The 57671-nt window shown below is 58.0% G+C and carries 53 protein-coding genes (1 of these 53 running past the window's edge); 44 read left to right on the top strand and 9 right to left on the bottom strand.

Features of this window, described 5'->3' with window-relative positions; genetic code table 11:
* Window positions 1–45 precede the first annotated feature (45 nt).
* The 4 genes from GPM19_RS15770 to GPM19_RS05390 all read left to right on the top strand — a co-directional run bounded on the left by GPM19_RS15770 (window position 46) and on the right by GPM19_RS05390 (window position 3607).
* A complete protein-coding gene (locus GPM19_RS15770; protein WP_264766791.1) occupies window positions 46–177 on the top strand; it encodes a JAB domain-containing protein in 132 nt (43 codons plus the stop codon).
* Window positions 178–342: 165 nt separating this feature from the next.
* Complete coding sequence (locus GPM19_RS05385; RefSeq protein ID WP_160417853.1) at window positions 343–1311, top strand: Rpn family recombination-promoting nuclease/putative transposase; 969 nt, start codon at window positions 343–345, stop codon at window positions 1309–1311.
* Between the two features lie 92 nt (window positions 1312–1403).
* A complete protein-coding gene (locus tag GPM19_RS15525) occupies window positions 1404–1538 on the top strand; it encodes a hypothetical protein (protein WP_264766792.1) in 135 nt (44 codons plus the stop codon).
* 632 nt (window positions 1539–2170) lie between these two features.
* The gene (locus GPM19_RS05390) at window positions 2171–3607 is read left to right on the top strand and encodes an MBL fold metallo-hydrolase RNA specificity domain-containing protein (protein ID WP_160417854.1); all 1437 of its coding nucleotides are present in this window, start codon (window positions 2171–2173) and stop codon (window positions 3605–3607) included.
* A 120-nt stretch (window positions 3608–3727) separates the two neighbouring features.
* Here GPM19_RS05390 and GPM19_RS05395 read toward each other — a convergent pair whose 3' ends face one another.
* Window positions 3728–4912, bottom strand: coding sequence for a DcaP family trimeric outer membrane transporter (locus GPM19_RS05395; protein WP_160417855.1), 1185 nt, complete (start codon window positions 4910–4912; stop codon window positions 3728–3730).
* A 689-nt stretch (window positions 4913–5601) separates the two neighbouring features.
* On the opposite strand from GPM19_RS05395, the gene GPM19_RS05400 reads away from it, so the two are divergent.
* The 9 genes from GPM19_RS05400 (at window position 5602) to GPM19_RS05440 (ending at window position 12999) form a co-directional block, all read left to right on the top strand.
* Window positions 5602–6516 (top strand): HAD-IIB family hydrolase, encoded by a 915-nt coding sequence (locus GPM19_RS05400; RefSeq protein WP_160417856.1) that lies wholly within the window; start codon window positions 5602–5604, stop codon window positions 6514–6516.
* Entirely contained in the window at window positions 6513–7733 is a 1221-nt protein-coding gene (locus GPM19_RS05405; protein ID WP_160417857.1) for a glycosyltransferase family protein, read from the top strand. Before GPM19_RS05400 ends, GPM19_RS05405 begins: the two co-directional genes overlap by 4 nt.
* Window positions 7734–7942: 209 nt before the next feature.
* Window positions 7943–8134 (top strand): YgaP family membrane protein, encoded by a 192-nt coding sequence (locus tag GPM19_RS05410; RefSeq protein WP_160417858.1) that lies wholly within the window; start codon window positions 7943–7945, stop codon window positions 8132–8134.
* 29 nt (window positions 8135–8163) lie between these two features.
* On the top strand, window positions 8164–8625 hold the full coding sequence (locus GPM19_RS05415) for a YeeE/YedE family protein (RefSeq protein ID WP_160417859.1): 462 nt from the start codon (window positions 8164–8166) through the stop codon (window positions 8623–8625).
* On the top strand, window positions 8622–9032 hold the full coding sequence (locus GPM19_RS05420) for a DUF6691 family protein (RefSeq protein ID WP_160417860.1): 411 nt from the start codon (window positions 8622–8624) through the stop codon (window positions 9030–9032). Before GPM19_RS05415 ends, GPM19_RS05420 begins: the two co-directional genes overlap by 4 nt.
* Before the next feature lie 206 nt (window positions 9033–9238).
* On the top strand, window positions 9239–9940 hold the full coding sequence (locus tag GPM19_RS05425; protein ID WP_160417861.1) for a response regulator: 702 nt from the start codon (window positions 9239–9241) through the stop codon (window positions 9938–9940).
* A complete protein-coding gene (locus tag GPM19_RS05430; RefSeq protein ID WP_160417862.1) occupies window positions 9937–11259 on the top strand; it encodes an ATP-binding protein in 1323 nt (440 codons plus the stop codon). The genes GPM19_RS05425 and GPM19_RS05430 overlap by 4 nt, the downstream gene beginning before the upstream one ends.
* A 30-nt stretch (window positions 11260–11289) precedes the next feature.
* Window positions 11290–11940: a c-type cytochrome gene (locus GPM19_RS05435; protein ID WP_160417863.1), complete on the top strand. Its 651-nt coding sequence runs from the start codon at window positions 11290–11292 to the stop codon at window positions 11938–11940.
* A gap of 12 nt (window positions 11941–11952) precedes the next feature.
* Window positions 11953–12999 (top strand): c-type cytochrome, encoded by a 1047-nt coding sequence (locus tag GPM19_RS05440; RefSeq protein ID WP_160417864.1) that lies wholly within the window; start codon window positions 11953–11955, stop codon window positions 12997–12999.
* 94 nt (window positions 13000–13093) lie between these two features.
* Here GPM19_RS05440 and dsbG read toward each other — a convergent pair whose 3' ends face one another.
* Both dsbG and GPM19_RS05450 read right to left on the bottom strand, forming a co-directional pair.
* The gene (gene dsbG, locus GPM19_RS05445) at window positions 13094–13906 is read right to left on the bottom strand and encodes a thiol:disulfide interchange protein DsbG (protein WP_160417865.1); all 813 of its coding nucleotides are present in this window, start codon (window positions 13904–13906) and stop codon (window positions 13094–13096) included.
* A gap of 92 nt (window positions 13907–13998) precedes the next feature.
* Window positions 13999–15750 carry a sugar phosphorylase gene (locus GPM19_RS05450; RefSeq protein WP_160417866.1) on the bottom strand — a complete coding sequence of 584 codons (1752 nt, stop codon included), beginning with the start codon at window positions 15748–15750 and terminating at the stop codon, window positions 13999–14001.
* A 128-nt stretch (window positions 15751–15878) separates the two neighbouring features.
* Here GPM19_RS05450 and nrdR point away from each other — a divergent pair, with 128 nt between their 5' ends.
* The 10 genes from nrdR to ilvD all read left to right on the top strand — a co-directional run bounded on the left by nrdR (window position 15879) and on the right by ilvD (window position 27027).
* Window positions 15879–16340 (top strand): transcriptional regulator NrdR, encoded by a 462-nt coding sequence (gene nrdR / locus GPM19_RS05455; protein WP_160417867.1) that lies wholly within the window; start codon window positions 15879–15881, stop codon window positions 16338–16340.
* A gap of 38 nt (window positions 16341–16378) precedes the next feature.
* Window positions 16379–17509: a bifunctional diaminohydroxyphosphoribosylaminopyrimidine deaminase/5-amino-6-(5-phosphoribosylamino)uracil reductase RibD gene (ribD, locus tag GPM19_RS05460; protein WP_160418004.1), complete on the top strand. Its 1131-nt coding sequence runs from the start codon at window positions 16379–16381 to the stop codon at window positions 17507–17509.
* Between the two features lie 45 nt (window positions 17510–17554).
* A complete protein-coding gene (gene ribBA, locus GPM19_RS05465) occupies window positions 17555–18712 on the top strand; it encodes a bifunctional 3,4-dihydroxy-2-butanone-4-phosphate synthase/GTP cyclohydrolase II (protein ID WP_160417868.1) in 1158 nt (385 codons plus the stop codon).
* Between the two features lie 14 nt (window positions 18713–18726).
* Entirely contained in the window at window positions 18727–19215 is a 489-nt protein-coding gene (ribH, locus tag GPM19_RS05470) for a 6,7-dimethyl-8-ribityllumazine synthase (RefSeq protein WP_160417869.1), read from the top strand.
* Window positions 19212–19715, top strand: coding sequence for a transcription antitermination factor NusB (gene nusB / locus GPM19_RS05475; RefSeq protein ID WP_160417870.1), 504 nt, complete (start codon window positions 19212–19214; stop codon window positions 19713–19715). Before ribH ends, nusB begins: the two co-directional genes overlap by 4 nt.
* A 23-nt stretch (window positions 19716–19738) precedes the next feature.
* Complete coding sequence (thiL, locus tag GPM19_RS05480) at window positions 19739–20713, top strand: thiamine-phosphate kinase (protein WP_160417871.1); 975 nt, start codon at window positions 19739–19741, stop codon at window positions 20711–20713.
* Complete coding sequence (locus GPM19_RS05485; protein WP_160417872.1) at window positions 20710–21183, top strand: phosphatidylglycerophosphatase A family protein; 474 nt, start codon at window positions 20710–20712, stop codon at window positions 21181–21183. The genes thiL and GPM19_RS05485 overlap by 4 nt, the downstream gene beginning before the upstream one ends.
* A 61-nt stretch (window positions 21184–21244) precedes the next feature.
* Window positions 21245–22498 carry a DUF945 family protein gene (locus tag GPM19_RS05490; protein ID WP_160417873.1) on the top strand — a complete coding sequence of 418 codons (1254 nt, stop codon included), beginning with the start codon at window positions 21245–21247 and terminating at the stop codon, window positions 22496–22498.
* 81 nt (window positions 22499–22579) lie between these two features.
* The gene (lon, locus tag GPM19_RS05495) at window positions 22580–25063 is read left to right on the top strand and encodes an endopeptidase La (protein ID WP_160417874.1); all 2484 of its coding nucleotides are present in this window, start codon (window positions 22580–22582) and stop codon (window positions 25061–25063) included.
* Between the two features lie 119 nt (window positions 25064–25182).
* Complete coding sequence (gene ilvD, locus GPM19_RS05500) at window positions 25183–27027, top strand: dihydroxy-acid dehydratase (RefSeq protein WP_160417875.1); 1845 nt, start codon at window positions 25183–25185, stop codon at window positions 27025–27027.
* Between the two features lie 130 nt (window positions 27028–27157).
* Here ilvD and nudE read toward each other — a convergent pair whose 3' ends face one another.
* Window positions 27158–27748 (bottom strand): ADP compounds hydrolase NudE, encoded by a 591-nt coding sequence (nudE, locus tag GPM19_RS05505; RefSeq protein WP_202114705.1) that lies wholly within the window; start codon window positions 27746–27748, stop codon window positions 27158–27160.
* Window positions 27749–27821: 73 nt separating this feature from the next.
* Between nudE and yrfG the strand changes: the two genes are divergently transcribed.
* The 9 genes from yrfG to rsd all read left to right on the top strand — a co-directional run bounded on the left by yrfG (window position 27822) and on the right by rsd (window position 37698).
* A complete protein-coding gene (yrfG, locus tag GPM19_RS05510) occupies window positions 27822–28487 on the top strand; it encodes a GMP/IMP nucleotidase (protein WP_160417877.1) in 666 nt (221 codons plus the stop codon).
* An 11-nt stretch (window positions 28488–28498) separates the two neighbouring features.
* Complete coding sequence (gene hslR, locus GPM19_RS05515) at window positions 28499–28891, top strand: ribosome-associated heat shock protein Hsp15 (RefSeq protein ID WP_160417878.1); 393 nt, start codon at window positions 28499–28501, stop codon at window positions 28889–28891.
* A gap of 31 nt (window positions 28892–28922) precedes the next feature.
* Window positions 28923–29798: an Hsp33 family molecular chaperone HslO gene (gene hslO / locus GPM19_RS05520; protein WP_160417879.1), complete on the top strand. Its 876-nt coding sequence runs from the start codon at window positions 28923–28925 to the stop codon at window positions 29796–29798.
* A 323-nt stretch (window positions 29799–30121) separates the two neighbouring features.
* Window positions 30122–31678, top strand: coding sequence for a phosphoenolpyruvate carboxykinase (locus GPM19_RS05525; RefSeq protein ID WP_160417880.1), 1557 nt, complete (start codon window positions 30122–30124; stop codon window positions 31676–31678).
* A gap of 166 nt (window positions 31679–31844) precedes the next feature.
* Entirely contained in the window at window positions 31845–32342 is a 498-nt protein-coding gene (gene msrB / locus GPM19_RS05530) for a peptide-methionine (R)-S-oxide reductase MsrB (RefSeq protein ID WP_160417881.1), read from the top strand.
* A gap of 65 nt (window positions 32343–32407) precedes the next feature.
* Window positions 32408–34753: a Tex family protein gene (locus GPM19_RS05535; RefSeq protein WP_160417882.1), complete on the top strand. Its 2346-nt coding sequence runs from the start codon at window positions 32408–32410 to the stop codon at window positions 34751–34753.
* A gap of 182 nt (window positions 34754–34935) precedes the next feature.
* A complete protein-coding gene (gene gshA, locus GPM19_RS05540) occupies window positions 34936–36591 on the top strand; it encodes a glutamate--cysteine ligase (RefSeq protein WP_160418005.1) in 1656 nt (551 codons plus the stop codon).
* Complete coding sequence (locus GPM19_RS05545) at window positions 36588–37115, top strand: disulfide bond formation protein B (protein WP_160417883.1); 528 nt, start codon at window positions 36588–36590, stop codon at window positions 37113–37115. The genes gshA and GPM19_RS05545 overlap by 4 nt, the downstream gene beginning before the upstream one ends.
* Window positions 37116–37203: 88 nt before the next feature.
* Window positions 37204–37698 (top strand): sigma D regulator, encoded by a 495-nt coding sequence (gene rsd, locus GPM19_RS05550; RefSeq protein ID WP_160417884.1) that lies wholly within the window; start codon window positions 37204–37206, stop codon window positions 37696–37698.
* A gap of 11 nt (window positions 37699–37709) precedes the next feature.
* Here the strand turns inward: rsd and GPM19_RS05555 are convergent, their stop codons facing one another.
* The gene (locus tag GPM19_RS05555) at window positions 37710–40787 is read right to left on the bottom strand and encodes an efflux RND transporter permease subunit (RefSeq protein ID WP_160417885.1); all 3078 of its coding nucleotides are present in this window, start codon (window positions 40785–40787) and stop codon (window positions 37710–37712) included.
* A complete protein-coding gene (locus GPM19_RS05560; protein WP_160417886.1) occupies window positions 40771–41874 on the bottom strand; it encodes an efflux RND transporter periplasmic adaptor subunit in 1104 nt (367 codons plus the stop codon). Before GPM19_RS05560 ends, GPM19_RS05555 begins: the two co-directional genes overlap by 17 nt.
* A 320-nt stretch (window positions 41875–42194) precedes the next feature.
* Between GPM19_RS05560 and GPM19_RS05565 the strand changes: the two genes are divergently transcribed.
* Window positions 42195–43169: a malate dehydrogenase gene (locus tag GPM19_RS05565; protein WP_160417887.1), complete on the top strand. Its 975-nt coding sequence runs from the start codon at window positions 42195–42197 to the stop codon at window positions 43167–43169.
* Between the two features lie 97 nt (window positions 43170–43266).
* On the opposite strand, the gene GPM19_RS05570 is transcribed toward GPM19_RS05565, so the two are convergent.
* On the bottom strand, window positions 43267–43923 hold the full coding sequence (locus GPM19_RS05570; protein ID WP_160417888.1) for a histidinol-phosphatase: 657 nt from the start codon (window positions 43921–43923) through the stop codon (window positions 43267–43269).
* A 236-nt stretch (window positions 43924–44159) separates the two neighbouring features.
* On the opposite strand from GPM19_RS05570, the gene GPM19_RS05575 reads away from it, so the two are divergent.
* Both GPM19_RS05575 and ptsP read left to right on the top strand, forming a co-directional pair.
* Window positions 44160–44654, top strand: coding sequence for an RNA pyrophosphohydrolase (locus GPM19_RS05575; RefSeq protein ID WP_160417889.1), 495 nt, complete (start codon window positions 44160–44162; stop codon window positions 44652–44654).
* A gap of 90 nt (window positions 44655–44744) precedes the next feature.
* Window positions 44745–47006 (top strand): phosphoenolpyruvate--protein phosphotransferase, encoded by a 2262-nt coding sequence (gene ptsP / locus GPM19_RS05580; RefSeq protein WP_160418006.1) that lies wholly within the window; start codon window positions 44745–44747, stop codon window positions 47004–47006.
* Here ptsP and GPM19_RS05585 read toward each other — a convergent pair.
* The gene (locus GPM19_RS05585; RefSeq protein WP_160417890.1) at window positions 47003–47785 is read right to left on the bottom strand and encodes an NRDE family protein; all 783 of its coding nucleotides are present in this window, start codon (window positions 47783–47785) and stop codon (window positions 47003–47005) included. The two genes, ptsP and GPM19_RS05585, sit on opposite strands and share 4 nt — an antisense overlap.
* Before the next feature lie 158 nt (window positions 47786–47943).
* Between GPM19_RS05585 and GPM19_RS05590 the strand changes: the two genes are divergently transcribed.
* From GPM19_RS05590 to GPM19_RS05625, 8 genes are all read left to right on the top strand, one after another.
* A complete protein-coding gene (locus GPM19_RS05590; protein WP_160417891.1) occupies window positions 47944–49152 on the top strand; it encodes a response regulator in 1209 nt (402 codons plus the stop codon).
* A 10-nt stretch (window positions 49153–49162) separates the two neighbouring features.
* Window positions 49163–49960 (top strand): sulfite exporter TauE/SafE family protein, encoded by a 798-nt coding sequence (locus GPM19_RS05595; protein ID WP_160417892.1) that lies wholly within the window; start codon window positions 49163–49165, stop codon window positions 49958–49960.
* A gap of 72 nt (window positions 49961–50032) precedes the next feature.
* Window positions 50033–50830, top strand: coding sequence for a prolipoprotein diacylglyceryl transferase (gene lgt, locus GPM19_RS05600; protein ID WP_160417893.1), 798 nt, complete (start codon window positions 50033–50035; stop codon window positions 50828–50830).
* Between the two features lie 93 nt (window positions 50831–50923).
* Window positions 50924–51697 carry a thymidylate synthase gene (locus GPM19_RS05605; RefSeq protein ID WP_264766794.1) on the top strand — a complete coding sequence of 258 codons (774 nt, stop codon included), beginning with the start codon at window positions 50924–50926 and terminating at the stop codon, window positions 51695–51697.
* The gene (locus tag GPM19_RS05610) at window positions 51694–52227 is read left to right on the top strand and encodes a dihydrofolate reductase (protein ID WP_160417895.1); all 534 of its coding nucleotides are present in this window, start codon (window positions 51694–51696) and stop codon (window positions 52225–52227) included. Before GPM19_RS05605 ends, GPM19_RS05610 begins: the two co-directional genes overlap by 4 nt.
* 23 nt (window positions 52228–52250) lie before the next feature.
* The gene (locus GPM19_RS05615) at window positions 52251–53057 is read left to right on the top strand and encodes a ProQ/FINO family protein (RefSeq protein WP_160417896.1); all 807 of its coding nucleotides are present in this window, start codon (window positions 52251–52253) and stop codon (window positions 53055–53057) included.
* 269 nt (window positions 53058–53326) lie between these two features.
* Entirely contained in the window at window positions 53327–54466 is a 1140-nt protein-coding gene (locus tag GPM19_RS05620) for a porin (RefSeq protein WP_202114708.1), read from the top strand.
* Between the two features lie 105 nt (window positions 54467–54571).
* Window positions 54572–55612, top strand: a complete 1041-nt coding sequence (locus tag GPM19_RS05625; RefSeq protein ID WP_160417897.1) for a hypothetical protein — start codon at window positions 54572–54574, stop codon at window positions 55610–55612.
* Window positions 55613–55708: 96 nt separating this feature from the next.
* On the opposite strand, the gene rfaH is transcribed toward GPM19_RS05625, so the two are convergent.
* Window positions 55709–56230, bottom strand: a complete 522-nt coding sequence (rfaH, locus tag GPM19_RS05630) for a transcription/translation regulatory transformer protein RfaH (protein WP_160417898.1) — start codon at window positions 56228–56230, stop codon at window positions 55709–55711.
* Between the two features lie 310 nt (window positions 56231–56540).
* Between rfaH and GPM19_RS05635 the strand changes: the two genes are divergently transcribed.
* Window positions 56541–57671, top strand: partial view of a sensor domain-containing diguanylate cyclase gene (locus tag GPM19_RS05635; protein WP_371829349.1) — the 5' portion only. The gene runs 915 nt beyond the window's last position; only the first 1131 of its 2046 coding nucleotides appear in the window; its start codon is at window positions 56541–56543; the stop codon falls past the right edge of the window.

Here is a 57671-nt window from a genome sequence, read left to right on the forward strand (position 1 = left end):
AGACCCCGACCGGAAAATCAATGTCGGCATAGCATGGCGGAACTGGTGCTTACCAACAGCCATGACCGCACGGCGGCTTATCAACTCGATCTGGGCCTGGTGGATATTCGCGTCTGGGATCATGTGGTGGTGGGTTACGAAGGCTATGTCTCGTTCGCCGAACGGGGCTGGCTGTAAGACTCTTTCAGCGACCCACGCCTGCTTTCCCCCCCACGGCTGCCGTTCGCGGCGCCGTGGGATGGGGCAGGGGAATAGCGTGAATGGGAAGGAGGTTTGCATTTGGGAATGAGCGTTGGGCGGTGCGTGTTGTGGTAAAATAATGGCATTGAGACAGGAGTCAGCATGGCGGATACCACTCACAACTACCACGACACGGGTTATAAAGAGCTATTCAGCTATCCGGAGTTCGTACAGCAGCTGATCGAAGGTTTTGCGCCTGCCGAAATCGCCGAACTGATGGACTTCACCACGCTCAAGAACCACAGCGGCAACTACATCACCCCGCTGTTCGAAGAGAAATTCGAGGATGTGGTGTGGTCGGTAGAAGTGACCTGGCAGGGCGTGACCCAAGAAGTGTTTCTCTACATTCTGTTGGAGTTTCAGTCCTCTGTGGATCGCAGTATGCCGATCCGGCTGATGCACTACGTAGCCTGCTTCTATGATCACCTGCTCAAGAATGGAACGACGACGCCACACAAGGGCCTGCCGCCGATCCTACCCATCGTGCTCTACAACGGCGCCGAGCGCTGGACGGCCCGACAGGATATCTACGACATGGTGCGCCCGGAACCGCCCGCGTTCCTGCAGGTCTACCAGCCACATCTACGCTACTACCTGATCGACGAAGGGCGCTACACTGATGAGGAGCTGGGGTTGCGGCAGACACCGCTGAGCGGAGTGTTCAGCATAGAGAAGGCGTCTACGAACAGGAAAGGGCTGCAGCAGGCCGTGGATCGGGTTGTGGCGATCATCCAGGTCGATCCCAATAAAGAGCGTATCGACCGTATTATCACCCGCTGGCTCAAGCGTCACCTGCAGCGGCTCGGGGCTGAGGTCAACCTGGATCAGCTCAACAGTTTGGTGGAGGATAAAGACATGTTGGCAGAGAACTTAGAAAACTGGGCGCAGCAAGAGCGCCGAGAAGAGCGCCAGAAGGTTCTGCAGGAAGCAGAGGCTCGAGCTTTAGAAGAAAAGCGTGACACTGTGCGCCATTTACTGTCGTTTGGCGTGCTTAGTGATGAGCAGATCGCGGAGGCGACTGGCTTGAGATTGGACGAGATTGCCAAGCTGCGTATTGAAGATAAGCACTGATCCCACCTTATTGATTGTATCCCCGCCTGATGCACAAAAAGGGCAGCCCCGATGCCTAATGCCAGTCAGTTAACGCTGACTGGCATTAGGCCTTGGTCACCTTTGATCGCGATGCTGGCCTGCTGGGCGTGGAGGCGGGCGAGTCCTTCTTCGGTGAGCAAGAAGGGCAAATGACCGAGCCAGTATCTGCCCGTGTCGAAGCGCTCAAGGCCAGCCTGGTGGGTTGACCTGGTAGGAGGGCGCTTCAGCGCGCGAGGGGTTGACTGAGCAAGCTCCACTACCAAAAGCTCGCCCGGCAAGCCGGCCTCCCACCAGGGGGGCCAGCCTGGTGGGGTTGACCTGGTGGGAGGGCGATTCATCGCGCGAGAGGTTGACTGAGCAAACTCCACTACTAAAAACTCGCACGGCAAGCCGGCCTCCCACCAGGGGGCCAGCCTGGTGGGGTTGACCTGGTGGGAGGGCGATTCATCGCGCGAGAGGTTGACTGAGCAAGCTCCACTACTAAAAACTCGCACGGCAAGCCGGCCTCCCACCGGGGGCCAGCCTGGTGGGGTTGACCTGGTGGGAGGGCGATTGATCGCGCGAGGGGTTGACTGAGCAAACTCCACTACCAAAAGCTCGCCCGGCAAGCCGGCCTCCCACTGGGGGGCAACTTGGTGGGGGTTGACCTGATGGGGGGCGATTGATCGCGCGAGGGTTGACTGAGCAAACTCCACTACTAAAAGCTCGCCCGGCAAGCCGGCCTCCCACCAGGGTGCGGTGGGTATGGGTGAATGAATCTTCACCCGACTGAGCTCAAGGTTTTGCTTGGCTAGAAAACTCATACTATTGGGTGACGTTAACTTCAAGGAGCGAGTCGATGAGTCATCCAGCCAGCCGCACTACTTCCTTTCCGCAATTCTTGCATCACGGCGGCGCCGATGGCGTGACCGGTAGCTGCCATCAGCTGTTGGCCAATGAAAACCATTCGTTACTGGTGGACTGTGGATTGTTTCAAGGGGAAGACGCAGCGCAAGATGCCTTTGCCCAATTGGAAGTGAATTTCGATATCAGCACCTTGCGAGCATTGATCGTCACGCATGTGCATATCGACCACATCGGCCGGTTGCCGTATTTGCTGGCCGCGGGGTATGCAGGGCCGATTTTATGTTCAAAGCCTTCAGCGCTGTTGCTTCCCCTGGTGATAGAGGATGCCCTGAAGATCGGCTTTACTCGCGATACGCGCTTGATCGAGCAATTCCAGCAGCGCGTGGAGAGCCAGTTGGTGCCCTTGGATTACGGCCAATGGCACACCCTGGTGGATGACGACAGCTTGTTGCTGCAAGCCAAGCTCAAGCGTGCCGGGCATATTCTGGGTTCAAGCTATGTGGAAGTGTCGCTGCATGACCGTGTGCAGGGTGGCAAGCAGCGGGTGGTGTTTTCCGGCGACCTGGGCGCGCCTTATTCGCCGTTGTTACCGGCGCCGAAATCGCCTTACTTTGCCGATAGCCTGGTGCTGGAATCCACTTACGGCGACCGTTTGCATGCGCCCCGGCGTGACAGGCAACAAGCCCTGAAAGCCGCTATCGAGAAGGCCCTGGAAAGTGGCGGCACGGTGATCATTCCGGCGTTCAGTATTGGCCGCACCCAGGAGCTGCTTTACGAGCTGGAAGGCTTGATATTGGCGGGCTCAAAACACGCTGAGACGCTATGGCGTGATCTGGAGGTGATCGTGGATTCACCGCTGGCGGCGCGTTTCACCCAGGTATATCGCCAGCTCAAGCCGTATTGGGACAAGGAGGCGCAACGCCGCTTGCGAGCGGGGTGCCATCCGCTGAGTTTCGATAATCTCTATACGGTGGATGATCACGAAACCCATGAGCGCACGGTGCGCTACCTGGCGCAATCCGGCCGCCCGGCAGTGGTCATCGCGGCCAGCGGGATGTGTGCCGGCGGGCGAGTGGTCAATTATCTCAAGGCAATGCTGAATGACGCTCGCCATCAGGTACTGTTTGTGGGCTACCAGGGAGCGGGTACGCCGGGGCGCGATATTCAGCGCTACGGACCAGAGGGTGGTTGGGTCGAGCTTGATGGCGAGCGGATTGATATCCGTGCCGGGATTACTACCATCAACGGTTATTCCGCCCATGCCGATCAGCGTGATTTGCTGAATTTCATCAAGCGAATGCGCCAGTGGCCGAAAGAGGTGCGGCTGGTACATGGCGATGAGGATGCCCGCCGAGCTCTGAAAGTCGAAATAGAAAACCTGGCGGCCAGGCGTGGGCATAAAATAGAGGTGATACTGCCAAACACTTGAGAAAACGCCGCACAAAAAAGCTCCGATGGTGGTTAACCATCGGAGCAACGAAACGAGCGTAAGTCTAGTTAAGCGAGCTTATGCGTTGTGATTATCACGCATGTCCGATCCTGTGTAGAATCAGAAAGTGTACATCGCCATGCCTTGCAGACGCACGGCATCACCATCTTTATCATCGGCCTGTTCGCGGGTGTGGTAACCGGCTTCAATACCGTAGCTGATGCGATCAACAGGCGACCAGATGTAGTTTAGAAAGAGGCTGTCAAATCTATCGTTGCCTGCATCGATATCGGCAGTAGCAATGCCGTAGGCCAGATTGATATTACCGGAACCTGCGGCCATGCTCATGCCCAAGGTGCCGCCTGTGGCCTCAATAGTTTCCAGGTCGCCGTTGTCATCTACTTGAGCGGGAGCTGTGGGGTTACCATAAAGATAACCGCCGATTCCATCACCGTGAGTGAGAGAGGCACGAAGTGTCATTGCGGGAGATACCTTGGCGGTGGCTTCTAGGTTGATGCCCCAGCCCATAGCGGAGTCGTCATCCCAGCCTTGTGGCGCCGCTGCCTCTCCTTCGGCATCGTAACTCAGTTCTCTCAGTACACCGGAAGCAGCGAAGTTGAAGTCGCCACCACTGTGCTGATAGCGCATGGTCAGATCAGGAAGAGAATTTTTAGCTACATCGTACTTTGTACGCCCAATCTCGACTTCTTCTCCACTAGTTAATGTTACAAGATCTGGCTGAGTAAAGCCTGCATCTGGTGTTTGTCCACGGGCACCCGGGTCTTCCAATGCAACTGAGAAGCCACCGGTGGTATAGCGTAACTGGGCTTGACGACCGATGTTTGCCTGCCCCGGCTGACCAGTGAAATCGATAGTCGGGGTCATGCCCAGGAAACCACCAAAGTTGGTCCAGGTCTGGCCGGCCAGAATGTCGTTCCACTCACCGAACGCATGGCGAAGACGCAGCGTGTCATTGCCTGAGCCGTAAAAATCGCCTTCGATAGTGGTGTTGAGCGTGCTGCCAGCCAAGGGAGTAGCGGTCTTGAAGCCGATACGGCTTTGCTTGGCATGGAAGTTAGTGTGGCCATCGGGACCGTCTTGGCCATCAAGGCGAATGTTGCCAGCAGTAACGGCATTACCCAAGTCAGCATCGGCATCATAGATCATGTCGAGCTTGGCATAGCCATAGACACTGGCCGTGGTGTCACCCACTTCAAAATTATAGGCGGAGGCAGTGCCGGCAAAGGAAGCAGCAGCGACGGCAGCGGCCAGCAGAGCTGTACGCTTAGCGTAGATTGTTTTCATGGTTACCCTTATCAAGCTAATTATAATTTGTAGTCATATCAGCTCATTGATTTATTGTTACTTCTAAATCAAAGCAGTTGAGCTTCGTCATGCATGCAACACAACAGTCATTAAACTATCACACTGAATTGCAGATTCCTCTCTAGACAAAAGTCCAAATAGTTTATTAGGTTTTGTTTTATAAGCGAAGTTTGAAATTCGAGGGGAGGGGCGGCTTTACGGTAGGATGTCGACTTGTCGGGCGAGCTTCGGGTGGTGCGTTTAAGGGCAACCCCTCGCGCGATAAATCGCCCCCCTACCTGGCGAATCTTGCGTGCCATGGGGCTTGCTGACCCTCGTTCCATTGCCGACAATGAAACTTTGGAAGGTCGAGCTCGTAATCGGCGGGTTGAAGTAATGATTCATTTGGAATGAGTCATTAGATAAAAAAAACCCGCCGAGGGGGCGGGCATAAAGGCTTGGCTTATGTAGACCATTGGTAAGCGGGGGTGTACGTGCTATCCAATGAGGTACAACTCCAGTATAGATATTTTTAGAGGTTTGCCAAGGGCAAGCGGTGGTTGTTTTGTAGTTAAATGTTACAGAGCTGCTTTTTCTTGCGGAGCAGTTGTCAGGCAGCCATTTACCGAGCAATCTCTTTATAAGAAGTTGGCAACTAAAAACCGGTTTCAAGCCTTTAAGGTGTCGCCATGAATACAGGTTTATCGCGTCTTTCCTCACCGGCTACCTCTGGCGAGGCACTGGCCCTTCAGCCGCGTCTGGTGTTGACCGATCTTGATGGTTCGTTGCTGGATCATCACAGCTATGATGCGTCGCCTGCCAAGCCTTGGTTGACCCGGCTCAGGCAGCTGGGAATCCCGGTGATCCCAGTCACCAGCAAGACCCGGGCTGAAGTGTCCCCGTTGCGTGAAGCCCTGGGGCTGACCGATAGCCCCTTCATTGCTGAAAATGGTGCCGTGATCGGCTTGCCGCAAGCCTGGTGCCATGCGCGGCTGGACCGCCCGGGCAATGGCACGGATGGGCTGGTGATCAAGCATGTCAGCGTGGATGTCGGCCTGATTCGGGCGCGTCTCAATGTCTGGCGGGAGCGCCTGGGGGTGTCATTCACTTGCATGAGCGAGCTGACCCTGGAAGAGCTCAAGTCCCTTACCGGTCTGGATAACGATGGGGTGCGCCTGGCCCGGCTTCGCGAAGGCAGCGAACCCTTGATCTGGCAGGATAGCGATACGGCCCTGGAGAGTTTTCGAGCGGCACTGGAAGGTGATGGGTTACGCCTGCTGCGGGGAGGGCGGTTCTGGCATGTGATAGGCCTTTCGGCCGATAAGGGCAGTGCCGTGGAGTGGCTTATCCAACGCTTTACTTCGTTACGCGGTCGGCAGCCGCTTTCCATGGGGTTGGGCGACGGCCCCAATGATATCTCCATGCTGGAAATGGTCGATCAGGCGGTGGTGATACGCGGCTGTCATGACTTGCCCGTGGAGCCACGGACTGCCGCGCTTTATCGCACCCAGGCCAGCGGCCCGGTAGGCTGGGCCGAAGGCGTGAACTATTGGTGGGGCGGTGGGGATGGGGGTCTGGCTGACTCCGGGGCGGTGTCAGCATGAGCGACTTTCATCAAAACGGCCTGATCACCGATTTTCACAACCTGACACGCCGCCCGGTGGAAAGCTTGGAGGAAGAACTCGTCGAGTTTTCTCGGCGTCGTCCCATGGGCTTGATTTTGCCTTCGCTGTTTTCCGAACTGGAAGGCCCTGCATTGCCGGGAATCGTCGATGAGCTTTCCAAGGTGCCGTACCTGAGTGAAATCGTGATAGGGCTGGATCGTGCCGACCGCGAGCAGTTTCTCCATGCCCGCGATTTTTTTTCCCGTTTGCCTCAGCATGCCCGCATCCTGTGGAACGATGGTCCACGCCTGCGCGAGCTTGATCAGGAGCTGGAAAGCCATGGATTGGGTGCGCTTGAGCCAGGCAAGGGACGTAACGTCTGGTACTGCGCCGGCTATGTGTTGGCGTCAGGTCGTTCAACAGTCGTGGGGCTGCATGACTGCGATATTCTGACCTATGAACGCGGCATGCTGGCTCGGTTGATGTACCCGATGGCGCATTCCCGCTTCAATTACAGCTTCTGTAAAGGTTATTACCCGCGCATTGCCGAAGGCAAACTCAATGGACGCGTCACACGCTTGCTGGTGACGCCGTTATTGCGTGCCTTGAAGATCATGTACGGACCCTTGCCTTACCTTGAATACCTCGACAGCTTCCGCTACCCGCTTTCCGGCGAATTCGCCATGCGCAGCGATGTCCTGGAAGGCATTCGTATCCCTGCGGACTGGGGGTTGGAGATCGGTGTGCTCTCGGAGCTGCACCGTAGCTACTCCAACCGTCAGCTATGCCAGGTGGATATCGCCGATTGCTACGACCACAAGCATCAGCCGGTAAGTAAAGACGACCCGGGTGGCGGCCTCAACCGTATGAGCCTGGATATTGCCAAGGCGCTGTATCGCAAGCTGGCGACAAAGGGTGTGAGCTTCAGTACGGAAGACTTTCGTACCCTGAAAGCGACCTATTACCGCCTGGCACTGGATTTGATCGAAGCCTACGACCACGATGCCACCATGAACGGCCTGAGCCTGGACCGGCATAGCGAAGAGCAGGCAGTGGAGCTGTTCGCCGGGAATCTGCTGGAAGCGGGTGCACTGTTTCTAGATAACCCGCGTGAACGACCCTTTATTCCCAGCTGGAGCCGAGTGCAGGCGGCGGTGCCGGATATTCTGACGCGCATGTACGCCGCGGTGGAAGAGGACAATAAAGGCGCAGTATGACTTTCGTCGCCTTGCGACAACTTGACTCAGGCAGCCTGGCTCCATCCCGGCTATCCTCTACGCAAATATTTTAAGTTATTTGTTTAGATGTTTTAGTTATTAAAAAGGTGCCGATCAATCTGTTTTAACCTGAATGTCATTGGCGGGGATGCCGGGCACGGTGTCGACGCTTTTCAGACCGATGGATCAAAAAGAAAAGGAGCAATAGCATGAAAACGAATGTAGGCAAGGTAGATAAAATCGCCCGTATCGTGATCGGCCTGGCGTTGATCGTGCTGGCACTGGCCGGCGTCATTGGTGTCTGGGGCTGGATTGGAATACTCCCGCTTGCAACAGGTCTGTTGGGTGTATGCCCTGCGTACAAATTGCTGGGTATCAATACCTGCAAGAGCGAAAAATAAGCCGTATTTAAGTTGAAGGGAGGATAGGCGTGGATTGGACAGCAAGCCTTCAGGGGCTGATAGGTGGCATCTTGATTGGTCTTTCGGCTACCTGGCTAATGGCCACGCTAGGGCGAATTGCCGGCATCAGCGGAATTGTGGGTAATCTCGTGACCCAGCGTCCCAAAGGTGACAGCGCCTGGCGTGTGACCTTCGTGCTGGGCTTGATCAGCGGCCCGCTATTGCTGATGGCATTGGGTGGCGACCTGGGTAATGTCGTGGGTCGGCCGGGCGCTGTCGTGGGTGAACCCGCAGGTGGCGTGGCCATGATGCTGCTGGCGGGCTTGTTGGTGGGCGTGGGTACTGGCCTTGGCAGCGGCTGCACCAGCGGGCACGGTGTCTGCGGGCTGGCGCGGTTATCGCCACGCTCACTCGCCGCCACCGGGGTCTTTCTGGGATGTGCCATCTTTACGGTGTATATCGTCCGGCACGTGCTGGGAGGTGGGGCATGAGAACATTAATGGGCTATATCGCCGGCTTGTTGTTTGGCTTGGGATTGGCGATTTCCGGCATGACTGATCCGGCACGGGTGCTGGGTTTTCTGGATATTGCCGGCAACTGGGATCCGACCCTGATGTTTGTACTGGGTGGCGCGGTGATCACTACCTTTATTGGCTATCGTCTGGTATTCAAGCGCCTTGAGCCCTTGTGGGGGGATGCCTTCCAGCTGCCCACACGCCAGGATCTGGACGCCAAGTTATTGGGTGGCGCTGCCTTGTTCGGGATTGGCTGGGGCCTTTCGGGCTACTGCCCGGGACCGGCAATCGCCTCTATCGGGGGCTTGACCCCGCCGCTTTTCGCCATGTTGATAGCCATGGTGCTCGGCTGGTTTGCGGCTCGGCGACTTAGCGTTTCCTGAAAGCCTCATCAGTCTCATGTTGCTTGAATAAGACGTCCCTGCCGGCTTGCCGGTGGGGGCGTTTTGCCTGTTGGCCGGGCATCAGGCCAAAAACCCAAAGAAAGCTACGACTAATTGCCTTGTCTCGATTGGCTTTGTTTCGAGCGCAGTTAACGTTCGTTTAATGGTGTCTTGGCATGCTTCACGCCTATAACAAGGAAATATCCATGCACGTACTGCTGATCGAAGATGATGCCCTGGTGGCTTCCGGTATCCGGGCCGGACTCATGACATTCGATTTTGTTGTGGATCATGTGTCCACCATGGCTGCCGCACGTCAGGCCATGCAAGCCGTGGCCAGCGATGTGGTGATTCTCGACAGAGGCTTGCCGGATGGCGACGGAATGAGCTTGCTGGAAGAGTGGCGCGCGGCGGGCGTTGCTACACCGGTGCTGATTCTGACCGCACGCGACGCCGTTCGCGACCGGGTGGATGGCTTGCAAGGCGGCGCCGATGACTACCTGGTGAAGCCCTTTGATCTCGATGAGCTGGTGGCTCGCTTGCGCGCCTTGCTGCGGCGTGCCGCCGGGCGTTCGAGTGCCATGATCCAGCACGGCAGCCTGACCCTTGACCCGAGAGCCCGAGCAATCAGTGTTGACGGCCATCAGGTGCCGCTTTCCCGGCGCGAGTTGGTGTTGCTGGAAACCTTCTTGCAGGCACCCCGCAGTGTGCTTTCGGCGAATCAGCTGAAAGATAGCCTGTATGGCATGAGCGATGACGTGGAAAGCAATGCGCTCAATGTGCATATCCATCATTTGCGCCGCAAGTTGGGCACGGGAGTGATCGAGACCGTGCGCGGCCTGGGGTATCGGCTGGGCAAGCCGGAAGCCATTTGCTTGCGGGGCACCGTGCCCAAGGGGCAGTTATGAGCCTGCGGCTACGGCTATTGTTGACCCTGGGCTTGACCTTGGCACTGCTATGGGGCGTGGCGGCTGCCTGGTTGATGCGCGACCTGGAAGCCAAACTCATGGAAACGCTGGATCAGCGTCTGGCCCAGTCGGCCCGCATGGTGGCCGGGTTGATGCTGCAACTGCCTGCCGAGGTCTGGGATACCGTCGACCAGCAGACATTGTCGATTCCGCCGATTGAGGGGCTGGCCTGTCAGGTACATTCCCCGCGTGGCGAGGTGATGGCACGCACCCATGCCGACATGGATGACATCTTGACCCCGGGAGAGCGGGGGCATACCTACCGTAAGGAAGGCGACGTGACCTGGCGCGTCTTCACCTATGAGCGTGAGGGGCTGACCATCATCACGGCGGATCGCATGGATGAACGCACGCTATTGCTCAAAGACGTGATCAAGGTCGCGGTGGTGCCTTTCATCGTGGCGTTGGTGGGCAGCCTGGGAGCGCTGTGGTTAGGCATTTGGCGCGGGTTGGCGCCGTTGACTCGGCTGCGCGTCTCGCTCGAGCGCCGCGACCCGGACGCCCTGGCACCGGTGTCAACCTACGGTATTCCCCATGAGATTCGTCCTCTGATCGAGACCCTCAATGGCTTGCTGGTAAGAGTGCAACAAACCCTGGTTCGGGAGCAGCGTTTCACCAACGATGCCGCCCATGAATTACGCACCCCGTTGACGGCGGTGAAAACTCATTTACAGGTGGCAAAACGAGTGAATGGCGATGCCGCTCGGGAGTCGCTTGAACATGCCGAACAGGGTGTTGCTCGCCTGGCCTGCACTCTCGATCAACTGCTGACGCTGGCACGGGTGGAAGGGCGCCTGGGCTTTGATGACGGTGAGCCAAGCAGGGTGGCGGATATCGTCGAATTGGCCATCGCCGATACCAATACGCCGGATGCCAGACGTTTTACGCTGCCTGATATCTGGCCCGAGGCGACATTGGCGATGCCGCGTGAATTGGCAATTACCGCTTTGCGTAACTTGCTGGATAACGCCTTGCGCCATGGCCCGGACGATACGCCGGTACAGCTGAAAGCCGAAAGGAGCCATGCCGGGCGCTGCATGACGTTTTGCGTCAGTGACCAAGGGCAAGGTATTGCGGCACCGGCGCTGGCGCAACTGCCCCGACGTTTCTGGCGTGCCGGAAGCCAGCAGGGCAGTGGCTTGGGGCTGGCGATCGTTGCCGCCATTGCCGAGCGTTTCGATGGGGGCATCGAGTTTTTCAGCCCCCCCGGTGGCGGCTTGCAAGTACAACTGACGGTGCCGATTATCGATCTCGACTAGGATCAATATAATCACAAGAGGGAGAAAACGATGAACAAGACAGTGATAAGGGGACTGGGCCTGTTGCTGGGAACCGGCTTGAATGCCGGTGCTGCAATGGCATTGGAAGGGGATGTTCAGCGTGGCCAGGAGGCGAGTGCCACCTGCGTGGCCTGTCACACAGCGGATGGTAGCGGTCTGAACGTGCCGGGCGGTGAATCCTGGCCGCGCCTGGCGGGACTGGATAGTGGCTACATCGTCAAGCAGCTCCATGATTTTCAGGAAGGACGCCGTGAAAATGCCAGCATGAAGCTGTTTGCCAACATGCTCGATGACCAGCAAATCGCGGATGTGGCGGCCTATTATTCCCAGATGCCGGTGACTCCCGCCCAAGGGGGAGAAGAGGCGGGTGAGGCATTGCTTGAGCGCGGCGAGCAGTTGGCGAAACGGGGTGACTGGGATGCCTACATCGTGTCCTGCAAGAGTTGCCATGGGCCGGGTAGCGAAGGCGTGGGAAGCGATTTTCCGGGCATCGCCAGTCAACATGCGGATTATATCGCCACCCAACTGCAAGCGTGGAAGAACGATGAGCGCAGTAACGACCCTCAGAACTTGATGGGAGCGATTGCCAAACGTATGAGCGACGAGGATATCCAGGCGGTCTCCGCCTGGCTTGCCCGTCAATCCGTGACCGCCGAGTAAGGGAGAGTGACCATGAAGCTATCGAAAATTACCTTGGCGGTACTGGGAGCGTCGTTGGCCGCAGGCCTCGGCGTGACGGCCTATGCGGCCAGCGGTGAAAATGGCCAGGGGGAGTCGCCTTATCAAGGTCTGACAGCGCTGGGATACCCGGCACCCCAGGAAGGCCAGCTGGTTCATGTGCCTCCCACCATGGCCGATCTGGACGATGCCGATATTCATCCCGAGCTCAAGAAGGTGATTCGGCGAGGCTATGAGCTGTTCACCGATACCCAGCAGCTGCGTGGCGAGAACGTCTTCAATGACATGAACTGTTCCAGCTGCCATTTGGGCGAAGGTCGCCAGCCGTTCAGCGCGCCGATTTGGCCGGCGGCGGTGACGTTGCCGGGTTTTCGCGGCAAGAACCAGCACGTCAACAATCTTGAAGAGCGCATTGCCGGCTGCTTTGCTTATTCGATGAACGGTACACCGCCGGAATATGGTAGCGACGACATGGTGGCGCTTTCCGCCTACCATCAGTGGCTGGCTACCGGCGCGCCCATGTACCCCGACCAGCCGATCTACGGGCGTGGCTTCCAGGCACCGCCAGATCCCGAGCAAGAACCGGACTATGCACGCGGAGAGGAGGTCTACCAGGCGCAGTGTACTATCTGTCACCAGGACGATGGTGCCGGCCATTATGAAGAGGGTGAGTACGTCTTCCCGGCGTTGTGGGGCGATGGTTCCAACAACTGGGGAGCGGGTATCGTGCGCACCCATACCGCGGCTGGGTTCATCAAGAACAACATGCCGCTGGGTCAGCCAAACTCACTTTCCGACCAGCAGGCGTGGGATGTCGCCTACTACATGGTGAGTCAGGAGCGCCCCCAGGACCCACGTTACACCGGTGACCTGGATGAAACACTGGAACTGTTCGGTTCGACGTTTCATCGCCATTCGCGCTATGGCGAGGTGCGTGAACATGACGACCATCGCCTTGCCGATCACGCCAACACTGGGGAAAAGGATTTTCTCAAGCCCTGGAATGTCGGGGTATCGCGGTTTGAAGAGCTGAGTGAATAAGCCTTCAATAAGGAGTCCAGTATAGGCAAGGCGCCCGCTTGAAACCGCTCAGGCGGGCGCTTGCATTTGAACCATCCTGGCGCGTGTCAGTACGTTAATCGGCCTGGGGAGTCGGCCCGTCCATCATTTCGATCAAGCGCTCTTCATTGGGTACTCCCTGTACCCGGTCGATACGCAAGGTGCCGTTTGCGTTGCGGCGTTGAAAAGCGCTGGTAGGCGTGGCGAAGAGGCCCAATTCTTCAAACAGCTGATTATTGGCATAAACCTGTTCTTCGATTGCCCGTGGCTGGGCACTGGCCTGGATGGACTGGCCCATTTCGCTGTGCTCATACAGGGCTTGCGACGGGTCATCGGCACCTAACAGGGCGGCGGCCTTGCCGGGGCTGTCCGGTTGCAATATGCCCACCATGATGTGGCGTAGCTGCACCTTGCCGGCGTTTACCCAAGGGCGTGTCTGCTCCCAGAATTTCTGGCAATAGGGGCAGTTGGCGTCGGTAAAGGTATAGATCACGCGCGGGGCATCACGCTCGCCATCCTGAATCCAGTGGCTGTCTTCCAATGCCTGCCATGTCTGGGCTTCCAATGGGGCGCGAACGTGTTCATCCAGCTGTGGCTCGGTCAGGTTGGTACCTTCGTCATCCATCAGCGTACCCAGTACCGCATGCTCGCCATCCGGGGTCAGGTAGATCGCCATTTCACGCCCCTGGGTGCTGGCGCCAAAGCCGCGCATGCCGCCGGGCGCCTCGAACTGGCCGTGAATTTCCATGCCCTGGTCGGCTAATGCCTGTATCGGTGCGGGCAATGGTTCGGCGGCCTGGGCAAGGCTGCCCATGGCCAGTGAAACGCCGGCCAGGGCGGGCAGGGCGAATCGCTTGCGGAGACGTAAGGCGATGGGCGGTAATGACATGAGATTCCTCGTTGGGGTAATGATTATGGCGGCATCTTCTCATGAGTTTATTATCAGGGTATGAGTTCCATGACGTATCAGTCATTTTCTTCTTAATCACTCACCAGCCAGCGAATGGCGTAGGGCGGCAATGGCGTGTCGGCCGACCAGGCTGGAGAATCCGGGTCGATTGAGTGCCACTGGCCTTGGCTGAGCCGCATGCTCAATGTCTCGCCGCCCTGATTCAGATCGAACGGCCGGTCGGTGACGTTATACAGTGCCAGTAGGCGACGGCCATCGGCCATCGGGCCGCGTTCGATAACCAGTAGCTCGTTGGGCGCGGGAAGCACCCGCTGCGGGGCGCTGGGATGAAAGCAGGGCTCCTCGCGGCGCTGTTCAAGCAAGCGGTTGAGTGCGGTAAATACCTTATGGGTAGGCGTCGTGGCGCTGTCCAGCAGAGGTTCCAGTTCCTTGAGCTGCCAGCGACGGCGGTTGATCGAACGTAGCCTGCCGCTGCGCTCCACGCCTTCCAGGTCGTTGGGGGTGGCGGTCAGGCTGTGCAGATAGAGCGCGGGAATCCCCTGCAAGCCGAGCATGATGGCTTGGCTGCATAGAAAGCGTGCCACCTGCCAAGGGTCGGCGCCTCGATGGGTGCCTTGCATGGCTTCAAACCAGGTGATGTTGATTTCATAGGGAATGTCGCCGCCTTCGGGGTTGCTGCGCATGCTGACAAATCCGCCGAAACGGTGCATCAATTCCAGCAGGGCATCGCGTTCGTGGTCGGGCAATAGGCCTTCCAGCGGGCGCACGCCGATGCCGTCATGGCTGGCGGTAAAATTGAGGTAGGTGCAGGAAGGCGGCAGGGGCGGCAAGCTTTTCAACCAGTCGCGCAGTGTTCCGGCTTCGCCGCGGGTCAGGGTATGCAGCAGCAAGGGCGGCAAGGTGAACTGATAGATCATATGGGCTTCATCCGGCTCGCCGCTGGCCGTGCGCTCGAGGCCGAAATAGCTCATGTTTTCGGTGTGCGGCACGTTGGTTTCGGTCACCACTAAGGTGCCGGGAGCGACGTGGTCCACCAGGGCGCGCAGTAGGCGAACCACCGTATGGGTTTCCGGTAGATGGACGCAGGAGGTGCCCAGGCGTTTCCAGAGAAAGGCGATGGCATCCAGGCGAATGATGCGCGCGCCCTGTTTCAGGTAGAACAATAGAATGTCGACGAATTCCAGCAGCACATCCGGGTTGGCGAAGTTGAGGTCGATCTGGTCGTCGGAAAAGGTGGCCCAAAGATGCCGGGTACCGCGCCGCGTGGCAACAGGCATCATCAGTGGCGTGCTGCGGGGTCGCACGACCTGAGATAAATCGGTCTCGGGCTCGAGTTCCAGGAAGTAGTCGCGCCCCGGCAAGCTATCGCTGAGATAATCGACGAACCACAGCGATTCCCGGGAGATGTGGTTGAGAATCAGGTCCACCATCACATCGTAGTGCTCGGCCAGGGCGCGGATATGCGACCAGTCGCCGAGTGCTGGATCAACTTCCCGGTAATCGATCACCGAAAAGCCATCGTCGCTGCTCCAGGGAAAGAACGGCAGAAGGTGAACGCCGCTGATGCGCTGGCCCAGGCGTTGTCGGATAAACACTTCCAGCACCTCGAGCGGTGGGCGTGGCTCATCGACGATCGAGTCACCGTAACTGATCAGCCAGAGATCCTTTTCGCTCCAGGTGGGAGCGGCTTGTTGAACGTTCGGGCTTTCTTGAGTGTTCTGGTACTTTTGAACAAGGCGCTGCAGGCGTCGCAGCACTTCGTCGGCATCAGGGCCGTAAAGATGAGTCAAGTACTGGTGGGCGTTGGTATCAAAGGCTGACATGGGGAGACTCCCGCATAAACAGATGCCACAGACACTGCAGCTTCTAGGCCAAATCGTTACAATGAGAAAATAAATCGCTTACTCGCGCTCGCGTATCGGGCTCGGGTCTACAACAGGTTGTGATTCTCATGCATTGCCCTTTTTGTGGTGCCAACGACACTCGAGTGACGGATTCGCGCCTGGTGGTGGACGGCGACCAGGTACGCCGACGCCGCCAATGTGCCAATTGTAGCGAGCGTTTTACCACTTATGAAACCGCCGAGCTGGTAATGCCGCGGGTGGTTAAGTCCGATGGCTCGCGAGAAACCTTTGATGAAGCCAAGCTGCGTGGGGGAATGCTGCGGGCGCTGGAAAAACGTCCGGTGAGCGCGGAGGATATCGAGGCGGCGGTGGAACGTATCCGCCAGACCCTGCGCGCCCGAGGCGAACGCGAGGTTCAGGCGCGGGATGTGGGCGAAACGGTGATGCAGACTCTCAAGCAATTGGATCAGGTGGCGTACATTCGCTTTGCCTCGGTGTATCGGAAATTTCAGGATCTGGACGAATTTCGCGCTGAAATCGACCGGATTACTCAGGAGCCGCAATCTTGATCGGCCCGCAGACGGCCTCCGGCCTGGATCATCGCTTTATGGCGCGGGCCTTGGTGCTGGCGCGACGCGGGCTCTATACCACCGACCCCAACCCGCGAGTGGGCTGCGTTCTGGTGCGTGACGGAAACATCGTGGGAGAGGGCTGGCATGAACAGGCCGGAGAGCCGCATGCCGAAATTCATGCATTGAGGGTGGCCGGTTCAGCGGCACCGGGTGCTACGGCTTACGTCACGCTTGAGCCTTGTTCTCATCATGGGCGCACCGGCCCCTGTGCCTTGGCGCTGCGCGATGCGGGCGTGACACGGGTGGTGGTAGCCATGGTCGACCCCAACCCTCAGGTAGCCGGCCAAGGGGTGGCACTGTTGGAAAAAGCCGGTATCGAGGTCATGGTGGGCCTGCTTGAAGAGGATGCCGAGAGGCTCAACCCGGGCTTCATTTCGCGCATGCGCCGCGGTCGGCCGTTCGTGCGCTTGAAAATGGCCATGAGCCTGGATGGTCGTACGGCCATGGGCTCCGGTGAATCGCAGTGGATTACCGGCCCTGAAGCCCGTACCCAGGTGCAGCGGCTGAGAGCACGTTCGAGTGCCATCATGAGCGGCGTGGAATCGATCATCATGGATGATGCGCGGCTCACCCTGCGTGCCGAGCAACTCAAGCTGGACGAGGCCGAGCGTATCGTCCGCCGCCAGCCGCTGCGGGTCATTCTGGATTCCCGGTTGCGCCTGCCCCTGACGGCGGCTTGCTTGCAAGAACCCGGGCATACCCTGGTGGTGACCGTTCCCGACCATGACCTGGAAAAATGTCGGCGCCTGGAAAATGCCGGTGCGCAAGTGCTGGCCCTGGCGGCGGGAGAGGATGGCCGCATCAGCTTGCCTTCCTTGTTACGCTGGTTGGCGGAAAACCGTCAGGTCAACGAATTGTTGCTGGAAACCGGCGCTACGCTGGCCGGTGCCATGTTGAATGCCGAACTCGTCGATGAAATGCAGCTATTCGTCGCTCCCACCTTGCTGGGAGGCGACGCCCGGGCGCTGTTTGCCCTGCCGGGACTTGCGCTGATGGCCGATCAGCGGCGCCTGGTAATTCATGACATGCGGGCAGTGGGGCGCGACTGGCGGATTATCGCCACGCCCGAGCCGACTAGCGCCACAGGCGATACCAAGGTACCCTGACGCGCGAAATCGCACGTAATGCGAAGCATATTTTCTGGAGATTCCATGGTGCAATCCTCCTCTGGGGGCCTGGCCCCCATCGCTGACCTGGTCGAGGATATTCGGCAGGGCAAGATGGTTATCCTCATGGACGATGAGGATCGGGAGAACGAAGGCGATATCATCATGGCTGCCGAAAAGGTCAAGGCCGAGCATATCAACTTCATGGCTCGTTTCGCCCGTGGCCTTATCTGCTTGCCGATGACCCGCAAGCGTTGTGAACAGCTCAAACTGCCATTGATGGTACGCGACAACGAGTCGGGTTTCGGGACCAAATTCACGCTGTCCATCGAGGCCACCGAAGGGGTGACCACGGGGATTTCCGCAGCCGATAGAGCGCGTACCGTGCAGGCGGCGGTTGCGCCTGGCGCGCGAGCCGAGGATATCGTTCAGCCGGGGCATATCTTTCCGCTGATGGCCGAACCCGGTGGCGTGCTAAGGCGTGCCGGGCATACCGAAGCTGCCTGTGACCTGGCGGCGTTGGCCGGCTGTGACCCGAGTGGCGTTATCTGCGAAATCATGAACGATGACGGCAGCATGGCGCGCCGCCCGGAACTCGAGGTCTTCGCCGCCGAATACGGCATCAAGATGGGCACCATTGCCGACTTGATTCATTACCGCATCGTCAATGAGCAGACCATCGATCATCTGGAAGCGACTCCCGTCTCGACCATTCATGGCGACCTGATGTTGCACGTCTTCCGTGACCGCATTCAAGGCGCGCATCATCTGGCCCTGGTGAAAGGCCAGCCACAGCCGGAGCAGCCCACAACCGTGCGCGTTCATCTGGCGGATACCCTGCGAGATCTGCTGGGGCTGCTCAAGGACGATGGGCACCGTTGGGATGGCCATCGCGCTCTGGACGAGATCGCTGCGGCGGAAAATGGTGTCTTCGTGTTGATCGACGACGGTCGCCCGCGCCGCGATCTCAAGGATCAGCTGGATGTCTTTCTGGAGCGCGTGCGCGTGCCTCGCACCAGCGACTCCGATGGCGCCGGCAATTACCTGACTATCGGCACCGGTTCGCAGATATTGCGCCACCTGGGGGTGGGCAAGATGCGGCTGTTGAGTTCTCCGTGGAAATTCTCGGCACTTTCGGGCTTTGACCTGGAAGTGGTGGATCGTCTGGGGCCGAACGATCCGGCACCCGAGCAACCCTCTTGAGCAGGAATCAATTGATGCAACCCCTTTCCCAAATCGAAGGTAGTTTTGTTGATGTGAATGGCCGCTACGTGATCGTGGTAGGTCGATTCAATCATCACGTGGTGGATAGCCTGGTGGAAGGCGCCGTGGATAGCCTGGTGCGTCACGGTGTTGATTCTGAAAATATCGACCTGGTCCATGTGCCCGGTGCCTGGGAGCTGCCGTTGGCGGTCAAGCGCGTACTGAAGGTGGTCAAGCCGGACGCAGTGATTGCCTTGGGCGCGGTGATCCGCGGGGGTACGCCGCACTTTGAATATGTCGCGGGTGGCTGTAATACGGCGATGAACAACCTGCAGCTGGAGTTCGAAACCCCGGTGGCCAACGGTGTGCTGACGGTTGAATCCATCGAGCAAGCTATCGAGCGTGCTGGCACCAAGGCCGGCAACAAGGGCACCGAGGCAGCCATGGCGGCCATGGAAATGGTCTCACTGCTGCGCGCCTTGGGCCCTGGAGTCGAACGATGAACGAGCCTCGTGCGAACAAGTCTTCCGCGGCAAAGCAGGCGCGCCATGCCGCGCGTGAGCTGGCCGTACAAGGGCTTTATCAGTGGGCGATGACCGGCAAGTCGATGACCACCGTCGAAGCCGAATTTCGCAGCCAATTGCCCGACGATGACATGGAAGATCATGAGAACTGGGCCAAGGTGATGCAAATTGCCGATATGGCTCTGTTCCATGAGCTGCTGCACAACACGGCACGCTTCAAGGGTGAATTGGACGCGGCCATTGCGCCACTGCTTGACCGTCGCCTGGTGGACCTGGATGGTGTGGAGCTGGCCATCCTGCGTCTGGGTGCCTACGAGCTCTCGCGTCGAATGGAAGTGCCGTATCGCGTGGTGATCAACGAAGGGGTGGAGCTGGCCAAGTCATTCGGCGCCACCGACGGGCACAAGTACGTCAACGGTATTCTTGACAAGCTGGCCAGTCGCCTGCGCAGTGCCGAGGTCAGCGCCCGTCGGCGCTGAGTCGCCATCTGCGAGGGACTTCTGTGGTTGCCGAGTTCGATCTGATACGTCGTTATTTTACTACGTCAACGGCGGATGCCGCAGCCGGCGTTTGTCTGGGAGTGGGCGACGATGCTGCCTTGCTGGCGCCGGCTTCCGGGCATCAGTTAGTGGTCAGCGTGGATACCTCAGTGGTGAATGTTCACTTCCCTGCAGAGGCCCCGGCGCGGGCAATCGGCCACCGCGCCCTGGCCGTGGCGCTGAGTGACCTGGCGGCCATGGGCGCCAGGTCGCGCTGGTGTTTCATGGCTTTGACACTCGATCAACATTCAGCCCCGTTAAGCGGTGAAAGCGATGCCTGGCTTGCTGACTACGCCGAAGGCTTTCTATCACTGTGCCGCGAGAGCAACAGCGTGCTGGCGGGTGGAGACGTCACTAGCGGGCAGCTGACCATCGGCGTTACCGTGATGGGAGAGGTGCTCGACGGCCAGGCAATCACGCGCCGGGGAGCCAGGGCGGATGACCTGATTGCGGTTACCGGCAGTGTGGGCGGTGGCGCCGGCGGCTTGGCATTATGGCAGCGCGGCGAGCGCGATCTGAGCCACCCTTTGCTCGAACGTTATCTTTTACCGCAACCCCGCTTGGCTGCCGGGCAAGCCCTTCGCGGCCTGGCCACGGCGGGAATCGATATTTCCGATGGGCTGCTGGCGGATCTCGGTCACCTACGCCGGGCGTCCTGTGTGGGTGCCGTGCTGGCGCCGGAAAGCCTGCCTTTGGCAGCGGGTCTGGAGGACGCCCTGGGTCGAGATGCAGCGATTCAGGCGGCATTAGGTGGGGGTGACGATTATGAGCTGTTGGTGACGCTGCACAGGACGCAGCTGGATGAGGCGCAACGCCGTCTGGCAGCGGTAGGGCAGACGCTGACGGTGATCGGTCACTGCCGTGAAGCGCCGGGTATATCAGGCGTTGGCCGGTATGCACGTGATGGCTGGCAGCATTTTTCCGGGGAGACGCCATGAACCGTGCACCTGCAAGCGTATGGCGCCGCCCGACGCATTTCTTTGCCTTCGGCCTGGGGAGTGGCGCCGCCCCTTGGGCGCCGGGCACCTTTGGTACCTTGGCTGCGATTCCATTCTATTGGCTGATGACCGATTTACCACTAGGCTGGTATTTAATGCTGTCATTTGCCGCTTTTGTGGTGGGTGTCTGGCTATGTGAGAAAACGTCACGCGATCTCGGGGTTCACGATCACTCCGGGATTGTCTGGGATGAATTCGTAGGCTACTGGATCACCATGGCGGCGGTGCCGTTTTCCTGGGAGGCCGCCTTGTGGGGGTTCGTGGTGTTTCGTATTTTCGACGTCTTCAAACCCTGGCCGATTCGCTGGGCTGACCGTCGAGTGGCTGGAGGCTTCGGCATCATGATCGATGATGTGATGGCGGGCGTTTATGCCTGGAGCACCATGCACTTGTGGTTCTGGCTGCATTGATAGCGGCCGGCTGAGCGCTCCCGAATGGTCTCTTGCCATTCGGCGTCATCCGGGAGGTAGGATGCGCAAGGAACGATTGATCGTACCCGTGCTAGTGGTAGTGGCAGTGGGCTGGGTGGTGGCACAACTACTTTCCAGCCTGCTTTTCGAACGCAGCCTGCGTCAGTCGCTTGAAGATCTGGAAGCGCGGGGCGAGTGGCGCGTGAACCGCACGGAAAGCCATCAAGGGTGGTTGAGTTCGCGTGGCCGTTTGATCTTGTCGCCTCTGTTGGGACGCCCTTGGCGTCTTGAAATCACCTATAACGCTCGGCATGGTATTTTCAGCACCGATGTTCAAGGGACGGTGTTGCCACGACTCGACAGTGCGCTTCAGCAAGCGGTCGGGGAGGTTTCCGCGCCCTCGGTGCCTCGCTGGCAAGGCCGTTATCATACCTTGAGCGGGTACAGTGAGCTGCGCCTGGCGCTGGCCCCTTTCGTGATCCAGCAAAGCGGCCGGGAACTGGATGTGCGTGGCGCTCGTTTGCGGTTGGAGGGGGTGCTGGGAGACTGGCATTTACGCGCCATGCTGGATCAATTGACCCTGACCGACGCTTCCGCCAGTTTGATGCTGGGCCCGGTGGAACTCGCCAGCCGCTACACTTATATTGAAGACGCCTACCATTTTAACCAGCGCGATCACCTGCACATCGAGTCTCTGGTATTGCAGCACCCGGATCTGCATATGCGCATCCAGCCGATTGATGTGTATAGCCACATGCACCTGGACGAGCGCGAACTACGTCTGGGTGGTGAGTTGGAACTGGGTGACGTGATATTGCCGGACGAAGCCCCCAATGTCCCTTTGCTCAATGGGCGGGTGTCGATGGAGCTTTCGCGACTGGATGCCGACGCCATTCGTCGAGTGATTGGCGAACTACGTCAGCAGGCCGCCTGGGGCGACCCTGATGTGCCCATGGGCGAGGGCCTCCTGGCCCGTCTGGAACCGCATATTCTTCAGGTGCTGAGTGACTCCCCACGCCTTGATGTCGATACCATCGCCTTGCACAGCCCGTTACTGGGCATCAAGGTGGATGCCGACGGCGCGCTGTTTTTTGATGCCAGGGACATCCAGGCCTTGAGCCTGGAAAATCTCGGTCAGCCTGATGAGCGAGCACGCTGGCTTGAGCGCATCGATGGCGACTTTACCTGGTATGACGCCCCGGCCGTGGCGGCCTTGTGGTTGGGGCTGCCGTTGGGTACTCAGACGTTGGAATTCGATGTGGTGCGAGGAAGCTTACGGGTAAATGGTCGACCGATGCCTGATATCGGGCCTTGAAGTTAGCGCCCGGTGCCCGCATTCCATGACCAAAGGCCAGACGGTATTTCACGCCGATAGGCAGGGTTCAATGGAGGGAGCATGAGCGATCAGGAATTTGACAAGGATAAGGACCAGGACCAGGAGTGGCAGGACGGCACCCAGGAAGGTCTGGAAGCGTTCACCGACTCGGATGATTCCAGCAGTGGTGCCCAAGGGGAGGCGTATCGCTCCGACGGTGAGCATTCCACATCGATGGTGCCCGCCGACGAGATATTGCCTGAGCGTATTTACCTGCTTCCCATCCACAACCGACCTTTCTTCCCGGCTCAGGTACAGCCGTTGGTGATAAACCGCGAGCGCTGGGAAGAGACCATGCGCCGGGTGGGTAATACGCCGCATCACACCATCGGGGTGGCTTTTGTCGGTGAACAGGGCGTGGAGTCACTGGATCACGAGGCCTTTCCCGAGTTCGGCACGGCGGTCAAGGTGCACAAGCTCAAGGGCGACGAAGAGCAGATTCAGTTCATTGCTCAAGGTCTGAAGCGTTTTCGCATCACGCGCTGGTTATCCAAGGAACCTCCCTATCTGGTGGAGGTGAGCTATCCGCGTGAGCCGGTGGATACCGAAGAGGAAGAGACGCGTGCCTATGCCATGGCGATGATCAACGGCATCAAGGAACTGTTGCCGCTGAATCCGCTATACGGTGAAGAACTCAAGCAATATCTCAACCGTTTCAGCCCGCATCAGCCTGGGCCTCTGACTGATTTTGCCGCCGCCATTACCTCGGCCAAGGGGCATGAGCTACAGGATGTCCTGGCTACCTTGCCGGTCGCCGAACGCATGCACAAGGTGCTGCCCTTGTTGCGCAAGGAAATCGAGGTGGCTCAGTTACAGGGCGAGATCAGCGAGCAGGTCAATGCCCAGATGCAGGATCGCCAGCGGGAATTCTTCCTGCGCGAACAGCTCAAGGTCATTCAGCGTGAGCTGGGCATTTCCAAGGACGACCGTGAAAACGACGTTGATACCTTTCGTGCCCGCCTGGAAGGACTGGTGGTGCCGGAGAAGGTCCAGGGGCGTATCGACGACGAACTCCAGAAACTCCAGGTCCTTGAAACCGGGTCGCCCGAATACGGTACCACGCGCAATTATCTCGATTGGCTGACCTCCATGCCGTGGGGGATAACCACCGATGACAAACTGGACCTGAACCAGGCGCGTGCCGTACTCGACCGTGACCATGACGGCCTGGCGGACGTCAAGGAACGCATTATCGAGTTTCTTGCCGAGGGCACCTTCAAGGGCGCTGTGGGTGGCTCGATCATACTGCTGGTAGGCCCGCCGGGGGTGGGCAAGACCTCCGTAGGCCGCTCGATCGCCGAGGCGCTGGGGCGTCAGTTCTATCGCTTTTCGCTTGGCGGGATGCGTGACGAGGCTGAAATCAAGGGCCACCGGCGTACCTATATCGGCGCCATGCCCGGCAAGCTGGTGCAGACCTTCAAGGAAGTGAAGGTGGAAAACCCGGTCATCATGCTCGATGAGATCGATAAACTGGGCCAGTCCTTTCAAGGCGATCCTGCCTCGGCACTTCTCGAAGTGCTCGATCCCGAGCAGAACGTGGATTTTCTCGACCACTATCTGGATGTTCGACTGGACCTTTCCAAGGTGTTGTTCATCTGTACCGCCAATACCACGGACAGCATTCCCGGTCCGCTGATGGACCGTATGGAACAGATTCGTCTTTCCGGTTATATCGCCGAGGAAAAGCAGCTCATCGCCAAGCATTTCCTTTGGCCGAAACTGCTCAAGCGCGACAATATTCCCAAAAAGCGCATCAACCTGACCGATGCCGCACTCAGGGAAATTATCGAGGGATATGCGCGAGAAGCCGGGGTGCGCCAACTGGAAAAACAGCTGCACCGCATCGTGCGCAAGGCGGCAGTCAAACTGCTGGAAAGCGAGCAAGGCACGATCAAGATTTCGGTCAAGAACCTTGAGGACTTCCTGGGTGCCCCCTTGTTCCGCAAGGAAAAGGTACTCAAAGGGGAAGGGGTGATAACCGGTCTGGCATGGACCGCCATGGGCGGGGCGACGCTGGCCATCGAGGCGGGCAAGGTACATACCCTGGACCGTGGCTTCAAGCTTACCGGGCAGCTGGGTGATGTCATGCAGGAATCGGCCAACATCGCCTACAGCTATGCCTTGGGCCACTTGAACGAATACGACGCGGAACCGGCATTCTTCGATACCGCCTTTGTGCACATGCACATACCCGAAGGGGCGACCCCCAAGGACGGCCCTTCGGCAGGGGTCACCATGACCACGGCGCTACTCTCCCTGGCCAAGCACCAGGCGGTAAACCGACCGCTTGCGATGACCGGTGAGCTGACATTGACCGGTCAGGTGCTGCCGGTAGGCGGTATTCGCGAGAAAATCATCGCCGCCCGGCGCAGCGACATCTTCGAGGTGATTCTGCCGGATGCCAATCGCCGCGATTATCACGAATTACCGGACTATCTCAAGGAAGGAATGACGGTGCACTTTGCCGATCGCTACCCTGACGTGGCCAAGGTGGTGTTTGGCTAATAAGGCGGCGCTCTAGCTTGGCGCCGCGGGGCATGCCAAAATCCTCGGCTGACTCCAACCACCCGCTGTCGGCCTTGCTCCTGTGCCGGGCAGCGGGTCGATAATCGCTAGAGGACACCATGCCTGAGTATCGCTCTCGTACTACCACCGCCGGTCGCAATATGGCCGGCGCCCGCGCCTTATGGCGTGCCACCGGCATGAAGGACGACGATTTCCAGAAGCCGATCATCGCCGTGGCCAATTCCTTCACTCAGTTCGTGCCCGGCCACGTTCATTTGAAGGACATGGGCCAACTGGTGGCGCGAGAGATCGAGAAAGCCGGCGGAGTGGCCAAGGAATTCAATACCATCGCCGTGGACGACGGCATTGCCATGGGCCACGACGGCATGCTGTATTCCCTGCCCAGCCGTGACCTGATCGCCGACTCCGTGGAATACATGTGCAACGCCCACTGTGCCGATGCGCTGGTGTGTATTTCCAACTGCGACAAGATCACCCCGGGAATGCTGATGGCCGCCATGCGCCTGAACATTCCGGTGATTTTCGTTTCCGGCGGGCCGATGGAAGCGGGCAAGACCAAGTTGCTCGATCACGGCTTGGATCTGGTGGATGCCATGGTGATGGCCGCCGATGACAGCGTGGATGATGAAACCCTGGCGGAAATTGAACGCAGCGCCTGCCCTACCTGTGGCAGCTGCTCGGGCATGTTTACCGCCAACTCGATGAATTGCTTGATGGAGGCGTTGGGTCTGGCGCTGCCGGGTAACGGTACCGTGGTGGCCACGCATTCGGATCGTCGCCGTCTGTTCGAGAATGCCGGCCACCGCATTGTGGAATTGGCTCGGCGCTATTACGAAGGCGAAGAAGCGCATCTATTGCCCCGTGCCATCGGCTCTCTAGCAGCCTTCAAGAATGCCATGACCCTGGATATCGCCATGGGCGGCTCGACTAATACCATTCTGCATCTGCTGGCCGCGGCGCAGGAGGCTGAAATCGATTTCACCATGACCGATATCGATCGGCTTTCCCGCGAAGTGCCGCAGCTGTGCAAGGTCGCTCCCAATACGCAGAAATACCATATCGAGGACGTGCATCGTGCCGGGGGAATCATGGCGATTCTGGGCGAGCTTGACCGCGCCGGCGTGCTGGATACCTCGGTGCCTACCGTTTACGGAGACAGCCTGAAAGTCGCCCTGGATGAATGGGACATCATGCGCAATCCAAGCCCGGAAGTGGTGGAGTTCTATCGCGCCGGCCCTGGTGGCGTGCCCACTCAAGTGGCGTTTTCCCAGAGCGCGCGCTGGCCGAGCCTGGACGGTGACCGTGCCACCGGCTGTATTCGCGATCTGGAGCATTCTTTCTCGCGCGAAGGCGGGCTGGCGGTACTTTACGGCAATATTGCCCTTGACGGCTGCGTGGTGAAAACCGCCGGTGTCGATGAGTCGATACTGGTCTTTGAAGGTCCGGCGCATGTCGTCGAATCCCAGGACCAGGCGGTGGAACACGTTTTGAACGATAAGGTGAAAGCCGGCGATGTGGTGGTGATTCGCTATGAAGGCCCCAAAGGCGGCCCGGGCATGCAGGAAATGCTCTACCCGACGTCGTACCTGAAATCCAAGGGGTTGGGTAAGGCCTGTGCCTTGCTTACCGATGGGCGCTTTTCGGGGGGCACCTCGGGGCTTTCCATCGGTCATGTGTCGCCGGAGGCGGGTGCGGGCGGTGCTATCGGTTTGGTGGAGCAGGGCGATTTGATTCGCATCGACATTCCCAATCGCACTATCAATGTCAAACTGAGCGACGCTGAATTGGGCGCCCGGCGTGAGGCCATGAACGCACGCGGCAAGGACGCCTGGAAGCCCAGCATTCAGCGCCTGCGCAAGGTGACTCCCGCGCTCAAGGCCTATGCGCTGCTTGCCACATCCGCCGACAAGGGTGCGGTACGTGATCTTTCCAAGCTGGATTGAGCTGGTCGTAGGCTGTAAAAGCCATACCCAAAACCAAGAACTCGCCCGGTAAACCGACCTCCCACCACAAAGCCGGGCTGACAGGGTTTTGACTGGTGGGAGGGCGATTCATCGTGCGAGGGTGTGGATATCAAAGCAGCTTGGGTGTTTCTGCGTTATCGGCGCGCAATTTGTCGCGGGCGATATACAGGGCGGCGATGGCGCGGGCTTCATGAAAATCTTCTCGCAGCAGCAGGGCGGGAAGCTCATCGAGCGCGTGGGTTTCCACAATCAAGGGTTCAGGCTCATCGCCGGGCAGGCGCTTGGGGTACAGGTCGGTGGCCAGCATGACCTGCATGCGATGGCTCATGTAGTTGGGGGCCAGCGAAAACTCCACCAGCGGCTCGATGCAGCGGGCACCGAAGCCGCACTCTTCCATCAGTTCGCGGTTGGCGGCGGTCACCACGTCTTCCCCGGGGTCGACCAGGCCCTTGGGCAGGGTCAGCACATAGTCTTCGAAGCCTGCGGCGTACTCGCGAATCAACAACACATGCTCGGGGTCGGGCATGGCCACGATCATCACCGCGCCATGCCCGGAGCCGGTCAGGCGTTCGAACTGCCGTTCCTCGCCATTGGAAAAACGTAACTCGAGCGACTCGACATGAAACAGGCGGCTGCGGGCCACGCTGGTACGCTTGAGAATGTGGGGTTTCTGCAAATAGGTGGGGGCGGACTCGGACATGCTGGCCTCCATGGCTGGCGGTAGGTGGTTGCGCTACAATAGCATGCTTATTAACGCCACGACCGGAGCCGCAATGATCGATTGGCGCGCTATTGATACCGTCCTGCTGGACATGGACGGCACCTTGCTGGATCTGCATTTCGATAGCCATTTCTGGCTCGACCATCTGCCCCGACGTTATGCCGAACTGCACCGTCTGGATGAAGCTACCCAAGAGACGTTGCGTGCGCGAATCATCCGCGAGCAGGGTACGCTCAACTGGTACAGTCTGGCGTACTGGAGTCGGGAACTCGGGGTGGATATCGTCGCCCTCAAACGCGAAATCCAACACTTGATTGGTCTGCGCGGCGATGCTCTGGACTTTCTCCAATGGCTTAAACAAGCTCACCCTCGCGTGGTGCTGGCAACCAATGCCGATCGTGAAAGTCTGGCGCTCAAGCTGCCATTGACAGGCATCGAACAATATCTGGATGCGATTGTCTCATCGGCCGACCTCGGCGTGCCCAAGGAAGCTCAGGAATTCTGGTTTGCCTTGCAGGACGTCGAACCGTTCGATCCCGAACGCACCTTGTTCATCGATGATAATGCCGCCGTACTGGAAAGTGCTCGTGAGTTCGGGATTCGTTATTTGATGGGTATCAAGCAGCCTGATAGCCGCAAGCCTGAGAAGGAATTGGAAGAATTCATTGCGCTGGATCGTTTCGCGCGTTTGCTACCCTCGGAATTACCCTACCCCTAAGGAGAGAGCGGATGAGCGACACTGTACGCCTGGATAAATGGCTATGGGCGGCGCGTTTTTTCAAGACTCGCCAATTGGCAAAGAAGGCCATAGAAGGCGGCAAGATTCACTACAACGGCGGGCGCTCGAAAACCAGCAAGATCGTTGAGCAGGGGGCATTGATTCGCGTGCCCCAAGGTTGGGATATTCTCGAAGTGGAAGTGCTTGCGGTGTCCGACCAGCGCCGGGGGGCACCGGAAGCCCGCAAGCTTTATGAAGAAACCCCCGAGAGCCGTGAGCGCCGTGAACGTGAAGCCGAAGCGCGCCGGCTGACCAACGAAGTCATGCAGCATCCTCTGAAACGCCCGGACAAGAAACAGCGCCGCGACATCCAACGGTTTCAACGCCATCAGGGCGATGAATGAACCGAATTGTGAGTTCTGAATTGAGAGTGATATGACCGACCAGATACAACGATTCCTGTTTGACCAGACCAACGTGCGCGGTGAAATCGTCACCCTGGAGAGCGCCTATCAGGAAGTGCTCGATCGCCATCAATACCCAGCGGCGGTCAATGCGCTGTTGGGTGAATTGCTGGCAGCCGTGGCGCTTTTGACCGATACCGTCAAACTCGACGGTACCCTGAGCATCGAAGTGCGCGGCCAGGGAGTGCTTTCCTTGTTGATGGCCGAGTCCAACCCCGGCGGTGAGTTGCGCGCGATTGCTCGGGTTTCTGAAGACGCCAGCTTGCCGGCAGAGCATGCCGAATTCCGCGAGTTGGTGGGCAATGGACAGATCGTGATCACTCTGGATCCACGCGAGGGCAATCGCTATCAAGGCATCGTAGCGCTGGATCATCCCAGCTTGGCGGGCTGCCTGGAAGCGTATTTCTCCCAATCCGAACAGCTGCCCACTCGCCTGTGGCTAGCGGCGGATGGCAAGCGGGCCGGGGGACTTTTGCTGCAACGCCTGCCGCAGCAGGCGCAGAATCAGGATGTGGATGCCTGGGAGCGTAGCGTTGTGTTGGGCGATACCGTCACGGCCGAGGAATTGTTGGGTCTTGAGCAGCGCGAGGTGCTGTATCGGCTGTATCACGAGGAAACCGTGCGAGTGTTCGAGCCCAAGGCGCTGCGTTTTGGATGCACCTGTTCGCGTGAGCGTATGGGGGCTGGGCTATTGACGCTGGGAGCAGGTGAGTTGCGCGATATATTGGAAGAACAGGGTGCCATCGACACCCAGTGCCACTTCTGTCACTCGCGCTATCACTACACGGCGGCCGAAATTGAAACAATGTTGGATAATCCTGACGCGCCATCACCCGTGATTCACTGATTATGTAGTCGCGATTCTGGAAGTGGCTGCCGATGCCGCGAAAGCAAAACGTCACACCGTTCAGGCCTGTCAGCTCCCCAAGCAAATGAGCGTTTTAATTTCAACGCGGCAGCAGCACAGCATATGGTGGTTCTGTCGTAGTTTAACTACAAGATCTTCTGCCAACGCCCCCGTTCCCTGGGGGCGTTGTTTTTGGCATAATGCCTGCGTTTTCATCGAACCTGGCCCAGTAAGCGGTTGTCGCATGGGGGTTGGGATGATTTTTTATGGCGTCGGTGACGCCTGGTAAATGAGAGAATCGGCCCAAAGGCCAAGGAATCGACATGACCACGACTCAAGCCGCTCCCCAAGTCCATGTTAATCTCAGCAGCGCCGAACTTATCGAGCGCGCCATAGCCCGTGGTGAAGGCCGCCTGTCAGCCGATGGCGCCCTGGTAGTCAACACGGGTGACCGTACCGGCCGTTCACCCAAGGACCGCTTCATCGTCGACGAGCCCTCGACTCGCGATCACATCGATTGGGGCAGCGTCAACCGCCCGTTCGATGCAGATAAGTTCGATGCTCTCTGGGGGCGGGTTGACGATTATCTGGCCAGTGCCGATCACTTCGTTTCCGAACTGCATGTCGGCAGTGATCCGACGTATTATCTGCCGGTACGTGTGACGACCGAAACCGCGTGGCACAACCTCTTCGGCCGCACCATGTTCGTGCGCCCCGAGGTATACAACCCCAGTGCCAAGAATAACTGGCAGATTCTCAATGCGCCGTTTTTCGAATGTGAGCCCAACCGCGACGGGACTAACTCCAGCGGTTGCGTGATTATCAACTTCACCCAGCAGAAAGTGTTGATCGCCGGCATGCGCTACGCCGGGGAAATGAAGAAGGCGATGTTCTCGGTACAGAACTTCCTGTTGCCGGCATCCGATGTACTGCCCATGCATTGCTCGGCTAACGTCGGTGAAGACGGCGAAACCTGCCTGTTCTTCGGCCTTTCCGGTACCGGCAAGACCACGCTCTCCGCCGACCCGGCACGCTATCTGATCGGTGACGACGAGCATGGCTGGGGTGAAGGCACGGTATTCAATTTCGAAGGGGGTTGCTACGCCAAATGTATCGACCTTTCCGAGAAAAATGAGCCGGTAATCTGGAAGGCCATCAAGTTCGGTACCGTGCTGGAAAACGTGGTGTTGAATGACCGTCGCGAACCCAATTACGCCGATGACGGCCTGACCCAGAACTCGCGTGCCGCTTACCCGCTTGAGCACATCGAAAAGCGTGTCCTGGAAAACCGTGCCGGTGAACCCAACGCCATTGTCTTCTTGACCTGCGACATGTCCGGGGTGTTGCCGCCGGTGTCCGTGTTGAGCAAGGAAGCTGCAGCGTACCATTTCCTTTCCGGTTACACCGCCAAGGTAGGGTCCACCGAGATGGGGGCTGCCGACGGGCTTGAAGCTACCTTTTCGACCTGCTTCGGCGCGCCGTTCTTCCCGCGTCCTGCCCGTGAATACGCCGATCTTCTCATCAAGCGGGTGGATGCCAAGGATGCCCAGGTCTATCTGGTCAATACCGGTTGGACCGGGGGTGCCTACGGTGAAGGGGGTGCTCGCTTCTCGATTCCCACCACGCGTGCCATTGTCAGTGCGATTCAGTCCGGTATGCTGCGTGATGTAGAAACACGCCATGTGGACGGCCTCAATCTGGCGGTGCCGGTTGCCGTGCCGGGGGTGGATTCCAGTCTGCTCGACCCGCGCGACACCTGGGAAGACCGTGCTGCCTATGACCGCAACCTCCAGGAGCTGGCGGCCAAGTTCGTGGATAACTTCAAGAAATTCGAAGGCGTCAGTGAAGCCATCGTCAAAGCCGGTCCCCAGCTGACCTGAACGAACGTTAGGCTTGGGTAATATTTGCCTAGATGAGAACTGACAGCTCAAACGATAGTCTGAACGGGGGAAGCGTATATCGCTTCTCCCGTTGTGTTTCTGGCATCTGGGGAGAAGGGCGAAGAATCTTTTACAGCCTTGATACATATCAGGCAGGAGAACTCTGATGAAGCGTCGGCATTTTTTAGGGTTGGCAGCGGCTGCCGGTGTGGTGGGGAGTTTGCCGGGTGTTGCGTTTGGTTTTCCACGGTTGAAGCTTTCACGTGCTGCCGACATAACGCCACTCGAACTCAGTGATGCCGAGTGGCAGGAAAGACTGACCGCGGCGCAGTATGACGTCCTGCGTGACCATGCCACGGAGGCGGCCTTTTCCAGCCCATTGAACGACGAATGGAGAGAAGGTCGCTATCATTGCGCCGGTTGCGATCTGGTGTTGTTCGAAAGCGCCATGAAGTTCGAGTCGGGTACCGGCTGGCCAAGCTTTTTCGAGCATGTCGAAGGGCACCTGTTGTCGGAACTGGACTTCAGCATGATCTGGCCGCGTACCGAATATCACTGCGCGCGTTGTGAAGGTCACCAGGGGCATGTCTTCGAGGATGGACCTGAGCCTAGCGGCTTGCGGTGGTGCAACAATGGGGTGGCATTGCGCTTCGTACCGGCATGAAGCGACATTGCGGCGATTGTGATACCTTGTCGCATCTTTGATGCCGCATGAGTTATTTGCGATATATGAATGTCAATCAGCGTATTATCTCGCGCCTTGCCGACGAGCTTGCCGTTCGCCCTCAGCAGGTAACCGCCACTGTCGAGTTGCTTGATGGCGGCGCCACCGTGCCTTTCATTGCCCGTTACCGCAAGGAAGTTACCGGTGCCCTGGATGACACCCAGTTGCGCCAACTGGACGAGCGCCTGCGTTACCTGCGTGAGCTGGAAGAGCGGCGTGCCGCGGTCATCACCGCCATCGATGAACAGGGCAAGCTGAGTGATGACTTGGCGGCCAAGCTGCAAGCCGCGGATACCAAGCAACGGCTGGAAGATCTTTATCTTCCCTACAAGAAAAAGCGTCGCACCAAGGCACAGATAGCTCGTGAGGCCGGCCTGGAACCGCTGGCCAATGCTTTGCTTGGCGACCCGACGCTGATCCCGGAAACCGAGGCCGCCAACTACCTGCGCCCCGCTGAAGGCGATATTGCCGCCATCGAGGATGCCAAGGCGGCACTCGACGGTGCCAAGCAGATTCTGATGGAGCGCTTTGCCGAAGACCCGGAATTGATCGGCATGCTGCGCGAACGGTTATGGGCCGAAGGGCGGCTGAGCGCCCGTGTGCTGGAAGGCAGACAGCAGGAAGGCGCCAAGTTCTCCGATTATTTCGAACATGATGAAGTCCTTGCCAAGGTGCCTTCCCACCGGGCGCTGGCCATGTTCCGGGGGCGCAACGAAGGCGTGCTGAGCCTGGCGATTCGTTTGCCGGGGGAAGAGGAGGCGCCGTTGCATCCTGCCCAGGTGATGATTGCCCGGCAGTTCGGCCTTCGCGATCAAGGGCGCGCTGCCGACCGCTGGTTGGCCGAGGTGGTGCGCTGGACCTGGCGGGTGAAGCTCTATACCGCCCTGGAAACAGAATTGCTGGGCCGTCTGCGTGAACAGGCCGAGCTGACCGCAATCGAGGTATTTGCTGCCAATCTGAAAGACTTGCTGTTGGCCGCGCCCGCCGGACCCAAGGTCACCCTGGCGATCGACCCCGGCCAACGTACCGGCTGCAAGGTGGCGGTGGTAGATGCCACTGGCCAGTTCGTGGCGCACACCACCATCTACCCTCATGCGCCGCAAAAGCAATGGCGGGAATCCCTGGCCGAGCTCGCCCGCTTGGCGAAAACCCATGCTGTGGAACTGGTGGCCATCGGCAATGGTACCGCCAGCCGTGAAACCGACAAGCTGGCCGCCGAACTGGTACAGCTGCTGGCGTCTGAGCAGCGCCTGAGCAAGGTCATGGTCAGCGAAGCGGGCGCCTCGGTGTATTCGGCCTCGGAATACGCCGCCCGTGAATTTCCCGACCTGGATGTCACGCTACGCGGCGCGGTGTCGATCGCCCGGCGCTTGCAAGACCCCTTGGCGGAGCTGGTCAAGATCGAGCCCAAGTCGATCGGGGTGGGGCAATACCAGCATGATGTCTCACAGCTGCAGCTTTCGAAAAGCCTGGAAGCGGTAATCGAGGACTGTGTGAATGCCGTGGGGGTGGATCTCAATACCGCTTCCAGTGCCTTGCTTTCAAGAGTGGCGGGGCTGAGTACCATCCTGGCCGAAAACATCGTCATGCAGCGCAATCAGCAGGGCGCGTTCAAGACACGCAAGGCCTTGCTGAAGGTCAGCCGTCTGGGGCCGAAAACTTTCGAGCAGTGCGCCGGTTTTCTGCGTATCAACGCCGCGGAAAACCCTTTGGATGCCAGTGCCGTCCACCCGGAAGCCTATTCGCTGGTGAAGCGCATGGCCGCGTACAGCGGGCGTGATCTGGGTGGTTTGATCGGTGACAGTGCGGCGATCAAGGCGCTCGATCCCGCCGATTTTGCCGATGAACGCTTCGGTATTCCCACCGTCAGCGACATTCTCAAAGAACTGGACAAGCCCGGGCGTGATCCTCGACCTGAATTCCGTGCCGCTGAATTTCGTGAGGGGGTGGAAACCCTAAAGGACCTGGAAGCCGGCATGGTCCTGGAGGGCACGGTAACCAACGTGACCCACTTCGGTGCCTTTGTGGACATCGGTGTTCACCAGGATGGGCTGGTGCATATTTCCGCGCTTGCCGACCGTTTTGTCGAAGACCCGCGCAGCGTGGTCAAGGCCGGTGATATCGTTCAGGTCAAGGTGATGAACGTGGATATTCCGCGCAAGCGCATCGGTCTTTCCATGCGCCTGGATGACAGCGTGGAAGAAGAGGCCGCCGCACCTTCCCGCCAGCCGGACACTAGCGCCAATGCCCGGCGTCGCCCGGCCAAGAACCGGGGGAAAGCGACACAGGAGGACAACGCTCCCGTGGGGGCGTTGGGCGCGGCGCTGCTCAAGGCGCGCCGGGATAACTAAGCCTGTGATAACTAAGCCTGTGTGGCTTGAATCTTGCCATGGCGGCGCCATATCCTTCTGCTTGATGGCCCCGCCGATCGATTTCACCCAGGCCCGCCCGGCGGGCCTTTTGACAAGGAGCGTTCACCTTGCTTGAACCTCTTGCTGTGCCAAGCTCATCCACGGAGTCAATCACAAGCTCGGTGCCGACTGCCCTTACCCGGCAGGTGGATCGTCTGATCCCGGCGGCTCGCCAAGGGCGTATCAGTCGTCTGCGTCGTGGTCTGGAAAAAGAGGGCTTGCGTGTTGATCCTGACGGGCATATCGCCCAGACCCCGCACCCTTGGGCGTTAGGTTCCAAGCTGACGCATCCGCATATCACCACGGATTATTCCGAGGCCCTGCTGGAATACATCACCCCGGTATATTCCCAGCCGCGCGAGGCCTTGTCCTTCATGGCCGACCTGCATCGCTACAGTTATCGCTACCTGGGGGATGAGTTGATCTGGCCGGGCAGCATGCCCGCGCGCCTGTCGGGCAATGAAAGCATCCCGATTGCCGATTACGGTACATCCAATGTGGGCAAGATGAAAAAGGTGTATCGCAAGGGGCTGGATGTGCGTTACGGGCGCATCATGCAGGCGATTGCCGGGGTGCATTACAACGTCTCACTGGCCGACGACATGTGGCAAGCGCTGCGTGAACTGGATGGCGCCGCCGCAACGCCGTTCAACGATTATCGCTCGACACGCTATTTCGGTTTGATCCGGCATTTCCGGCGCCACAGCTGGCTGCTGCTCTATCTGTTCGGTGCCTCACCGGCCATCGACAAGAGCTTTCTCGACAAGCACGCCCTGCCCGGCGGCAAGGTGCCGGAAAAACTTAAGATGCTCGATGGGCAGACGTACTTCGCGCCTTATGCGACGACCTTGCGCATGTCCGACCTGGGCTATCAGAACAAGGTGCAGGCGCAGCTCAAGATCTGCTTCAATTCCCTGTCGAATTACGTCAATACCTTGCGCCATGCGATTTCCAGCCCCTGGCCGGATTATGAAAAGCTGGGCGTCAAGGTTACCGACGAATCGGGCGAGACGCATTGGCAACAGCTTAACGCCAATATCCTGCAGATCGAAAACGAGTACTACAGCGATATTCGCCCCAAGCGCGTGACACGTCACAACGAAACCCCAAGCCAGGCACTCGAAGCGCGTGGCGTGGAGTACATCGAAGTGCGCTGCCTGGATCTCAACCCCTTCGATGCCTTGGGGATTACCGAAACGCAGATGCGCTTCATGGATACCTTCCTGATGTGGTGCCTGCTCAGCGACAGCCCCTGGATCAGCGATGAGGAATGCGACCGTCTGGACGACAACCGGCGCCTGGTGGTAGAGCGCGGTCGTGACCCGGCGTTGCGTCTGCTCAACGATGGCGATGCCTGTTCCATCGCCCAGTGGGGTGGGCAAATCTTTGCGGAAATGGCTGAGGTAAGCCGGTTGCTAGATGCCATGGAAGATGGCTCGCCGCATGCCGAGGCGTTGCAAGCCCTGGCGCCACTGCTGGAAAGCCCGGAGCTCACTCCTTCCGGTCGCTTGTTGACTCGCCTGCAGGTCAATCAGGAATCGCTGAGCGATGCCATGCTGGCGCTGGCCAAGCAACAGCAGGCGGAATTCATGGCGCAACCTGCGTCTCAACGTGCCCGGGAGGCGTTGCTGGAGCAGTTGGTGGAAACCTCCCATCAACAGCAGCAAGATATCGAGCAAGCCGATACGCAGAGTTTCGATGCGTTTCTTGACGATTACTTCAGCCGGGCTCGCGAATCGCGTATATCGAGCTCGCTTGCCTCCGGAGCCGCCTCTTGAATGTCACGACCGTACGCCCGGTGGCGCTGACGGGCCTGGCATTCTGCGCCCTGATGATGGTTGTTGCCCTGGGTCTTGAACATATCGTCGGACTGGCACCCTGCCCGCTGTGCATCTTTCAGCGTGTGGCGGTATTGGCCACGGCAGCGGTACTCGCGGTGGCAGCCGTGCATAATCCTCACGGACGCTTGGGAACGGCGGTATACGGCGTGCTTGGGCTTGTCACTGTGGGGGGTGGCGCATTCATCGCCGGTCGGCATGTATGGTTGCAGACGCTACCTGCAGATAAAGTCCCTAGCTGCGGCCCGGGGCTGGACTATATGCTGGATATTCTACCGCTCCAGGACGTGGTGGGGATGGTGCTTTCCGGCTCGGGAGAGTGCGCCGAGATTGATTTCATGCTGCTGGGTCTTTCTCTGCCCGCCTGGACGTTGATCGGTTTTGCCATTCTGGCGCTGGTCCCGCTGAGGCTCCTTTGGCTGGCATGGGCCAAGGGCGCTAAGTTCATTCCCCAGCGGGATTGACAGCGGGAACAGGAACAGGCGAATCTAGCCTCATCAAGAGAGAGCTGGTATCACCAAGGAGAGATTTTCATGCTAAGGAGAAAATTCCATGCTCGAAGATTGTAAAAATGCCCGGGAACGCTGGGGTGGTGTGCACTCACTGATCGATCGCTGGCTGGATCAGCGCCACGAGCTACTGGTGAGTTTCGTTGAGCTCAATGATGCCTGTGATACGGAGCTTGAAACGGTCAGCAAGGCGCGGATTGACCATTTCAGTGAAGTGCTGATGGATTACATCAGTGCGGGGCACTTCGAGGTCTACCCGCAACTGGCGGAGGAGGCTCGCGCCTTCGATGATGCTCAAGCGCTGCTGATCGCCGACAAGCTGCTTGAACGCTTGGAAATGTCCACCGAATTGGTGTTGGAGTTCGATACCGATTACGCCACTGCACTGAGCTGCGAGCATAACCTTTATCGCCTACCGGCCTGGATCGAACGTCTGTCCAAGGGGTTGAGTGACCGCTTCGTTCTCGAAGATCAGCTGATCGCCCGGATGCATGCCGTGCATAGCCCCGGCGCGGATGTTGCTTCAGCGGCACCCTGAGCGGGCTCCCTCTAGCGACAGTGCCGCTTGCCCTTGCCACCAAGCACCAGCATGCAGGGGGTCAGCAGCAAGGTAAGGGCGGTGGCAAAGGTCAAGCCGCCGGCAATGGCGCTCGACATCTGCGACCACCACTGAGCCGAAGGGGCATTGAAACCCAGGGATGGCGCAAAGAGGTTCACGTTCACCCCCAGCACCATGGGCATCAGACCCAGCACAGTGGTGATGGCGGTCAACAGTACCGGGCGCAGGCGTAGGCAACCCGCTTCAAGTGCTGCCGCGCCCGGCTCAAGTCCCGTGCCGCGCAGTTCATTGTAGGTGTCGATCAGTACGATATTGTTGTTGACCACAATGCCCGCCAAGGCAATCACCCCCATGCCGACCATCACGATACCGAAGGCTTGCCCGGTCACCAGCAGCCCCATCAAGACGCCGGCGGTGGAAAATACGATCGCCGAGAGCACCAACCCCGCCTGATAGAAACTGTTGAACTGAGTCACCAAAATCAACGCCATCAAGCCGATCGCTACCATGAAGGCGGTTCCCAGAAACTGTGCCGATTCCTGCTGATCTTCCTGTTCGCCGGCGACATTGACCATGACGCCCTCGGGCAATGAGGCAAAAGCGGCCTCGGCCAGGGCACGCAATCGCTCGTCGGCCTGGTAGCCGGGGGCCAGGCCGGCCTCCAGGGTAATTGTCCGACGACCATCGATACGGTGCAGCGTCCCTACCTTGGGACCCGGCGTGACCTCGACGAAATTGGTGATGGGCACTTGGCCGCGTGGGGTATTGAGGGTCAAGCGTTCGAGTTGGTTCAAAGAGCGCCATTGCTCAGGCAAGCGAACGCGAATGTCCACCTCGTCATTGACCCCCTGGGGGCGATAAGAGGAGACGCGCAAGCCGGTGGTCAATAATTGCACGGCACTGCCAATGGTGGTGATGTCGGTTCCGAAACGCGCCGCCGCCTCACGATCGACGTTTAGTCGCCACTCCACGCCCGGCAAGCTGCGGTTATCCTGGATATCCTCGAAACCGCCCAGCTCAGCCATCTCTTGGCGCAGAAGCTCTACTGCATCGGCGATACGTTCCGGTTGAACGGCACTGACTTCCAGCACGATGGGTTTGCCGCCTCCGGGCCCCATCTCCTGTTCGCGAAATTCCAGAATGATCCCGGGGATATCGCGGCTGCGCTCGGCCATGTCATCCAGAATCGCTTGAGCGGGGCGTCTTTGATGCCAGTCGATCAACTGGAACTGCAGCACACCGATAACATCGTTGCCTAGCTGCTCGTTGGGCACTGCAAAGGAGCGGGCATACAGCGCCTGGACTTCGCTCATGCCGGTCAGACGCTTTTCGACGCGCTGCACGATGGCATCGGTTTCCTCGGCGGAATAATCACCTCGAGCGCGCACCAGGACTTGCGCACTGTCCGGTTCTACCGCCGGGAAAAAATCCACGCCGTGGTTGAAACGGGCATAACCGGTGTAGATCAAGGCGATCAGCAGCAAGGTAAACGTCAGTACCCAGCCAGGATGAACAAGCAGTCGGCTGAGCGTGGTGCGGTAGAACCTGCCCAGGACGGTCGAGGGTTGCTGGTCGGAAGAACCCTTGGGGGCGAGAGCCGCCTTGCGGGTGAAAATACTGCCTAGCGTGGGTAGAAATATCAGCGCCATGGCCAGTGACGCCAGCAGACAGAGTATTACCGTAGCCGGAAGGTACTTCATGAACTGGCCGACCACGCCGGGCCAGAACAACAGCGGAATAAACACCGCCAGGGTGGTGGCGGTGGAAGCGATCACCGGCCAGCTCATGCGCGCCGCCGCATTCAGCCAGGCATCCCGCGGGGATTGATGTTCACGCAGATGACGGTCGGCCAGTTCACTCACCACGATGGCGCCATCAACCAGCATACCGGCCACCAGAATCAGTGCAAACAACACCACAATATTGAGGGTGAAGCCTAAAGTGCTTATCAGCAGGATGCCGGTCAAGAAGGCACCGGGAATGGTCAGGCCCACCAGCAAGGCGGTACGCCACCCCATGACCGCCACCACCACAATCAATACCAGCACCACGGCGGTAAGCACATTGTTCAAAAGCTCCGAGAGCATGTCTCGCACCGTGTTGGACTCGTCCAGAATGGTGGTGATGCGCAGCGACTCCGGAAGCAAGTCCTGGGCTTCGGCGAGCCGCTCACGCACAGCGCCAATAGTGGCGATGATGTTGGCACCGGCCCGTTTGGAGATTTCCAATACCACCGCCGGCTGGCCATCAATGCGCGCGAAGCCTTGTGGGTCCTTGAAAGTGGGGTGAATCCGGGCGACATCGCCGAAAGTGACCACACGATCCCCTTCCACTTTGACCGGCATGTTGATGACGTCTTCCAGCGTTTCGATAATCCCGGGAACCTTCAGTGCCAGGCGACCCGCACCGGTATCCAGGCTGCCCGCGGCCACCAGGCGGTTGTTGCGCGCTACCTGATTGAACAGGGCATCGAAATTCACGTCATAGCTTTCCAGCACCAGGGGATCGATGACGATTTCCAGAAGTTCGTCGCGGTCGCCGCCGATATCCACTTCTAGGACGTTGGCGATGCCTTCGAACTCTTCCTTGAGTCGCCGGGCCAGGGTAATTCGTTCGCGGGTGTCCAGCTGACCCGAAAGTCCAAGGCTCAGGACGGGAAACTCCGAGACATTGACTTCCATGACGCGAGGCTCGTCAGCCTCTGAAGGCAGGGTGGTGCGGGCGATATCGACTTGCTCGCGCACCTCCGAAAGGGCGGCATCAGGGTCGAATCCCGGATCGAACTCCAAGGTGATGGAGGCGTGGCCTTCGCTGGATTGGGCGCTTAGTTTACGCAAGCCCTCGATGCCGCTCAGCTCCTGTTCCATGGGCCGAACCAGTAGCCGCTCGCCATCTTCGGGGCTAACGCCTTCAAGCGAGAGTGCCACGTAGACCAACGGTATGGTGACATCGGGGTTGGCTTCCTTGGGAATCACTTGCCAGGCCACGATGCCTGCCATCAAGAGCCCGAAAAGTAACAGCAGCGTGGTGCGGGCATGGGAAATCGCGGCGTCAATCAGTCGGCGCATGCTTCGCTTCCTGATCTGTTTCGGCAACCACGAATTCCACACGCTCACCCACATCCACCAGCCCGCCGCCCAGCGTGATCAGTCTCAGTGGGGAGGGCAGGCCGGTTACTCGCGCGGCCTCGGCATCGGCGCTGACCAGCTCCACCTGAGTCTGTTGCACTCGATTCTGGTCATCCAGGTGCTTGACCGCCAGCTGGCCTTCGTCGTTCAGCACCAGCAAGGCAGGCGAAATGACGTGCACTTGCCGGGCGGGTAGGGTGATGGTGAGTTCGGCGCTGGCACCGGCCAAACGCAAGCCCTGAGGGTTGTCGATTTCGGCCTCCACCTGAAAGCTGCGTGTGGCCTCGTCGGCCCGGCTAGCCATATAGGTCAATTCACCGGAAAGCTGCCTGCCGTCAAGCAGGCGCACATCGACTGTGAGCCCCGGGCTGATCTCGCGGGCGCGCTGTTGAGCCACCCAGCCGCTGGCCAGCAGAGTACGGTCATCGATTAACCGCCCCCAGCTTTCCCCGACTCGGAGCAGGTCGCCAAGCTCCACGGTAATTTGATCAAGCTTCCCATCGAAGGGAGCAGTGGGGCGGGTGTCGGCTAATTGACGCTCCAGCTCCGCTACATCCGCCAGACTGCGGGTGACGGCGCTACGCAAACGCAGCAGGTCAGGCTGGGAAATCAATTGCCGTTGACGCAGACTTTCGGCGCCGGAAAGCTCGGCTTGTGCCAAGGCAAGCTCGTCGCGCGCCAGGGCCAGGCGTTCGGGCAACGCCTGGCTATCCAGTATCAACAAGGTGTCGCCGGCGGTGACCTCATCTCCCTGGGCTACGGGCAGCTCCATGACCTGACCGGTCTGGTTGACTCGCAGCGTGACGTTGCGCTGGGCCTCGAGTTGACCTTGAACACTTAGCGTAGGCAGGTAATCAGTACTGACGCGCTCGCTGACTTCCACGCCAGGCGGCTCGATAGTGGCTGAGGTTGCCGTTGGAGCCTCGCTTTGAAAGTGTTGAAAATCACCCAGTGCCAACCACGCCAGCAATCCGAGAGTAATCAGCGTGGCCAGAAGGTACGAAAAAGGGAGGCGTCGTCGCAGCATGAAATTCGTCCGTGTGATTCGAAACTCTGAGCTACACTTTCAAGCTCTGAGCTGCATTATTCGAGCTACTTATAATTGAGCTACAATTTGTGCTGCAAGGGCACACGCTATCACAAAGAAAGACTTTTGCAGGCGTGAAGGTACCGATATCGTGCCGGTAGATACAGGGGTAACGCCGGCACTAGCCGCAGGTCTGATTGAGTTTTACCCACGGTGAGAATACCATCTTGGCGTCTTGAGTCCGCGCCAGCGATTGCGACAAGCCTTGCTATACGCCATCTCCGGCAGTCATTCTCAGGCGAACCAACCAAGGAGCAACGATGAAAGATCCCGTACGTATTGCGATTACCGGCGGTGCCGGCCAGATTAGTTATTCTCTCATTTTCCGCATCGCCGCCGGCGATATGCTGGGACCGGATCAGCCAGTCATTCTTCAGCTGCTGGAAATTACGCCGGCCATGGATGCACTGAACGGCGTGGTGATGGAAGTCAACGATTGCGCGTTCCCGCTGGTTCAGGACATCGTTGCCACCGACGACGCGAATGTAGCGTTCAAGGATGCCGATTTCGCTCTGCTGGTCGGAGCGCGCCCGCGTGGCCCGGGCATGGAGCGCAAAGACCTCCTGGAAGCCAATGCCGCGATCTTCTCTGTTCAGGGCAAGGCGCTCAACGACCATGCCAGCCGTGATGTTCGCGTACTGGTGGTGGGCAATCCGGCCAACACCAATGCTCTGATTGCCTCGTGCAACGCGCCTGATCTCAGCTCGGGTCAGTTCACCGCCATGACCCGTCTGGATCATAACCGTGCTCTGACCCAGTTGGCGCAGAAGACCAACAAGCACGTCACCGACATCGACGGTATGATCATCTGGGGCAACCACAGTGCTACCCAGTATCCGGACTTGGCCCACTGCCGTGTCGACGGCAAGGCTGCTTTCGATCTGGTCGAGCGCGACTGGTACGAGAACGATTTCATTCCCACCGTGCAGCAGCGCGGTGCGGCGATCATCAAGGCGCGCGGTGCCTCTTCCGCGGCTTCTGCAGCCTCTTCCGCCATCGACCACATGCACGACTGGGCGCTGGGTTGTGAAGGCATCGTCAGCATGGCGATTCCGTCCGACGGAAGCTACGGTATCGAGGAAGGCATCATCTATTCCTACCCGGTACGCTGCAAGAGCGGTGATTATGAAATCGTTCAGGGCTATGAGCTCGACGAATTCAGCAAGGCCAAGATGAAAGCGACGGAAGAAGAACTGCGCGCTGAGCGTGCGGCTGTCGAACATCTGCTCGGCTAAGTATCGGCTGAGCCGGTAAATCGAAAACGCCCCGACGACTCAGGTCGTCGGGGCATTTTTTTGTCAGCTGGTCGTCGTCATTGGCTGAGCTTTGTACTCAGTCACGTAGACTCATGATGCGCCACTGACGTTCTTCCGCCACTCGGCGCAGGATGGGATCGGGGTCGACGGCAATAGGATGTTCGATTTTTTCCAGCAGGGGCAAGTCGTTATGTGAATCGCTGTAGAACCAGGCATCCTCGAGGGTGATGTCCTGATCTTCCAGCCATTGTTCCAGACGTTTGACTTTACCTTCCTGATAGCTGGGAATGCCGGTAATGCCCCCGGTATAGCACCCTTCATGGACTTCCGGTTCCACCGCAATAAGGTGGTCCACCCCCAGGCGTTCAGCAATCGGACCGGTAATGAAACGGTTGGTGGCGGTAATGATCAACAGCACATCGCCACGGGTGCGGTGGCGGGCGAGAAGCTCCTCGGCCTTGGGCAGAATATGCGGTTCGATCTTGGCCGCCATGAACTGCTGATGCCAGGCGGCAAGCTGCTCGGGAGAATTTTCAGCCAGGGGTTTCAGGGCAACCTCCAGGAATGCCTTGATATCCAGGGTGCCGGCGTTGTAGTCGGCCATGAAACGTTCGTTGGCTTCGCTGTAACTTTCTGGATCGACGGCGCCCTGTTCGAGCAAGAACTCACCCCAGGCGTGATCGCTGTCGATGGATAGCAGCGTATTGTCCAGATCGAAAATGGCCAGACTCACGGCGCTCCCCTTAGTGGTTTGTGTTAGGTAGTTTAGCGGGAGCGGATTATCGCAGAGTCGCGGGGCTATTCCCACTGATCGCGCCCCGACCAAAGGACAAGGCGAATTGAGTCAAGAAGCGCCGAAGGAGTAACGCGGCGCAAAGCGTAAAACATGATCGGAAGCGGTTTGTATTGATGGGGTTGATCGCCTTGTGGAAAAATGGGGGCAATTGAAAATTTAATAAGGTGATGTCCGTGATCGACGCTGACGGCTTTCGCCCCAATGTTGGCATTATCCTTGCCAATAGCCAGGGGCAACTGCTTTGGGCGCGTCGGGTAGGACAGAATGCGTGGCAGTTTCCTCAGGGAGGCATCAATGCGAACGAGACATCGCGAGAGGCGCTTTTTCGTGAGCTTCATGAAGAAGTTGGCCTGACCGCCGATGATGTCGAAATAATCGCTTGTACCCGGGGGTGGCTGCGCTACCGCCTGCCACGACGCATGATTCGTACCCAGTCCCGGCCGATTTGCATCGGCCAGAAACAGAAATGGTATCTACTCAGGATTCGCTGCCAGGAAAACAGAATCTGTATGACCGCCTCTCCCAAACCGGAATTTGATGGTTGGCGTTGGGTCAGTTATTGGTATCCACTGGGGCAGGTGGTGCCTTTCAAGCGGGAGGTCTATCGCCGAGCGCTGCGTGAGTTGTTGCCGCGGCTTCAGTACCTGGCTCAGGGGGATGAATGTTAAGGTTGTCGTTTTACTTACCCCTTGCCCAAGAGCGGGCACTTTATGCCAGGGAATTTCTCAGCGAGGCTAATAATGAAAACTAAGATGTCAATGCTGGAGGTTCTGCGTCGAATAATTCAGGAAGTCAACGGAGCGCGCAATCTGGATGCCGCTCTGTCGACCATGGTGCGGCGTATTCGCAAGGCGATGAAAACGGATGTTTGTTCGTTTTATCTCTACGACAAGGAAATGGAAACCCTGGTGTTGATGGAAACCATCGGCTTGCGTACCCAGGCGGTCGGGCGAGTCGTATTGCCGGTGGGAGAGGGACTGGTGGGATTGGTCGCCAAACGCAGTGAACCCCTCAATCTGGAAGATGCGCGAATCCATCCTCACTTTCGCTATTTTGAAGCGACCGGCGAAGAGCGTTATTCCAGTTTCCTTGGGGTGCCGATTATTCATCAACGCCGCATGCTGGGTGTGCTTGTGGTGCAGCAGGCGGAAAAGCGTAGTTACGATGATGAAGATGAGGCTTTTCTGGTGACCATGGCGGCGCAGTTGGCCGGGGTGCTGGCGCATGCCTTGGCCACCGGCAACTTGTCGCGTCCGTTGTTGGCCGACGGCCAGGCCACGTTTTCCGGCGTGGCTGCCTCGCCGGGCATGGCAATGGGCGAGGCGGTGGTCATTGCTCCTCCGGCGGATCTCAATAGCGTGCCGGACCTGGTGCCCAGCGATCAGGAGTACGAGATTACCCGCCTCAAGCAAGCCATTGGCCGCACCCGCGCCGAAATTCGCGCGGCGGGGGAGCGTCTGGCCAGCCGGATCTCGGCCCAGGAACTGGCGTTGTTCGATGTCTATCAACAGATGCTGGGGGAAGCGGCGCTTTCCAAAGAGGTGGAAAAGCGTATCCGTGAAGGACAGTGGGCACCGGGGGCACTTGCCGACGTGGTGCGCCGGCATGTGCAGTACCTGGAACGTGTCGACGATAACTACCTGCGTGAACGCGCAACGGATATCCGCGACCTGGGGCGCCGAGTACTGGCGCATCTACAGGAAGATACGCCTTCCACGCCCGAGATCTACCCGGATGAAACCATTCTTGTCGGGGATGAAATAAGTGTCGCCATGTTGGGGGAGGTGCCGCGTGAAAAGCTGCGTGGGCTAGTCTCGGTGCGTGGTTCAAGCACCTCGCATGTTGCTATTGTGGCACGGGCCATGGGCATTCCCACCGTGCTGGGCATGGTTGACTTGCCATTGCATCGGTTATCCGGGGCTCCGGTGGTGCTGGATGGCCACCGGGGGCGATTGTTCGTGCGCCCCGCGCCAGAGCTCCGGGTGCGCTACCAGACGCTTATTGACGAAGAACTGGCCTTGGGCAAACTGCTGGAGCATGAGCAGGACTTGCCCAGCGAAACCCCCGATCACTACACCATGCCCTTGATGGTCAACACCGGCCTGGCGGTAGAGGCCTCCAATCTGCTCAAGCGACGCATTAGTGGGGTGGGGCTGTATCGTACCGAAGTCCCGTTCATGATTACCGAGCGTTTTCCAGGCGAGAAGGAGCAGACCCGCCTGTATCGCGACCAGTTGGAAAGCTTCTCGCCGCTACCGGTGGTCATGCGTACCCTGGACATAGGCGGTGACAAGGATCTGCCCTATTTCCCTATCGATGAAGCCAATTCCTTTCTGGGCTGGCGAGGAATGCGGGTGACGCTGGACCATCCGGAAGTACTGATGGTGCAGCTACGGGCCATGCTTAAGGCCTCCCATGAGTTGGACAACCTGTACGTGCTATTCCCCATGATCACCAACGTGGAAGAGGTTGATGAGGCGCTGCGCCTGCTCGACCGAGCCATCGTGGAACTCAAGGAAGAGGGTGCCGAGGTCAAGCGGCCCAAGGTGGGGGTGATGATTGAAGTGCCTGCCACCATCTATCAAATGGATGCCTTGGCCGAGCGGGTGGATTTCTTCTCGGTAGGCAGCAACGACCTGACGCAGTATCTGCTGGCGGTGGATCGTAACAATCCGCGTGTAGCGGATCTCTACGATGCCTTGCACCCTGCGGTGCTGGCGGCATTGGATGAGGTGGCCCGCGACGCCAAGCGGCTAGAACGGCCGATTTCATTATGTGGAGAATTGGCCGGTGACCCTGCCGGCGCCTTGCTGCTGATGGCAATGGGCTTTACCAGCCTGTCGATGAACGCGCCGAGTCTACCCAAGGTGCGTGCTGCCATTCGTCGAGTGTCATGGACGGAGGCCAAGAAATTGCTGGGTGAGGTATTGGCGTTAGCGACCCCGACGGAGGTGCATCGCCATCTGGAAGCCAAGATGGATGAGTGGCAACTTTCACACCTGATGCCACCACGGGATTAAGCGTTAATGGGTACCTTCAGACGTATTTCTCCGAGATGTGTGCCCGAAGGTCCGAAGCTTTCCTCGGTAATGGTAATGTACTCTCCATCATGCAGGCTCAGCCAGGTGGTGGCGCGGGTGCCATAGGTTTCCCCGAGAATGAATGCCGCGGAAAGTTGTTGTTCCAAAATGAGCTCAATGCCGGTATCAGGCAGGCGTTCGAGGGGGGCGGTACGGGTATCCTGAATTGCTTGTTTCACTCGGTCCGGCCAATGGTCTTGCAGGTCTTCGTTCAGATTTTCACTCAAACGTTGGCAAACATGCGTGAGCTTGGGCCAAGGGGTATCAAGGTCGGCATTGGATAATCCGTGAACGCCGGGTGTCACCCTTTGAAGGTGCGTACTCTGGCGGCCCCGGTGCAAATGCCACAAGACATGCTGATCGCCCACCAGCAAGTTGAACCCGGCATAGCGCTGGGCGCCGTTTTCAGCCAAGGTCTGTAACCAGACGGACGGGTCCTTGCATTCCAATGCCTGGCGAACCAGGGCGCCACGGCTAGGCGCTGCCAAGGGCGTGGCCATGAGAGGGTCGCGCACATTGGTCAAGGCGGCAACGCGTCCTTGCCGGTTGACCGCAAGCCAGGTGCCGCCGGCTTCAAGGTCACGCCCGCCGACAATATGTGGCGCATCGGGCCAGCTTGACAGCGCAGCCGCAGGGCGCGCGTGGAATTCGTCACGGTTGGCGATCAATCTCAGGGGCAGTGGACTATCCGGTTGCCAAGCAAAGGCGATCAAACACATGGCAGGTTCTCTTGTGATGAAACATAGCGTTGGCCCAAGGGTACAATCAAGCGGGCCAGGGCGTATATATGACAAGCATTTCCAGGCCACGTACACTCCACACCGTGAGAGTCAGGCGTCAGGCCTGTTTCTGCGTGCCAACAGGAAGGCGACGATAAATGGCTCAGTATGATAAGCAAGCGTATTTCTGGAGCCTGCTGATATGGCCGCTCCTCTGGCCATTGTTGGTGGCGCAGTTGTTGCTCGTACTGCTGTGCTTGAGCGTGGGTTTGGTGGTGTGGGGAATGATGCCGACCTATGTTACCTGGAGTGCGGCGGGCTGGTTGATGCTGACGCTCTTGCTCGGCAGTAGCTTGAATGTCGCTGTGTTTCTCATGCTGGTAAAATCGCGCCTCAAACATTACGAAAGCCAGTTGAATCAGCAACTGGATGACCTCGAACGGTGCACCGGTGAAGTCCGGCAATGTGGCGGTCCCTCGGCTTTGCCGCCCCTGCCAAACCGAGGTGCTGACAGTGGGTGGTCGTCCCCACTGGGGCGGCTGTCGCGCTTGACTGAGAATCTGGGAGAGCTTGCACGCTGCGGTGCCTGTGCCGGTTCCCCGAGATCGTTGCCTGGGGCGCCGGAAAATCACCGGGAACACTCATTGCTGGAAAGCTTACAGCAGCAGCAACAGCAACTGACACAGTCACTTCTGGGGCGTGACCGAGCCCGGGAAGAATCCCGCTTGAAATCCAGTTACCTGGCATTGGTTCAACGTGAAATCGATCAGTTGATGGATTATCTCAATGGCTTGATGTTGGAAGGCAATGCGACACCGTGGCGTAACAATATCGGAGATATGCGCGAACAATTGGCGGACATTCGTGTGCTACTTTCCAATCTGCAAGGCGCTGACGCAGCCACTGAGAAGGGGCCTGAGCCAGAGGATGAGCAAAGCACGACGCTGATGGCTTCACGCTTGAAAATCCTGGTGGTAGATGATGGTCCGGTAAATCTTATGCTGGCATGCCAGATGCTGGAGAGCCAAGGCTTTGATGTGGAGGGTGTCAGTAGCGGACAACAGGCACTAAAACGTCACGAACAGCAATACTTCGATCTGGTGTTCATGGATATTTTCATGCCTGACCTGGATGGTAAGCAGACCAGCCATTTGTGGCGTGAGCAGGAACAGGCACTCGGGCAGAAGGCTTCAGGAAAGAACAGTAGCGTGCTTGTCGCATTGACTGCCAATGCCGACCAGGCTGGGCGCGAACAATGCCTTCAGTCAGGCATGGATGACTTGCTGGCCAAGCCTTATCAGCCTGATGCCTTGCTTGACGTCATTCGCCGGTGGTTTCCCACCGTTATCGAGGAAAAACAGCAGTGAGCCAGCCTTTATGAACGCCTTGGCAACATCGGTGGGCTACCTGGGGCTGGGTGCTGCGGCCGGCACCCTGGCCGGGCTTTTCGGCGTGGGGGGTGGCTTGATCATCGTGCCCGCTCTGGCATTTGCCTTCACGTTGCAAGGAATGGCGCCGGAAATCATTATGCATCTGGCGGTGGGGACTTCGCTCGCTACCATTGTGGTGACGGCGACTTCCTCGGCCTTGGGGCATTTTCGCAAGGGGAGTCTTTACCGGCCTTGGTTTCTGGCATTGCTGCCAGGGTTGATGCTCGGGGCGGTGGGCGGTGTTTTTGTCGCCGATACATTATCCAGTACCGTATTGGGCACCCTGTTCGGGGTGTTTGTACTGCTGGTGGCCGTGAAAATGGCCTTGGGGTTGGCGCCCAAGCCTGGCTCCATAGCGCCAGGCAAGCTCGGCATGGGGTTTGCCGGCGGGGTGATTGGGGGTGTTTCCGCTTTGTTCGGCATCGGTGGCGGTACTCTGGCCGTGCCCTGGCTATCGCGTTGCGGCGCGACCATGACCCAGGCGGTGGGTACGTCAGCGGCTTGTGGGCTACCCATCGCTCTGTTCGGGGCGCTGACCTTCATTGTGGTCGGTTGGGGACACCCGTTGCTCCCTGATTGGGCCAGCGGTTTTGTCATGTGGCCGGCTTTTTTGGGTATCGTCATTGCCAGCGTACCTTTCGCTCACCTGGGCGTGAAACTAGCTCATGTATTACCGGCGCGCGTATTGCGCTTGGCCTTTGCCGGATTATTGGCAATCGTGGGGATGCGTTTTCTATTGACGTAAGCCCATCGTAGGGACACTCATTCACAGTCCTTAAAACCAGACAGACTTTTAAGACAGACTTAGAGAGAACCGATGCTGACATACCCCGATATCGATCCGGTCGCCATTGCCATAGGGCCTATCCAGGTACATTGGTATGGCCTGATGTACGTCATCGGCTTCGTCGCCGCCTGGTGGTTAGGCTGTCGCCGTGCCCCGCGTATCGGCTTGAACAAGGATGACGTGGGCGACTTGCTGTTCTACTGCGCGATTGGCGTGGTGGCTGGAGGCCGGCTGGGTTATGCCATCTTTTATGGGCTGGAGCAGTGGGTTGCCGATCCGTTATGGGTATTTCGGGTCTGGGATGGGGGAATGAGCTTTCACGGCGGCCTGATCGGGGTCGTTGTGGCCACGATATTCTTCGCACGTAAGAAAAAGTTGGCGCTTTTCACTCTGGGTGATTTCATCGCACCGCTGGTCCCTATCGGTTTGGGTGCCGGACGTATCGGTAATTTTATCAATCATGAGCTTCCCGGGCGGGTCACCAACCTGCCATGGGGCATGCCATTTCCGGGTATGGGGCCGGAGCCACGCCATCCCACGGCATTGTATGAGGCGCTGCTGGAAGGTGCTGTGTTGTTTACTGTTCTATGGTGGGTATCAAGCAAACCACGTGCCCGTGGGCTGGTTTCCGGTTTGTTCCTGCTGCTTTACGGTCTGTTCCGTTTTGCCGTTGAGTTTGTGCGCTTGCCGGACCCGCATATCGGTTTCATCGCTTTCGGCTGGGTAACCATGGGTATGCTGCTTTCACTGCCCATGATCGTTCTCGGTGGGCTGTTGGTTGCGTGGTCACGCAGCCAGCCGGTGGATGGAACAAAGCGCTCGGCGTGAATAACCGTTTTACATTCAATTTGTTAATTTGACGCTGGATACACCGTGACTGCTGAAAAATTGCCTGCTATTGAGCAACCTTATCTGGATTTGATGCGCACTGTGCTGGAAAACGGCGTAGAGCGTCGCGATCGTACCGGGGTGGGAACGCGCTCCATCTTCGGTCATCAAATGCGTTTCGATCTTTCGCGTGGCTTTCCTCTGGTGACCACCAAGAAATTGCATCTGCGCTCTATCATTCACGAGCTTTTATGGTTTTTGCGCGGCGACACCAATATTGCCTACCTCAAGGAAAACGGGGTGCGTATCTGGGACGAATGGGCCGATGAAAACGGTGATCTCGGGCCGGTGTATGGTTACCAGTGGCGCAGTTGGCCTGACCCGCAGGGCGGCCATGTGGACCAGATCGGCAAGGTGCTCGCGCAGATTCGCACCCATCCGCAGTCCCGTCGTCTGATTGTTTCCGCCTGGAACCCGGCACAGGTGGATGAAATGCAACTGCCGCCGTGCCATTGCCTGTTCCAGTTTTATGTGGCCGAAGGCAAACTTTCCTGCCAACTTTATCAGCGTAGCGCGGATATCTTCCTGGGCGTGCCGTTTAATATCGCAAGCTACGCGCTGCTATTGAGCATGGTGGCCCAGGTAGTCGGGCTTGAACCGGGGGAGTTCGTCCATACGCTGGGCGATGCCCATTTGTACATGAATCATCTGGAGCAAGCGCGGGAACAACTGACGCGTTCGCCGAAAGCGGCTCCTCGCCTGGTACTCAATCCTGAGATCAAGGATCTTTTTGCCTTTGGTTTCGATGATATTTCCATCGAAGACTATGAGTTTCACCCCCCGATCAAGGCCGAGGTCGCCGTATGACTGCTTCAGAAACCCTGGTGCCGGTCGCCATGATTGTCGCCATGTCCAAAAATCGTGTTATCGGCGTGGAGGGTAAGCTGCCCTGGTATTTGCCGGAAGATCTCAAGTTCTTCAAGCGTATCACCCAGGCCAAACCACTGGTGATGGGCCGGAAAACCTTTACTTCCATTGGTAGGGCGCTGCCCAATCGGCTCAATATCGTGGTTACACGCGATACGTCATTTGCTCCCGCTGGCGTACGGGTATGTCATGACCTGGCGTCCGCCTTGGCGCTGGCCGATCAGCAAGCCACCATTGATGCAGCTGAGGAAATTATGGTGATGGGCGGCGGCGAGATCTACGCCCAGGCGCTACCCTTTGCTCAGAGGCTGTATGTCACCGAGGTTGACGTGGAAGTGGAGGGCGATACCTACTTCCCCGAGATTGACCCGGTAACGTGGCAAGAAACTCAGCGAGTCGCGGGGAGCCCTGCCGAGGGGCAGCCTGATTACGATTTTGTGGTTTATCAGCGCCGGCAGCCGAACCAGTAGGCAATGCCAAGGAGACATTGGGTATGACGCAATCTGTGCTGCAGTTACTGGAACATTTGGAGCACCGCCTGGACATGGCTAACGTGGAATTACAAACGTTGCGTGAAGAAAATGCCCAGCTCAAGACGCAACTTCGCAACCTGGCGGCACCGCAAACGCCAGTAGCGACGGAGTCGGCATTACCCGAGCCGCAACCCCCGCCAGCGGCTACTTCCTCGTCGACTCAAGGCGAAGTGCAACCGCCACCCCGGCAGCCGGCAGCAGAAAATGTTTCAGCGGCGCAAGAGGCGCCTTCTCCTCAGGCATTGCTGGCTCAATGGTATGAGCGCTATCCGAAGACGTTTTTCAAAGGCCACACCCAGCCGTTGAAAGTGGGCATTCACGAAGATTTGGCAGCCAAGGAGCCGTGGTCGAACAAGCTGATACGCCGAACCCTGGCCAGTTACGTCAACCTGCCGCGTTACCTCAAGGCCATGCGCGAGGGTTCGACACGTATCGATTTGGAAGGCAAGCCTGCAGGCGTAGTGGATAAGGCCGCCGCCCAGCACGCTGCGGAAAAACGTACCCCCGCTTCAAGGCGCAGGCCAGACGCGCGCCGTCTAGCCAAGCATCAGGCGTCTACCTCTAGCGAAAAATCGAGCGGGCAATCAGGTATCGTTGAGGATAAAGCGGCTGCCGACAGTGCCGGCAGGAATAAGCACAGCGAAGCCGTCGATCGTTTTGAAAAAAACCAAGCCGTTCATCACGCCAGCGAGCCGAGTGCTGCTCCCAAAAATGAAACCATGCAAAGCAAGCTTGCTGCGCTGCGGCAGAAATATGAAGGCAGCTGAGACTGCCGTGCTGAGGTTTGGTTCCGGCCCTATCTGATGAATAATTGGAAAACAGTGTTTTTTTCTATTGCGCTCGTTGGAGTCCCGGTATAGAGTTTGCCCTGCGAGCATTGGAATATAACAAGGCTGAGCTGAGGACATGCCACATACCGTCGGAAAAAACCCACGGATGGCCAAAAAGAGCATGCCCAGCGAGCCGGCTGTATCGGCGCATATCGCGCCCTACAGAAAACGATCGAAACAGTAAGCTAGTTAAAGGAATTTTAAACATGAAAAAGACACTCTTAGCGACTGCTATCGCCGGCGCTGCCGCAATGGCCGCCTCTGGTGCCCACGCTGCTACCGTCTATAACGAAGACGGTACCAAGTTGGATATCTACGGCAACATCCAGATTGCCTACTACAACACCGATGGCGGCGTAGTAGTAGACGAAGATACAAATGAAGAAAGAGTTGTTGGGTCACTTGATGGTATCGCAGATAACGGTACTACTTTCGGTTTTGCTGCCGAGCACATGATTACTCGTGACCTGACCGGTTACCTGAAGCTCGAAATCGACGACTTTGATGCTTCCAACATGGCGACTTTTGATCGCAGCGGCCAGACCGGTGACACCGCTTATGTCGGCTTGAAGGGCAACTTCGGTGATGTGCGTCTGGGTTCCTACGACCAGTTGATCGATGACTGGGTCCAGGACCCGATCACTAACAACGAAGGCTTTGATATTTCTGACTCCACCGTTGCACATGGTGCCGGTGGTGACCAGCAGGAAGACAAGGTGACTTACACCTCGCCGGCTCTCAATGGCCTGCAGTTCGCCGTGGGCACCCAGTACCGTGGCGACAGTGAGTCTTCGGATCCTGCAGATTTCGCAGATAATGGTCCTTCCTTCTACGAGGATTCCGGTAACGCTGCGTTCTTTGGTGGTGCCAAGTATACTGCAGGCGCTTTCTCTATCGCCGCCGTCTACGACAACCTCGACAACATTCAGTTCGTTGATGGTAACGGCAGTATCGATAGTGTCGGCGATGCATATGGTATGACCGCCCAGTACACCATCAACACCCTGCGTCTGTCCGCCAAGGTTGAGCGTTTCGATTCTGAAGCAGATGATGCCCTAGATACCAACTTCTATGCACTGGGTGCTCGCTACGGTTACGGCAATGGCGATATCTACGGTGCCTATCAGTATGTCGACGTGGATGCAGCTAGTTTCCGTAGAGGGCTTTCTGACGCCATTGATCCCGACCAAGAGTTCGATACCGGAGACGATAATCGCAACGAAGTGATTCTCGGTGCTACCTACAACATCTCCGATGCCATGTACACCTGGGCCGAGCTTGCTTGGTATGATAAGCCAGAAGACGAAGACGACGGCGTTGGTGTTGGTGTAACTTACTTGTTCTAAACCCCGGTCGCAGGAGTTTCCTGCCCCCTAGGGTTTTGTTATCGAAAGCCGATCCTCCAGGGGATCGGCTTTTTCATTGGTAAACCGACATATAAGCGAGGTTCCATGAAACAGCCGATCATAATCGCGAGTCTAGTGGCGTTGGGAGTGATGATAGCGACGCCGGCGATGGCGGACAGTGCAATGCAAGAGCGTTTCCGTGAAGAAGGCAAGCAGCTTGATTTAACCGGTTTCCTGCAGTCCGACACCGATGCGCGCAGCCGCAGTTTTCTGTTCGGTGGCACGCACGAGCATGATTTTACCGTGAAGGAAACGGGAGTTTATTTACTCGAAAGTGAGGTGCCGGGCGGGCGTTCCGAGGATTATCGCATAGCTGGAGAGCTGCTGAATGCCCAGGGTGACGTACTGGCCCGCAGCGAAGCACTGGGCCAGAACGATGGCCTGGCCATGCGCCAACGGCTGACGCCGGGTGACTATACCTTGCGTGTCGAGGCGCATCGGTTTGGTACCCGAAGCGATGCCATGGATAGCTTCTACTACATTACCGTGAGTGGGCTCGATGAGCAGGGCAGGCCGAAGACTGATGCGGTTGATAGAGGTGAAGGCTTGGTCTTTACCGGCCAGGGCCGTGAGTCAAGCCGTAGCGTTTTCGTGCGTGGCTCGGAGACTGTTGCGACGATTTCCGCACCTTCTGTTGCATCGGATGCTGCCGGGAGTAATCCTGCTACATCAGCAGCAGACAGTGCTCAGCCCCAGACTTCCAGTGAAACTAGCGCTGCAGCAGCGCAACAGGAAACCTCCGTCTCCCCGAGAGAGGGTTTTGAAACGATCGTCACTGATGTCAAGATTCGCGCAAAAGGTGAGGTGTTGACCTTTGAGGTAGCCAAGCCGGGCACCATTGCGATTACCACGTCCACATACCCTGGCGGCTATGAAGATACCTACCGTATCGAGTTGGACGTTCTGGATGAATCGGGCAATGTCGTCGCAGAAGGCGCGGGAGAAGGCTTCGATGGCGATGTCGACCTTCAGACCAGGTTGTCGCCGGGGCGTTATCGGATTCGTGTGAAGGGGCAAAAGTTTGGCTCCGCACATTCAGGGGTCAACAACTACGAACTGAAAGTCGAACAGCTGAATCGGCGATAACTCTTGTTCATGAAGGCTGATGCTTGGAAGTGAATTGAAGGCGGAGTTTCCTCCGCCTCAACGGCAGGCGATCAAAATGGGTGGGCGCTTACCTGCTCAATCTTTCTTGAGGTGTTGAAGAGGCATTTCCAGGTGCTGGGGGCGCTGAAGAATGTTGAGCAGCACGATGGCGCGCTCCTCTCCCTTGGTACGGGTAAAGATGGCCTCGAGTTCCTTGAAGGGCCCCTGTGTGATCCGGACTTTTTCACCGGCCATGAAATAAGTATGGGGGGTCTCATCCACGGCTGTGGCGTGAGCCTTGAGTGTTTCCACCAGATCATCGCTCACGGGCACGGGTTTGTCTGCAAAGGTGAGTAGGCGCAATACGCCTCTTGTCGAGCGTATAGGACGCCAGTTGCTAGCGATTTTATCCAGTCTGATAAAAAGGTAATAAGGAAATAATGGCTCAGTGATCCAGGTGAGCTTATTTTGTCGCTTTCGCTGTATTTTCAGCACAGGATGAAGGATTTCATAGCCTTGATTGGCGAGATGCTCAGCGGCGCGAAAAGACTCGCCTCCTTTGCATTGAATGACATACCAGTAGGGTGTTGCATTCGCCATCGGCTTGTTTGGCTCCATACGTTCATCCTTGAGCTTGAAACATAAACGCCTACTCTTTCAAGAGCGGGCGTTATAGTCAACGTTTTCAGCTTCAAAGGGTTTATTGATTTAATATTGACGAGGATCAATGCGTTGAAAAGCGCCGTAAAGAAGGTGATTGGAGGAGGGCAAGGAGTAAGCGATACTCTCGTGCCGATGCGATGTTTCGGATGTGCCATTTGTCACTGTTCTTGTTGGGTTTGACGCATACCCAGAAGCAAATCACGTGGCAGGTTTTCTCCTAGGCTATTAAGGATAAATTTTTGATTTTCAAGGATAAATACTGCCTGTGCGCTTATTTCATACGCTAGGTTTCAGGCGCTGCTATGGTTCGCTACAGAACCGGCTGTTGCTGGGAGTTGCGCTTGCCTGGTTGTTTATAGTGGCCTTGGTGCTAGGCATTACCTGGCAGCTGGGAAAGGAAATGGTGCAGGAAACCAATATCTCGCATTTGCGTTATGAATCAAGACTATTGGCGGACGAAATTACCCAGCAGGTAAGCATACGGATTAAAACCCTGGAACGGCTTTCATTGCTCTTTTCGCAGCGCATTAATCCGAACTGGCTACAAATGGAATTGCGCCACCATGATACCTTGCTGGAGTTGTTTGAAGGCTTGGTAGTTTCGGATGCCTCCGGGCGCCTCATCGCCGATTGGCCGGTAGTGCCTGGGCGAGCAAATCTTGAAACCGGGCAGCAGGAATATTTTCGCATGCTGCGGAGTACCGGGCGACCCTACGTCAGTCAGCCGTTTGTAGGCCAGGCCAGTAAGATACCGATGGTATTGATAAGTGTGCCCCGCAAAGGCCCCGAAGGAGAGTTCCAGGGGTTTGTGGGCGGTGTGGTGAGCCTTAATCGAGGTGGTTTGTTCGACCGTCTGGCTCGCCTTCGATTGGGCGAAAGAGGTTATGCCAGCGTGGCAACCGCCACAGGTAAAATACTCTACCATCCCGATCGTGACTTGATCATGCAGGATGTGCCGTCAGCCAGCAAAAATCCATTGCTGGATCTGGCGCTGGATGGCTGGCAGGGCGATGGGGTGGGGGTGTTGCTCAACGGGGAGAGAGGTCTTCAATCGTTTTCTCAGGTCTGGCCGGCGGACTGGGTAGTGGGGCTCTTCTTGCCCATGGAGCAGGCACAATTGCCACTACAGGAGTTTATTCGGCAATTGTGGTGGGTATGGCTTTCGCTGGCTATTCTCATGTTGCCGCTATTATGGGTGTTACTGAGACAGATGCTGTTACCGTTGCATCACCTGGAAGAGCAAATCGGGGAAGTGGGGCTGGGGAGGCGGCGTAAGGTCAATCTCGATACCAATATGTTCGAACTACGTGAAGTCTCCAATACGTTTAACCGGGTCGAGGATGAGCGCCAGGCGCTGCTGACCAGCCTGCATGAACGCGAGGCATTTCTTGATTCA

The sequence above is a fragment of the Vreelandella zhuhanensis genome (genome assembly GCF_009793355.1).
Lineage (GTDB): Bacteria > Pseudomonadota > Gammaproteobacteria > Pseudomonadales > Halomonadaceae > Vreelandella > Vreelandella zhuhanensis.

Coding starts and splice junctions, on each gene's coding strand:
- GPM19_RS05385 (WP_160417853.1), top strand. CDS start 343: ATGGCGGATACCACTCACAACTACCACGACACGGGTTATAAAGAGCTA.
- GPM19_RS05390 (WP_160417854.1), top strand. CDS start 2,171: ATGAGTCATCCAGCCAGCCGCACTACTTCCTTTCCGCAATTCTTGCAT.
- GPM19_RS05395 (WP_160417855.1), bottom strand. CDS start 4,912: ATGAAAACAATCTACGCTAAGCGTACAGCTCTGCTGGCCGCTGCCGTC.
- GPM19_RS05400 (WP_160417856.1), top strand. CDS start 5,602: ATGAATACAGGTTTATCGCGTCTTTCCTCACCGGCTACCTCTGGCGAG.
- GPM19_RS05405 (WP_160417857.1), top strand. CDS start 6,513: ATGAGCGACTTTCATCAAAACGGCCTGATCACCGATTTTCACAACCTG.
- GPM19_RS05410 (WP_160417858.1), top strand. CDS start 7,943: ATGAAAACGAATGTAGGCAAGGTAGATAAAATCGCCCGTATCGTGATC.
- GPM19_RS05420 (WP_160417860.1), top strand. CDS start 8,622: ATGAGAACATTAATGGGCTATATCGCCGGCTTGTTGTTTGGCTTGGGA.
- GPM19_RS05425 (WP_160417861.1), top strand. CDS start 9,239: ATGCACGTACTGCTGATCGAAGATGATGCCCTGGTGGCTTCCGGTATC.
- GPM19_RS05430 (WP_160417862.1), top strand. CDS start 9,937: ATGAGCCTGCGGCTACGGCTATTGTTGACCCTGGGCTTGACCTTGGCA.
- GPM19_RS05435 (WP_160417863.1), top strand. CDS start 11,290: ATGAACAAGACAGTGATAAGGGGACTGGGCCTGTTGCTGGGAACCGGC.
- GPM19_RS05440 (WP_160417864.1), top strand. CDS start 11,953: ATGAAGCTATCGAAAATTACCTTGGCGGTACTGGGAGCGTCGTTGGCC.
- dsbG (WP_160417865.1), bottom strand. CDS start 13,906: ATGTCATTACCGCCCATCGCCTTACGTCTCCGCAAGCGATTCGCCCTG.
- GPM19_RS05450 (WP_160417866.1), bottom strand. CDS start 15,750: ATGTCAGCCTTTGATACCAACGCCCACCAGTACTTGACTCATCTTTAC.
- nrdR (WP_160417867.1), top strand. CDS start 15,879: ATGCATTGCCCTTTTTGTGGTGCCAACGACACTCGAGTGACGGATTCG.
- ribD (WP_160418004.1), top strand. CDS start 16,379: ATGGCGCGGGCCTTGGTGCTGGCGCGACGCGGGCTCTATACCACCGAC.
- ribBA (WP_160417868.1), top strand. CDS start 17,555: ATGGTGCAATCCTCCTCTGGGGGCCTGGCCCCCATCGCTGACCTGGTC.
- ribH (WP_160417869.1), top strand. CDS start 18,727: ATGCAACCCCTTTCCCAAATCGAAGGTAGTTTTGTTGATGTGAATGGC.
- nusB (WP_160417870.1), top strand. CDS start 19,212: ATGAACGAGCCTCGTGCGAACAAGTCTTCCGCGGCAAAGCAGGCGCGC.
- GPM19_RS05485 (WP_160417872.1), top strand. CDS start 20,710: ATGAACCGTGCACCTGCAAGCGTATGGCGCCGCCCGACGCATTTCTTT.
- GPM19_RS05490 (WP_160417873.1), top strand. CDS start 21,245: ATGCGCAAGGAACGATTGATCGTACCCGTGCTAGTGGTAGTGGCAGTG.
- lon (WP_160417874.1), top strand. CDS start 22,580: ATGAGCGATCAGGAATTTGACAAGGATAAGGACCAGGACCAGGAGTGG.
- ilvD (WP_160417875.1), top strand. CDS start 25,183: ATGCCTGAGTATCGCTCTCGTACTACCACCGCCGGTCGCAATATGGCC.
- nudE (WP_202114705.1), bottom strand. CDS start 27,748: ATGTCCGAGTCCGCCCCCACCTATTTGCAGAAACCCCACATTCTCAAG.
- yrfG (WP_160417877.1), top strand. CDS start 27,822: ATGATCGATTGGCGCGCTATTGATACCGTCCTGCTGGACATGGACGGC.
- hslR (WP_160417878.1), top strand. CDS start 28,499: ATGAGCGACACTGTACGCCTGGATAAATGGCTATGGGCGGCGCGTTTT.
- hslO (WP_160417879.1), top strand. CDS start 28,923: ATGACCGACCAGATACAACGATTCCTGTTTGACCAGACCAACGTGCGC.
- GPM19_RS05525 (WP_160417880.1), top strand. CDS start 30,122: ATGACCACGACTCAAGCCGCTCCCCAAGTCCATGTTAATCTCAGCAGC.
- msrB (WP_160417881.1), top strand. CDS start 31,845: ATGAAGCGTCGGCATTTTTTAGGGTTGGCAGCGGCTGCCGGTGTGGTG.
- GPM19_RS05535 (WP_160417882.1), top strand. CDS start 32,408: ATGAATGTCAATCAGCGTATTATCTCGCGCCTTGCCGACGAGCTTGCC.
- rsd (WP_160417884.1), top strand. CDS start 37,204: ATGCTCGAAGATTGTAAAAATGCCCGGGAACGCTGGGGTGGTGTGCAC.
- GPM19_RS05555 (WP_160417885.1), bottom strand. CDS start 40,787: ATGCGCCGACTGATTGACGCCGCGATTTCCCATGCCCGCACCACGCTG.
- GPM19_RS05560 (WP_160417886.1), bottom strand. CDS start 41,874: ATGCTGCGACGACGCCTCCCTTTTTCGTACCTTCTGGCCACGCTGATT.
- GPM19_RS05565 (WP_160417887.1), top strand. CDS start 42,195: ATGAAAGATCCCGTACGTATTGCGATTACCGGCGGTGCCGGCCAGATT.
- ptsP (WP_160418006.1), top strand. CDS start 44,745: ATGCTGGAGGTTCTGCGTCGAATAATTCAGGAAGTCAACGGAGCGCGC.
- GPM19_RS05585 (WP_160417890.1), bottom strand. CDS start 47,785: ATGTGTTTGATCGCCTTTGCTTGGCAACCGGATAGTCCACTGCCCCTG.
- GPM19_RS05590 (WP_160417891.1), top strand. CDS start 47,944: ATGGCTCAGTATGATAAGCAAGCGTATTTCTGGAGCCTGCTGATATGG.
- GPM19_RS05595 (WP_160417892.1), top strand. CDS start 49,163: ATGAACGCCTTGGCAACATCGGTGGGCTACCTGGGGCTGGGTGCTGCG.
- lgt (WP_160417893.1), top strand. CDS start 50,033: ATGCTGACATACCCCGATATCGATCCGGTCGCCATTGCCATAGGGCCT.
- GPM19_RS05605 (WP_264766794.1), top strand. CDS start 50,924: ATGCGCACTGTGCTGGAAAACGGCGTAGAGCGTCGCGATCGTACCGGG.
- GPM19_RS05610 (WP_160417895.1), top strand. CDS start 51,694: ATGACTGCTTCAGAAACCCTGGTGCCGGTCGCCATGATTGTCGCCATG.
- GPM19_RS05615 (WP_160417896.1), top strand. CDS start 52,251: ATGACGCAATCTGTGCTGCAGTTACTGGAACATTTGGAGCACCGCCTG.
- GPM19_RS05620 (WP_202114708.1), top strand. CDS start 53,327: ATGAAAAAGACACTCTTAGCGACTGCTATCGCCGGCGCTGCCGCAATG.
- GPM19_RS05625 (WP_160417897.1), top strand. CDS start 54,572: ATGAAACAGCCGATCATAATCGCGAGTCTAGTGGCGTTGGGAGTGATG.
- rfaH (WP_160417898.1), bottom strand. CDS start 56,230: ATGGAGCCAAACAAGCCGATGGCGAATGCAACACCCTACTGGTATGTC.